Origin of the sequence: Streptomyces actinomycinicus (genome assembly GCF_016741775.1) — a bacterium.
GTDB lineage: Bacteria > Actinomycetota > Actinomycetes > Streptomycetales > Streptomycetaceae > Streptomyces > Streptomyces actinomycinicus.
Genome location: NZ_JAERRK010000021.1, coordinates 1 through 57671 on the forward strand (window position 1 = coordinate 1; position 57671 = coordinate 57671).

At 72.6% G+C, this 57671-nt stretch carries 51 protein-coding genes (1 of these 51 running past the window's edge); 38 read left to right on the top strand and 13 right to left on the bottom strand.

What is annotated here, in order from left to right:
- Positions 1-400: 400 nt before the first annotated feature.
- Entirely contained in the window at positions 401-1180 is a 780-nt protein-coding gene (locus JK359_RS30130; RefSeq protein WP_201842586.1) for a tetratricopeptide repeat protein, read from the top strand.
- A 117-nt stretch (positions 1181-1297) separates the two neighbouring features.
- Here the strand turns inward: JK359_RS30130 and JK359_RS30135 are convergent, their stop codons facing one another.
- Complete coding sequence (locus JK359_RS30135; protein WP_201842318.1) at positions 1298-2581, bottom strand: DUF1015 domain-containing protein; 1284 nt, start codon at positions 2579-2581, stop codon at positions 1298-1300.
- A gap of 75 nt (positions 2582-2656) precedes the next feature.
- Between JK359_RS30135 and JK359_RS30140 the strand changes: the two genes are divergently transcribed.
- The 4 genes from JK359_RS30140 to JK359_RS30155 all read left to right on the top strand — a co-directional run bounded on the left by JK359_RS30140 (position 2657) and on the right by JK359_RS30155 (position 6686).
- The gene (locus JK359_RS30140) at positions 2657-3685 is read left to right on the top strand and encodes an HAD-IIA family hydrolase (protein ID WP_201842326.1); all 1029 of its coding nucleotides are present in this window, start codon (positions 2657-2659) and stop codon (positions 3683-3685) included.
- Between the two features lie 69 nt (positions 3686-3754).
- Positions 3755-4798 (top strand): FecCD family ABC transporter permease, encoded by a 1044-nt coding sequence (locus JK359_RS30145; RefSeq protein WP_201842328.1) that lies wholly within the window; start codon positions 3755-3757, stop codon positions 4796-4798.
- Positions 4795-5841, top strand: coding sequence for a FecCD family ABC transporter permease (locus JK359_RS30150; RefSeq protein ID WP_201842331.1), 1047 nt, complete (start codon positions 4795-4797; stop codon positions 5839-5841). Before JK359_RS30145 ends, JK359_RS30150 begins: the two co-directional genes overlap by 4 nt.
- A complete protein-coding gene (locus tag JK359_RS30155) occupies positions 5838-6686 on the top strand; it encodes an ABC transporter ATP-binding protein (protein WP_201842332.1) in 849 nt (282 codons plus the stop codon). The genes JK359_RS30150 and JK359_RS30155 overlap by 4 nt, the downstream gene beginning before the upstream one ends.
- 131 nt (positions 6687-6817) lie before the next feature.
- On the opposite strand, the gene JK359_RS30160 is transcribed toward JK359_RS30155, so the two are convergent.
- Positions 6818-7165, bottom strand: coding sequence for an SCP2 sterol-binding domain-containing protein (locus JK359_RS30160; protein ID WP_201842334.1), 348 nt, complete (start codon positions 7163-7165; stop codon positions 6818-6820).
- Positions 7166-7207: 42 nt separating this feature from the next.
- On the opposite strand from JK359_RS30160, the gene JK359_RS30165 reads away from it, so the two are divergent.
- From JK359_RS30165 to JK359_RS30190, 6 genes are all read left to right on the top strand, one after another.
- Positions 7208-7492 (top strand): hypothetical protein, encoded by a 285-nt coding sequence (locus JK359_RS30165; RefSeq protein WP_201842335.1) that lies wholly within the window; start codon positions 7208-7210, stop codon positions 7490-7492.
- A 59-nt stretch (positions 7493-7551) separates the two neighbouring features.
- Entirely contained in the window at positions 7552-8367 is an 816-nt protein-coding gene (locus JK359_RS30170; protein ID WP_201842337.1) for a TlyA family RNA methyltransferase, read from the top strand.
- Complete coding sequence (locus tag JK359_RS30175) at positions 8364-9269, top strand: NAD kinase (RefSeq protein ID WP_201842339.1); 906 nt, start codon at positions 8364-8366, stop codon at positions 9267-9269. Before JK359_RS30170 ends, JK359_RS30175 begins: the two co-directional genes overlap by 4 nt.
- Before the next feature lie 143 nt (positions 9270-9412).
- Positions 9413-11155, top strand: a complete 1743-nt coding sequence (gene recN, locus JK359_RS30180; protein ID WP_201842341.1) for a DNA repair protein RecN — start codon at positions 9413-9415, stop codon at positions 11153-11155.
- Between the two features lie 70 nt (positions 11156-11225).
- Positions 11226-11972: a hypothetical protein gene (locus JK359_RS30185; protein ID WP_201842344.1), complete on the top strand. Its 747-nt coding sequence runs from the start codon at positions 11226-11228 to the stop codon at positions 11970-11972.
- A gap of 295 nt (positions 11973-12267) precedes the next feature.
- Complete coding sequence (locus JK359_RS30190) at positions 12268-13413, top strand: glycosyltransferase family 4 protein (RefSeq protein ID WP_201842346.1); 1146 nt, start codon at positions 12268-12270, stop codon at positions 13411-13413.
- On the opposite strand, the gene JK359_RS30195 is transcribed toward JK359_RS30190, so the two are convergent.
- The 3 genes from JK359_RS30195 to JK359_RS30205 form a co-directional block, all read right to left on the bottom strand.
- Positions 13410-15056, bottom strand: a complete 1647-nt coding sequence (locus JK359_RS30195; protein WP_201842347.1) for a PucR family transcriptional regulator — start codon at positions 15054-15056, stop codon at positions 13410-13412. The genes JK359_RS30190 and JK359_RS30195 overlap by 4 nt on opposite strands.
- A gap of 50 nt (positions 15057-15106) precedes the next feature.
- Entirely contained in the window at positions 15107-16489 is a 1383-nt protein-coding gene (locus JK359_RS30200) for an FAD-binding oxidoreductase (protein ID WP_201842349.1), read from the bottom strand.
- A gap of 137 nt (positions 16490-16626) precedes the next feature.
- Positions 16627-18429: a glycoside hydrolase family 15 protein gene (locus JK359_RS30205; protein ID WP_201842588.1), complete on the bottom strand. Its 1803-nt coding sequence runs from the start codon at positions 18427-18429 to the stop codon at positions 16627-16629.
- 517 nt (positions 18430-18946) lie between these two features.
- Here JK359_RS30205 and pyrG point away from each other — a divergent pair.
- The 11 genes from pyrG (at position 18947) to JK359_RS30260 (ending at position 31749) form a co-directional block, all read left to right on the top strand.
- On the top strand, positions 18947-20596 hold the full coding sequence (gene pyrG, locus JK359_RS30210; RefSeq protein WP_201842590.1) for a CTP synthase: 1650 nt from the start codon (positions 18947-18949) through the stop codon (positions 20594-20596).
- 100 nt (positions 20597-20696) lie between these two features.
- A complete protein-coding gene (locus tag JK359_RS30215; RefSeq protein ID WP_201842352.1) occupies positions 20697-21323 on the top strand; it encodes an NUDIX domain-containing protein in 627 nt (208 codons plus the stop codon).
- Between the two features lie 290 nt (positions 21324-21613).
- Positions 21614-23674, top strand: coding sequence for a tetratricopeptide repeat protein (locus JK359_RS30220; RefSeq protein WP_201842354.1), 2061 nt, complete (start codon positions 21614-21616; stop codon positions 23672-23674).
- Between the two features lie 139 nt (positions 23675-23813).
- Complete coding sequence (gene ald, locus JK359_RS30225) at positions 23814-24938, top strand: alanine dehydrogenase (RefSeq protein ID WP_201842356.1); 1125 nt, start codon at positions 23814-23816, stop codon at positions 24936-24938.
- 415 nt (positions 24939-25353) lie between these two features.
- The gene (locus JK359_RS30230) at positions 25354-26487 is read left to right on the top strand and encodes a ParA family protein (RefSeq protein ID WP_201842358.1); all 1134 of its coding nucleotides are present in this window, start codon (positions 25354-25356) and stop codon (positions 26485-26487) included.
- Positions 26472-27020 carry a hypothetical protein gene (locus JK359_RS30235; protein ID WP_201842360.1) on the top strand — a complete coding sequence of 183 codons (549 nt, stop codon included), beginning with the start codon at positions 26472-26474 and terminating at the stop codon, positions 27018-27020. The genes JK359_RS30230 and JK359_RS30235 overlap by 16 nt, the downstream gene beginning before the upstream one ends.
- Positions 27021-27058: 38 nt before the next feature.
- Positions 27059-28192, top strand: a complete 1134-nt coding sequence (locus JK359_RS30240) for a segregation/condensation protein A (RefSeq protein WP_201842361.1) — start codon at positions 27059-27061, stop codon at positions 28190-28192.
- Positions 28189-28839 (top strand): SMC-Scp complex subunit ScpB, encoded by a 651-nt coding sequence (gene scpB, locus JK359_RS30245; RefSeq protein ID WP_201842363.1) that lies wholly within the window; start codon positions 28189-28191, stop codon positions 28837-28839. Before JK359_RS30240 ends, scpB begins: the two co-directional genes overlap by 4 nt.
- Before the next feature lie 13 nt (positions 28840-28852).
- Positions 28853-29920, top strand: a complete 1068-nt coding sequence (locus JK359_RS30250) for a pseudouridine synthase (protein ID WP_201842365.1) — start codon at positions 28853-28855, stop codon at positions 29918-29920.
- A 55-nt stretch (positions 29921-29975) separates the two neighbouring features.
- On the top strand, positions 29976-30995 hold the full coding sequence (locus tag JK359_RS30255) for an ADP-ribosylglycohydrolase family protein (RefSeq protein ID WP_201842367.1): 1020 nt from the start codon (positions 29976-29978) through the stop codon (positions 30993-30995).
- Positions 30996-30999: 4 nt separating this feature from the next.
- Complete coding sequence (locus tag JK359_RS30260) at positions 31000-31749, top strand: nucleotidyltransferase domain-containing protein (RefSeq protein ID WP_201842369.1); 750 nt, start codon at positions 31000-31002, stop codon at positions 31747-31749.
- Here JK359_RS30260 and JK359_RS30265 read toward each other — a convergent pair.
- Entirely contained in the window at positions 31675-32418 is a 744-nt protein-coding gene (locus JK359_RS30265) for a nucleotidyltransferase domain-containing protein (RefSeq protein ID WP_201842371.1), read from the bottom strand. The two genes, JK359_RS30260 and JK359_RS30265, sit on opposite strands and share 75 nt — an antisense overlap.
- A 22-nt stretch (positions 32419-32440) precedes the next feature.
- Entirely contained in the window at positions 32441-32875 is a 435-nt protein-coding gene (locus JK359_RS30270) for a Rieske (2Fe-2S) protein (RefSeq protein WP_201842373.1), read from the bottom strand.
- 147 nt (positions 32876-33022) lie between these two features.
- Between JK359_RS30270 and aroH the strand changes: the two genes are divergently transcribed.
- From aroH to der, 5 genes are all read left to right on the top strand, one after another.
- Entirely contained in the window at positions 33023-33385 is a 363-nt protein-coding gene (gene aroH, locus JK359_RS30275; protein WP_201842375.1) for a chorismate mutase, read from the top strand.
- Positions 33382-34467, top strand: coding sequence for a prephenate dehydrogenase (locus JK359_RS30280; RefSeq protein ID WP_201842377.1), 1086 nt, complete (start codon positions 33382-33384; stop codon positions 34465-34467). The genes aroH and JK359_RS30280 overlap by 4 nt, the downstream gene beginning before the upstream one ends.
- Before the next feature lie 265 nt (positions 34468-34732).
- Positions 34733-35422, top strand: coding sequence for a (d)CMP kinase (gene cmk, locus JK359_RS30285; protein WP_201842379.1), 690 nt, complete (start codon positions 34733-34735; stop codon positions 35420-35422).
- A 62-nt stretch (positions 35423-35484) separates the two neighbouring features.
- Entirely contained in the window at positions 35485-36072 is a 588-nt protein-coding gene (locus JK359_RS30290; RefSeq protein ID WP_236678694.1) for a lysophospholipid acyltransferase family protein, read from the top strand.
- A gap of 76 nt (positions 36073-36148) precedes the next feature.
- Complete coding sequence (gene der, locus JK359_RS30295) at positions 36149-37639, top strand: ribosome biogenesis GTPase Der (protein ID WP_201842383.1); 1491 nt, start codon at positions 36149-36151, stop codon at positions 37637-37639.
- A 71-nt stretch (positions 37640-37710) separates the two neighbouring features.
- Here the strand turns inward: der and JK359_RS30300 are convergent, their stop codons facing one another.
- Both JK359_RS30300 and JK359_RS30305 read right to left on the bottom strand, forming a co-directional pair.
- Positions 37711-38109 carry a hypothetical protein gene (locus JK359_RS30300; RefSeq protein WP_201842384.1) on the bottom strand — a complete coding sequence of 133 codons (399 nt, stop codon included), beginning with the start codon at positions 38107-38109 and terminating at the stop codon, positions 37711-37713.
- 69 nt (positions 38110-38178) lie between these two features.
- Positions 38179-38982 carry a DUF8842 C-terminal domain-containing protein gene (locus tag JK359_RS30305; protein WP_201842386.1) on the bottom strand — a complete coding sequence of 268 codons (804 nt, stop codon included), beginning with the start codon at positions 38980-38982 and terminating at the stop codon, positions 38179-38181.
- A gap of 541 nt (positions 38983-39523) precedes the next feature.
- Here JK359_RS30305 and JK359_RS30310 point away from each other — a divergent pair.
- A complete protein-coding gene (locus JK359_RS30310) occupies positions 39524-40204 on the top strand; it encodes a LysM peptidoglycan-binding domain-containing protein (protein ID WP_201842388.1) in 681 nt (226 codons plus the stop codon).
- Between the two features lie 85 nt (positions 40205-40289).
- Here the strand turns inward: JK359_RS30310 and ctaD are convergent, their stop codons facing one another.
- Entirely contained in the window at positions 40290-41981 is a 1692-nt protein-coding gene (gene ctaD, locus JK359_RS30315) for an aa3-type cytochrome oxidase subunit I (RefSeq protein ID WP_201842390.1), read from the bottom strand.
- A 457-nt stretch (positions 41982-42438) separates the two neighbouring features.
- Here ctaD and JK359_RS30320 point away from each other — a divergent pair, with 457 nt between their 5' ends.
- Complete coding sequence (locus JK359_RS30320; protein ID WP_201842392.1) at positions 42439-42654, top strand: I78 family peptidase inhibitor; 216 nt, start codon at positions 42439-42441, stop codon at positions 42652-42654.
- A gap of 118 nt (positions 42655-42772) precedes the next feature.
- On the opposite strand, the gene JK359_RS30325 is transcribed toward JK359_RS30320, so the two are convergent.
- Both JK359_RS30325 and JK359_RS30330 read right to left on the bottom strand, forming a co-directional pair.
- A complete protein-coding gene (locus tag JK359_RS30325) occupies positions 42773-43792 on the bottom strand; it encodes a phosphatase PAP2 family protein (protein WP_201842394.1) in 1020 nt (339 codons plus the stop codon).
- Positions 43793-44029: 237 nt separating this feature from the next.
- Positions 44030-45280 (bottom strand): glycosyltransferase family 39 protein, encoded by a 1251-nt coding sequence (locus JK359_RS30330; RefSeq protein ID WP_201842396.1) that lies wholly within the window; start codon positions 45278-45280, stop codon positions 44030-44032.
- Between the two features lie 260 nt (positions 45281-45540).
- Between JK359_RS30330 and JK359_RS30335 the strand changes: the two genes are divergently transcribed.
- The gene (locus tag JK359_RS30335; protein ID WP_201842397.1) at positions 45541-47244 is read left to right on the top strand and encodes an MFS transporter; all 1704 of its coding nucleotides are present in this window, start codon (positions 45541-45543) and stop codon (positions 47242-47244) included.
- Between the two features lie 99 nt (positions 47245-47343).
- Positions 47344-48534: an acyl-CoA dehydrogenase family protein gene (locus tag JK359_RS30340; RefSeq protein ID WP_201842399.1), complete on the top strand. Its 1191-nt coding sequence runs from the start codon at positions 47344-47346 to the stop codon at positions 48532-48534.
- A gap of 39 nt (positions 48535-48573) precedes the next feature.
- Here the strand turns inward: JK359_RS30340 and JK359_RS30345 are convergent, their stop codons facing one another.
- Positions 48574-49011 (bottom strand): cell division protein SepF, encoded by a 438-nt coding sequence (locus JK359_RS30345; protein WP_201842401.1) that lies wholly within the window; start codon positions 49009-49011, stop codon positions 48574-48576.
- A gap of 266 nt (positions 49012-49277) precedes the next feature.
- Here JK359_RS30345 and JK359_RS30350 point away from each other — a divergent pair, with 266 nt between their 5' ends.
- The 7 genes from JK359_RS30350 to JK359_RS30380 all read left to right on the top strand — a co-directional run.
- On the top strand, positions 49278-50555 hold the full coding sequence (locus JK359_RS30350) for a DUF5685 family protein (protein WP_201842403.1): 1278 nt from the start codon (positions 49278-49280) through the stop codon (positions 50553-50555).
- A gap of 417 nt (positions 50556-50972) precedes the next feature.
- Complete coding sequence (locus JK359_RS30355; protein WP_201842405.1) at positions 50973-51230, top strand: hypothetical protein; 258 nt, start codon at positions 50973-50975, stop codon at positions 51228-51230.
- Entirely contained in the window at positions 51227-52981 is a 1755-nt protein-coding gene (locus JK359_RS30360; protein ID WP_201842407.1) for an FAD/NAD(P)-binding protein, read from the top strand. The genes JK359_RS30355 and JK359_RS30360 overlap by 4 nt, the downstream gene beginning before the upstream one ends.
- Positions 52978-54069, top strand: coding sequence for an LLM class oxidoreductase (locus tag JK359_RS30365; protein ID WP_201842409.1), 1092 nt, complete (start codon positions 52978-52980; stop codon positions 54067-54069). The genes JK359_RS30360 and JK359_RS30365 overlap by 4 nt, the downstream gene beginning before the upstream one ends.
- A 197-nt stretch (positions 54070-54266) precedes the next feature.
- Positions 54267-55166 carry a S1 family peptidase gene (locus tag JK359_RS30370; protein WP_201842411.1) on the top strand — a complete coding sequence of 300 codons (900 nt, stop codon included), beginning with the start codon at positions 54267-54269 and terminating at the stop codon, positions 55164-55166.
- Positions 55167-55458: 292 nt separating this feature from the next.
- Positions 55459-56541: a S1 family peptidase gene (locus JK359_RS30375; RefSeq protein WP_201842413.1), complete on the top strand. Its 1083-nt coding sequence runs from the start codon at positions 55459-55461 to the stop codon at positions 56539-56541.
- Positions 56542-56829: 288 nt separating this feature from the next.
- A protein-coding gene (locus JK359_RS30380; RefSeq protein WP_201842415.1) for a DNA polymerase III subunit alpha crosses the window boundary here: on the top strand, positions 56830-57671 show its 5' end (the start). The gene runs 2740 nt beyond the window's last position; only the first 842 of its 3582 coding nucleotides appear in the window; the start codon lies at positions 56830-56832; its stop codon lies beyond the right edge, outside the window.

Sequence of the window (57671 nt, forward strand, 5' to 3'; positions counted from 1 at the left end):
CGGTGACCGGCCCACGTTCCGCCGCGACGACCGCAGGGACGACCGCCGTGACGACCGTGGCGGTGACAGCCGTGGCGGCTTCCGCCGCGACTACGACCGTCGTGACGACCGGCGTGACGACCGCCGCGACGACGACCGTGGTGGCTTCCGCCGTGACGACCGCAGGGACGACCGGCGTGGCGAGGACCGCGGCGGTTTCCGTCGGGACGACCGTGACCGCGGCGAGCGCGGCGGGTTCCGGGGACGGGACGACCGTGGCGGCCGTGGACCCCGCAGGGACGACCGTGGTGGCCGGCCGGGCGGCTTCCGGGGACGCGACGGCCGGGACGACCGCCGCGGTGGCGGCGGCCGGTTCCGCGAGGAGCGTGACCGTGACCGGGACCGCGAGCCGATCAAGCGGCTGCCGATCCCGGAGGACGTCACCGGCGACGAGATCGACAAGGACGTTCGGCAGGAGCTGCAGAGCCTGCCCAAGACGCTCGCGGAGGACGTCGCCAAGAACCTGGTGATGGTCGCCCGGCTGATCGACGAGGACCCCGAGGGCGCGTACGGCTACTCCAAGGTCGCCCTGCGCCTGGCGTCCCGCGTGGCCGCCGTGCGCGAGGCCGCGGGATTCGCCGCGTACGCGAACCAGAAGTACAGCGAGGCCCTCGCCGAGTTCCGGGCCGCGCGGCGGATGACCGGCACCGTCGACCTGTGGCCGGTGATGGCGGACTGTGAGCGCGGGCTCGGCCGGCCGGAGAAGGCCCTGGACATGGCCGGCGCCCCCGAGGTGCACAAGCTGGACAAGGCCGGACAGGTCGAGATGCGGCTCGTCGCCGCCGGTGCCCGGCGTGACATGGGGCAGCTGGACGCGGCCATCGTGACCCTGCAGAGCCCCGAGCTGGCCTCCAACGCGGTCCAGCCCTGGACGGCCCGTCTGCGCTACGCGTACGGCGACGCCCTGCTCGCCGCCGGCCGGGAACGTGAGGCGCGCGAGTGGTTCGCGAAGGCCGTCGAAGCCGACCGGGACGGCAGCACGGACGCCTCGGACCGGCTCGCCGAGCTGGACGGAGTGGAGTTCGTCGATGCCCTGGACGAGGGTGAAGGCGAGGGCGCGGTTGCGGCCGAGTCCGACGAGCGCTCCGAGGACGAGCGCTCCGAGGACGACCGCGACGAGGACGACCGCGACGAGGACTGACGGCAGTCACCGAAAGGACTGACGGCAGTCACCGGACTGAGGACCGACGGCAGTCCCTGAGCAGTGAGAAGAGGGCGGGCTCCCTGGGAGCCCGCCCTCTTTCGCGTTCCGGCCGGTTCAGATCTCCAGCGCCCGCAGCACCAGCCCGGACGCCGGTTTCGGGCCGAACGACGTCGACTTCCGCGGCATCGTGACGCCCTGCCGGGCCAGTTCGCGCACGACCTCCTCGCGGACCGGGTGCATCAGGACGGCCGTGCCGCCGTCACGTTCCGCCTTCTCCACCGTCGCGGCCGTGTCGTGGATGTAGGCGATGTGGGCCGGGGAGTCCTCGGGAATGCGCCAGACGTGGTCCAGCAGCGTGGCGTGCAGGACCGTGGCGTCCAGGGAGCGCCAGGCCGCAGGACGCTCGGCCGGGATCGTCCGGTCCAGCAGCTCCGGGTCCGGGCGGTCGAGCAGGTGGAAGGCGCCGTCCCCGGCCAGCAGGAAGGCGTTGCCGTCGCAGGACGCGTCCGCGAGGGCCTCCAGGGCCTCCGGCAGCGGCACGTCGAGCCGTCGTACCCGGAACAGGCCCGCCACGGCCGTCAGCGCGTCCGCGACCGGCAGGTCGTGCAGCAGCCGGTGGATCGCGCGGACGCGCAGCGGGTAGCGGGCCGTGTCGACGAGGAGGACCAGACCGTAGTCCCAGGGGCTGGGGGAGGGGTGCTCCGCGCGCAGCTGCCGGTAGGTGGCCCAGCGGTGGTGGCCGTCGGCGATCAGGGCCTGACGGCCGGCGAGGTCGGACTGGATGCGGAGGACGTCGTCGGCGTCGGTGACGGACCACAGGCGGTGGTGGAAGCCGTCCTCGGTGGTGGTGGACAGCAGCGGCGGGCGGTCGGCCGTGCGCTCGACCACCTCGGCCGCGGTGCCGTCGCCCCGGTAGGTCAGCAGCAGCGGCTCCAGGTTCGCGCGCGTGGCCCGCATCAGGGCCGCACGGTCGGCGACGACGGGCGGCATGACGTCCTCGTGCGGCAGCACCACGCCCTCCGCGGGGTCCGAGACCCGCAGGGTGCCGATGACACCGCGCTGGAGCATGCCGTGGTCGTCCCGCTGCTCGTACACGTACAGGCCGGGTTCCGTGTCCGCGGTGAGGACGCCCTCGTCGAGCCAGCGGCGGAGGGTGTCGGCCGCCTGTTCCGTGCGTTCGCTGGAGGTGCCGGCCTGGGGCAGGATCAGCCGGACGATGTTGTACGGATCCGCCGATTGGAGGTGGTGCAGGCCGTCGGGGCGTACGACGACGTCATAGGGCGGGGACGTGACGGAGGCGAGGCTGCCGACCCGATCGGGGTCGTAGCGAAGGCCGCGGAACGTGGTGAGTTCCAGGCCTCGGCGCGCCGTTGCCTCCGAGTGACCTGCTGTCTTCATCCCGGCATCGTACGTGTGCCGGTGCGGTACGCGATGATTCGGGGGAAAGGCGAGTCAACGAGGAGCGATGCGGACATGACCCAGAGCGTCAGGACCAGGCCCGAGGGCAGTGAGCGGCCCCTGAGCGAGGCGTACGACACGGCGCTGCTCGATCTGGACGGGGTGGTGTACGCGGGCGGGAACGCGATCGCGCACGCGGTGGACTCGCTGGCGGTGGCCCGTACGGGCGGCATGCATCTGGCGTACGTCACCAACAACGCGCTGCGGACCCCGGACGCCGTGGCCGGGCACCTGACGGAGCTGGGGATACCTGCGGGGGCCGACGACGTCATCACCTCCGCGCAGGCCGTCGCGCGGCTGATCAGCGAGCAGGTGCCGGCGGGTGCGCGGGTGCTGGTGATCGGCGGGGAGGGGCTGCGGGTGGCCTTGCGCGAGCGCGGCCTGACGCCGGTGGAGTCCGCGGACGACGATCCGGCGGCGGTCGTGCAGGGGTACGGCGGGCCCGATCTGCCGTGGAGCCGGTTCGCCGAGGCGTCGTACGCCGTCCGGCGCGGCGTGCCCTGGTTCGCGTCCAACACCGATCTGACGATCCCGAGCGGGCGGGGCATCGCGCCGGGCAACGGGGCGGCCGTGGAGGTCGTGCGGATCGCGACCGGCGCCGAGCCGCAGGTGGCGGGCAAGCCGCTGCCCCCGATGCACCGGGAGACGATCATCCGGACGGGTGCGGAGCGGCCGCTGGTGGTCGGGGACCGGCTGGACACGGACATCGAGGGGGCGTTCAACGGCGGGGTGGACTCGCTGCTGGTCCTGACCGGGGTCACCGACGGGGCCCAGTTGCTCTCCGCGCCGCCGGAGCACCGGCCGACGTTCGTGGACGCCGATCTGCGCGGGCTGCTGACCGGGCAGCCGGAGGTCGCCCGGGCGGGCGAGGGCTTCCGCTGCGGCGGATGGACGGCGACGGCCGGGACGGACCGGCTGGAGCTGGAGGGCGACGGCGCGTCCCTGGACGGACTGCGGGCCCTGTGCGCGGCGGCCTGGACGGCGGCGGGGACGGGCGCCTGCGAGCTGGAGGGGGCCAAGGCGTTGGCCAGGCTGGGGCTCTGAGCCGGTCGCGGAGCCCGGCGCGCGGTACCGGGGATCGAGATCGAAGGCAGGGTAGGCTACCCTAACCTCGTGTTGGTCGACAGTCCTCCGGAACCGCGCGCGGAAACCGCCTCCGCGCCCCCGACTCGCCGTGCCGCAAAGGGGTTTGGGCTCGTTCTCTCGCTCGGGCTCCTCGTGGCCGTCGCGCTGGCGAGCATCGCGATCGGCGCGAAACCGCTCTCGTTGGACCAGGTCTGGCACGGCCTGTTCCACGACTCGGGGACGTACGGGGACGTCGTGGTGGACCAGCGGCTGTCGCGCACGGTCCTCGGACTCCTGGCCGGTGCCGCGCTCGGTCTCTCCGGCGCGGTGCTCCAGGCGCTCACCCGCAACCCGCTCGCGGATCCCGGGCTGCTCGGCATCAACGCGGGCGCCTCCGCCGCCGTGGTCACGGCCATCACCTACTGCGGCGTCACCAGCCTCACCGGCTATGTGTGGTTCGCGTTCTTCGGCGCGGCCGCGGTCGGTGCGCTGGTGTGGTTCCTCGGCGGCAGCCGCGGCGCCACCCCGGTGCGGCTCGCGCTCGCCGGCACGGCGATCAGCGCCGCCCTCTACGGCTATCTCCAGGCCGTGATGATCACGGACGGCGCGGCCCTGAACAAGATGCGCTTCTGGACGGTCGGTTCGCTGTCCTCGGCCACCGACTCGACCGTTCTGCAGGTGCTGCCCTTCCTCGCCGTCGGCGGGGTGCTCGCGCTCGCCCTGGCCCGGCCGCTGAACGCCGTGGAGATGGGCGACGACACCGCACGCGCCCTCGGCGCGAACCTCAACCGCACGCGCGCGCTGGCCATGCTGGCCGCCGTGGTGCTGTGCGGTGCGGCGACCGCCGCCTGCGGTCCGATCGTCTTCGTCGGCCTGATGGTGCCGCACGTCGTGCGCTCGTTCACCGGGCCCGACCTGCGCTGGATCCTGCCGTACGGCACGGTCCTGGCCCCCGTGCTGCTGCTCGGCGCCGATGTCATCGGCCGGGTCGTGGCCCGCCCCTCCGAGGTGCAGGTCGGCATCGTCACCGCGGTCGTCGGCGGCCCGGTCTTCATCTTTCTCGTACGACGGCGGAGGACGGCCCAGCTGTGAAGACTCGCTCCACGAGCCGTGCCGTCCGCACACCCGGCGGGCTCTCCGTGCGCCTTGACCTGCGGGCCCTGATCGTCGTCGGCCTGCTGCTGGCCGCCGCCTGTGCCGCGGGTGTCGCGCTGATCGGCACCGGCGACGCGAAGATCCCCGCGTCGGACGTGCTGCGCACGCTCGCCGGGAACGGCACCGCCTACCAGGACTTCATCGTCAACGAACTGCGCCTGCCGCGGGTCCTCGTCGGCCTGCTGGTCGGTGCGTCGCTCGGCCTGGGCGGCGCGCTGTTCCAGTCCGTCTCCCGCAACCCGCTCGGCAGCCCGGACGTGCTCGGCCTGTCGCAGGGTTCGACGGCCGGTGCGCTGGTCGTGATCGTGCTGATGTCCGGCAGCGCCACCCAGGTGACCCTCGGCGCGCTGATCGGCGGCCTGGCGACCGGTCTCGCCGTCTACCTGCTCGCCTGGAAGCAGGGGGTCCACGGATACCGGCTGGTGCTGGTCGGCATCGGCGTCAACGCGGTCATGACGGCGGTCAACGGCTACCTGCTCACCAAGGCCGACCTGGTCGACGCGGCCCGCGCGGTGGTCTGGATGACCGGTTCGCTCAACGGCCGGGACTGGGACCAGGTCTGGCCGCTGCTGGCCATGGGCGCGGCCCTGGTCCCGCTGGTCCTCGTCAACGCGCGCGGCCTGCGGATGACGGAGATGGGCGACGACGTCTCGAACGCGCTCGGGGTGCGGGTGCAGCGCGTCCGCCTCGTGCTGGTGGTCTCGGCGGTCCTGCTCACCGCCGCCGCCACGGCCGCCGCGGGCCCTGTCGGCTTCGTCGCGCTGACCGCGCCGCAGCTCGCCCGCCGCCTGACCCGCTCGCCGGGTCCGAACCTGGTGCCGTCCCTGTGCATGGGCGCGGTACTGCTGGTCGCCGCGGACTGGGCGTCCCAGCGGGTCTTCGGCGCCGACCAGCTGCCCGTCGGTGTGGTCACCGGCGTCCTGGGCGGCGGATACCTGCTGTGGCTGCTGGTCGCCGAGCGCCGGGCCGGCCGGATATGAGCGGCGCGAACCCGAACACCCCGAGGAGCACAGTGAACCGCCTGTCCGCCGAGAACGTCACCCTCGCCTACGACCAGCGGATCATCGCCGAACAGCTGTCGGTGGAGATCCCCGACAACTCGTTCACGGTGATCGTCGGCCCCAACGCGTGCGGCAAGTCGACGCTGTTGCGGTCCCTGTCACGGATGCTCAAGCCCAGCCGGGGCCGGGTGCTGCTCGACGGTCAGGTCATCCAGTCGATGCCCGCGAAGAAGGTCGCGCGCACCCTCGGCCTGCTGCCGCAGTCGGCCGTCGCGCCCGACGGCATCACGGTCGCCGACCTCGTCGGCCGCGGCCGGTACCCGCACCAGGGCCTGCTGCGCCAGTGGTCGGCGGAGGACGAACGGGTGGTGCAGGAGTCGATGCACCGGACCGGGGTCGCCGAGCTGGCCGAACGCTACGTGGACGAACTGTCGGGCGGGCAGCGGCAGCGCGTGTGGATCGCCATGGCGCTGGCCCAGCAGACCCCGCTGCTGTTGCTGGACGAGCCGACGACCTACCTGGACATCCAGCACCAGATCGACGTTCTCGACCTGTGCGCCGAGCTGCACGAGACGCAGGGCCGCACCCTGGTCGCGGTGCTGCACGACCTCAACCACGCGGCCCGTTACGCCACCCACCTGATCGCCCTGCGCGGCGGCAGGGTGGTCGCCGAGGGCGCACCGAACGACATCGTCACCGCCGAACTGGTCGAGGAGGTCTTCGGGCTGCGCTGCCAGGTCATCGACGACCCGGAGACCGGCACGCCGCTGATCGTGCCGGCCGCCCGCAAGGCCCGCACCCGCACGGAGGCAGCGGCTTCCTGACGGTCCGCGCGGAGCCGGCCGCCGCGGCGCCGGCTTCCCGGCCCCGGGACGCTCACGCCGGCCGTGGGAGCGCGGACACCCGCTCGCCGCACCGGCCGGGACGCCCGCGCTCGGCGCACCGGCCGGGACGCCTACAGCAGCTTCCTGAGCCGGAACAGGTCCAGCAGACTCGCCTCCAGCTTCACCCGGCCCGAGCCCCAGGCGGTCGCGAAGTTCAGCTCGCCGCCCACCAGGGCCACCAGATCGTCCCCGGCCATCGCGAGCCTTATCTGTGCCCTCTCGGCCGGCGGCCCGGGCCGGGTGTCCTCCACCTCGATCCGGCCGCCGGTCAGCCGGCCGGTGAAGGTGACGTCCAGGTCGGTGATGTGACAGCTCACCGAGCGGTCCAGGGCGGCCGCCGCACGGACCTCGCCCTCGGCGCCCTGCATGTTGTCCGAAAGCTTGCCCAGTGCGGTGCGGCACTCCTCGATCGTGGCCATCGCCCACGACGGTACCCCAGCGGTTCGGGGTAGCGTCTGGGCATGAGCGAGTCCGTGTCCGAGGCCGAGGTCGTCACCGAGGCCGAGCCCGAGCCCGAGTACGACCCCGCCGCCCCGGCCCCCTTGAACGTGCCGCGCACGCCGACCGGCACCGCCGAGGTCGACGCCCAGCTGGAGCGGCTGGCCGACGCCGACCACCTCGCCACCGACGGACACGTCGAGGTGTACGAGGATGTACACCGGGGGCTGCGCGACGCGCTCACCGCGCTCGACGCCCGGCCGGGACCTCCGGTTCCCGCCCGGCACCCGGCCGCCGCCCCCCGGTGAGACCCTTCGGGCCGCACCTTTCGCAACCCCGTACCACCAGAGCAGGAGCTGAACCGAACGTGGCAGGAGTCGCACGCCGCCGTCTCGACGCGGAGCTGGTCCGCCGGAAGCTCGCCCGCTCGCGCGAGCACGCCAGCCAGCTCATCGCCGCCGGACGGGTCACCGTCGGCAGGACCGTGGCCACCAAGCCGGCCACGCAGGTGGAGTCCGCGGCGGCGATCGTCGTCCAGGCCGACGACAGCGACCCCGACTACGTCTCCCGGGGCGGCCACAAGCTCGCCGGCGCCCTCGAGGCCTTCGTACCGCAGGGGCTCGTGGTCGCGGGACGGCGCGCGCTGGACGCCGGCGCGTCCACGGGAGGCTTCACCGATGTCCTGCTGCGGGCGGGCGCCGCACACGTCGTCGCGGTGGACGTCGGATACGGGCAGCTCGCCTGGTCTCTCCAGAGCGATGAACGCGTCACCGTCAAGGACCGTACGAACGTACGCGAGTTGACGCTTGAGGCGATCGATGGGGAACCTGTGGATCTTGTCGTGGGCGATCTGTCCTTCATTCCGCTCGGGCTGGTGCTGCCCGCCCTGAAGCGGTGCGTGAAGCCGGACGCCGACCTGGTGATGATGGTCAAGCCGCAGTTCGAAGTGGGCAAGGAACGACTCGGCAGCGGGGGTGTCGTACGGAATCCGCAGCTGCGGGCGGAGGCCGTGCGGGGAGTGGCCGAGAAGGCCTGGGGGCTGGGGCTCGGAGTGCGGGGAGTCACCGCAAGTCCGCTGCCCGGCCCCTCGGGCAACGTCGAGTACTTTCTCTGGCTGCGGGCGGGGGCACCTGAGGTGGACCCGGCCGACGTCGACCGTGCAGTGGCGGAGGGGCCGCGTTGACACAGAACCTGGCGCGTACTGTTTTCCTGCTCGCCCACACCGGGCGGCCCGCGGCGATCCGCAGTGCGGAACTCGTCGTCAAGGGCCTGCTGCGGCATGGCATCGGGGTGCGGGTGCTGGAGGAGGAGGCGCGCGACCTGCCGCTCCCGGACGAGGTGGGACTGGTCAAGGAGGCCACTCCGCAGTGCCTCGACGGGTGCGAGCTGCTGATCGTCCTGGGCGGCGACGGCACGCTGCTGCGCGGGGCCGAGTTCGCGCGTGCCTCCGGGGTGCCGATGCTCGGCGTCAACCTGGGACGCGTCGGATTCCTCGCGGAGGCGGAACGCGATGACCTCGATCGGGTGGTCGACCGGGTGGTCGCGCGCTCGTACGAGGTCGAGGAGCGGATGACGGTCGACGTCGTCGTGCACCGCAACGGGGACATCGTGCACACCGACTGGGCGCTGAACGAGGCGGCCGTGCAGAAGGCCGGTGCGGAGAAGCTGCTGGAAGTCGTGCTGGAGATCGACGGGCGGCCGGTGACCGGGTTCGGCTGCGACGGTGTCGTGCTGTCCACGCCCACCGGGTCCACGGCGTACGCCTTCTCCGCCGGCGGGCCCGTGGTGTGGCCCGAGGTGGAGGCGCTGCTGATGGTGCCGATCAGCGCGCACGCGCTGTTCGCGAAGCCGCTGGTCACCTCGCCGGACTCGGTGCTCGCGGTGGAGGTGCTGCCGCACATTCCGCCGGGTGTGCTGTGGTGCGACGGGCGGCGGACCGTCGAGCTGCCGCCCGGGGCGCGGGTGGAGGTGCGGCGGGGGGCGGTGCCGGTGCGGCTGGCCCGGCTGCACCACTCGTCGTTCACCGACCGCATCGTGGCGAAGTTCGCGCTGCCCACCACCGGCTGGCGTGGGGCGCCGCACTAGCGCCGTCCGCGGGGGCGGTTCCCTTTTGTCCGCGGGCGCGGGTGCTGTGCGGCTGGTCGCGCGGTTCCCCGCGCCCCCGCCGGTCGGACCACTCGCCGGAGTGATACGGGCGGCCTGTGTGCGCTCGCCGCCCCGGACCTCGTATGGTCTGTTCCGTGTTGGAGGAGATGCGGATACGGTCGCTCGGGGTCATCGACGACGCCGTGGTCGAGCTGTCGCCGGGATTCACCGCTGTCACCGGTGAGACGGGCGCGGGCAAGACCATGGTGGTCACCAGCCTGGGGCTGCTGCTCGGTGGCAGGGCGGACCCGGCGCTCGTGCGGATCGGGGCCGAGAAGGCGGTCGTGGAGGGGCGGGTCAGCGTGCCCGCCGGCGCCTCCGCGGTCGTACGGGCCGAGGAGGCCGGGGCCGAGCTGGACGACGGTGCCCTGCTGATCAGCCGTACCGTTTCCGCCGAGGGGCGTTCGCGGGCGCACCTGGGCGGGCGCAGCGTGCCCGTGGGGCTGCTCGCCGAGCTGGCCGACGACCTGGTGGCCGTGCACGGCCAGACCGACCAGCAGGGCCTGCTGAAGCTGTCCCGGCAACGGCAGGCGCTGGACCGGTACGCGGGCGACGGCGTCGCGGTGCCGCTCACCAAGTACACCGAGGCCTACAAGCGGCTGCGGGCCGTCTCCGCCGAGCTGGAGGAGATCACCACGCGCGCGCGTGAGCGGGCGCAGGAAGCCGACATGCTGCGCTACGGGCTCGACGAGATCGCCGCCGTCGAGCCGCGGGCCGGCGAGGACGTGGAGCTGGCCGAGGAGGCCGAGCGGCTGGGGCACGCCGAGGCCCTGTCGTCCGCCGCGACGGCGGCGCACGCCGCTCTCGCGGGCAACCCCGAGGACCCCGAGGGCATCGACGCCGCCACCCTCGTCGCGGGCGCCCACCGGGCCCTGGAGGCCGTGCGGTCGCACGACCCGGCGCTGGCCGCGCTCGCCGAACGGATCGGGGAGATCGGCATCCTGCTCGGCGACGTGGCGGGCGAGCTGGCGGGGTACGCCGACGATCTGGACGCCGACCCGCTGCGGCTGTCCGCCGTGGAGGAGCGCCGGGCCGCCCTCACCGCCCTCACCCGCAAGTACGGGGACGACGTGAACGCGGTCCTCGCCTGGGCCGAGCAGAGCGCAGCGCGCCTGACCGAGCTGGACGGCGACGACGAGCGGATCGGGGAACTGACCGCCGAGCGGGACGCGCTCCGCAGCGAACTGGGCGGTCTCGCCCAGGCCCTGACCGATGCGCGGACCGAGGCCGCTGAGCGGTTCGCCGCCGCCGTGACCGCCGAGCTGGCCTCACTGGCGATGCCCCACGCGCGCGTGTCCTTCGCCCTCCGGCAGACCGAGGACCCCGAGGGCGTGGAGGTCGGCGGGCGGACGGTCGCCTACGGGCCGTCCGGCGTGGACGAGGTCGAGCTGCTGCTCGCCCCGCACCCGGGCGCCCCGCCGCGGCCCATCGCCAAGGGCGCGTCCGGCGGTGAGCTGTCCCGCGTGATGCTGGCCGTGGAGGTCGTGTTCGCGGGCACCGACCCCGTGCCGACGTACCTCTTCGACGAGGTCGACGCCGGTGTCGGCGGCAAGGCGGCCGTCGAGATCGGCCGGCGCCTGGCCAAGCTGGCGCGGACCGCGCAGGTCGTCGTGGTCACCCACCTGCCCCAGGTCGCCGCGTTCGCCGACCGGCAGCTGCTGGTGGAGAAGACCAACGACGGGTCCGTCACCCGCTCCGGCGTGAAGGTCCTGGAGGGCGAGGAACGCATCCGCGAACTGTCCCGCATGCTGGCGGGCCAGGAGGACTCCGAGACGGCCCGGGCGCACGCCGAGGAACTGCTGGCCACGGCACGGGCCGACCTCTAGACAGGCCCCGGGGCGGCGGGACCGGAGAGGGCCTGGGGTGGCGGGACCGGAGAGGGCCTAGGGTGGCGGGATGGCCGCCACCCGCACGTCCCGCTCCTTCCTCCTGTCCGCCGCGCTCACCCGGGCCGGCCAGGCCCTGCTGCGCGCCGATCCGCCCGGAGGACGGGCGCGGTGGGAGCGGAAGAACTACGCCGGGCGGACCGTCGAGCTGTACGCCGGGCCCGCCGCGGTACTGGGGTCCGCGGTCGCCGCCGGGCGGGCGCACCCCGCTGCCGGGCTCGCGGTGCTCGCCGCCGGGGCCTGCGGGGCGTACGACGATGCCGCCGGGGATCACCGGCGGGGGTTCCGGGCCCACCTGGGGGCGCTGCGGGACGGCGAAGTCACCAGCGGTGCCGTGAAGTTGTTCGGGATCTCGGCCGCGGGGCTGGCCGCGGGCGCGCTGATGAAGGAGCGTCCGCTGGACAAGCTGCTCGCCGGGGTCGTCATCGCCGGCACCGCGCACCTCGTGAACCTCCTCGACGTACGGCCCGGGCGGGCCGCCGGGGCGGTGCTCGCGCTGGGGGCGCCGGGGCTGGTCCGGAAGGGGCCCGGGGCACAGCCGGCCGCGGCCGCGATGGGTGCGGCGGCGGCCGTGCTGCCCGACGACCTGGGGGAGCGCGCCATGCTCGGTGACACGGGGGCGCACGCCCTCGGTGCCGCGCTGGGGGCGGCCGTCGTGGCGGGGAACCGGCGTGCGGGGCTGGTCGCGCACGCCGTCGCCCTGGTGGCAGCCGCCCGCTACGGGGACCGGGTGAGCGCCTGGGCGCGGGCGCTGTGAGTGGCTGACCTCGTCGTATGCCGGGCGCACCGGGTTCGGCCGTGGCCGGGTCTTTTTCACCCGTGTGGGTGATGTGCTCCGGCGCATTGCCCCGGCCCGCCGGAGGGTGCGCCCTCCCGGATGTCCCTGAACGGCCGTACGGCCTGGCATGCTTGGCGGGGAATGCGGGGCCGGCGGCGGGTCGGAACGGTCCGCGCGGGAGGCACGCGGGGTGCGTCCTTCCGCCCCCCTGAGCCCGCTACCTTCTGTACGTTTCCTCGTGACCGCCCCTTGCGAACCAGGAGCCTTCGCCCACGTGAGCCCCGTGAGCAGCAACGCACCGCACGGCCAGTCGCCGCTGCGCACCGTGCAGGTGCTCGGCGGAGGCAACGCCGGAAGCAGCGCGCATGTGCGCTCCCTCACCGAGGGGCTCGTGGCGAGGGGCGTGCGGGTCACGGTGTGCGCCCCCGTCGAGGCCGATCACGCCTACGACTTCACCGGGGCCGGCGCCGAACACGTGCACGTGCCGCGCAGCAGCGACCCCGTCTCGGTGGCCGCGCTCCGCACCGCCTGCGCCAACGCCGACCTGGTGCACGCGCACGGTCTGCACGCCTCCTTCCGGGCCGTGCTCGCGCTCAGCGGGCGCAGCACGCCGCTGGTCGTCACCTGGCACAACCGCGCCCACGCCGAGGGCCCGCGGGCGCATCTGCTGCGGCTGCTGGAGCGGCGGGTGGTGAAGACCGCGTCCGTGGTCCTCGGCACCAGCTCCGACCTGGTCGACCGGGCCCGGGTGACCGGCGCCCGGGACGCCCGCCTCGCGGCCGTCGGCCTGCCGGGCCAGCACCGGCCCGGGGACCTCGTGGACCCGGACGACCCCGACGGGCTGCGGCCCAAGATCCGGGCCGAACTCGGCGCCACCGGCCGTCCCCTGCTCATCGCGGTCGGCTCCCTGGACCGGCAGCGCGGCTACGACCTCCTGCTCGACGCGGCCCGCAGCTGGCGGGACCTGGACCCGGTACCGCTGGTGGTGGTCGCGGGGGAGGGGCCGATGCGGCCCGTGCTGCAACGCCGGATCGAGGACGAGGAACTGCCGGTGCGGCTCATCGGGCACCGTCACGACGTGCCCGAGCTGCTCGCCGCCGCCGATCTGGCGCTGCTGACGAGCAGTTGGGAGTCCCGGTCCGTCCTCGCCCAGGAGGCGCTGCACGCGCGCGTGCCGCTCGTCGCGACCCGCGTCGGCGGCATCCCCGACCTCGTCGGCGACGCGGCCGAACTCGTCCCGTACGGGGACCCGCAGGCCCTGGCCGCCGCCGTCGTAGGGCTGCTCGAGGACGGCGAGCGGTGCGCGGTGCTCCGCGAGCGCGGGGCACGGCAGGCCGCGAGCTGGCCGACGGAGGACGAGACCGTCGCCCAAGTGCTCAGTGTCTACGACGAGTTGACCCAGCCGCGGCCACTGGTCTAGGGGACGTGCCGGCGGGCGCGGAGGGCCAGGCTCAACGCCAGGACCGTCTGCGGGTCGTCGAGGTCGGTGCCCAGCAACTCCCCGATGCGGGCCAGGCGGTTGTACAGGGTCTGCCGGTTGAGGTGCAGCTCCCGTGCCGTCTCCGCCTTGCGTCCCGCGTGCGCGAGATAGGTCTGCAGGGTCGGCAGCAGCGGCGGCTTGGAACGGTGGTCATGGTCCCGCAGCGGGCCGATCGCGCGGTCCACGAAGGCCGCCAGGTCCGGATGGTCGCGCAGCCGCCACAGCAGCAGGTCGATGTCGAGGCGGCGGGCGTCGTACCAGGGCCGGTCGGTCAGTCCCTGCGCGGCCGTCGCCGTCTCCGCCGCGTGCCGCAGCCCGGCCGAGGCGGCCGCCCAGCCGCCGGCCACCCCGACGACCACCACCGGCGGCGGGGAGCCCGGCCGGCGCATCCCGGCACGCTCCACGCCCGCCCGCAGCGCCGCCGCCACCCGGTCGGCCACCGCCGCCCGCTCCGACTCCGAGCGCAGCCCCAGCAGCACCAGCACCCTGCCCTCCACCGGCCGCACACCCAGCAGCACCGGCACCCCCACCGCGGCCAGCTCCTCGGACACCGCCCTGGCCAGCACCGCCCAGCCGCCGCCGGGCGAGAGGGTGTCCCCGATCCGCATGACCACGGGCAGCAGCGGGCTGTCACCGGGCTTGAAGCCGAGCACCCGGGCCTGCGCCGGGGCCTCCTCCGCCACGATCCGGCCCTCGGCCAGATCGGTCAGGAAGTCACCGCGCCCGCGCGCCGCCAGCTCCTCCTCCTGGCGGGCCTGCATCAGCACCACGGCGAGGATGCCCGCGGCCCGCTCGGCGGCGATCCGGTGCACCGGGGCCAGCGGCGAGCGGACCGGCAGCAGGACCAGGCGGGCGCGCACCGAGCCCGCCGTACCGGGGCCACCGCCGGGCACGTCCACCAGCACCGAGCCGGCCGGCGGCGGGGCCTCCTTCTGCGGGCCGCGCAGCCCCTCCCACACCTGCAACGGGTCCGCGCCCTCCGGCCCGGCCCCGGCGGCGTACAGCAGCTGGCCGTCGGCGGTCTCCAGGAACACCGGGTTGCCGCTGAAGTCGGCCAGGATGCCCAGCACCTGTGGCACCCCGCCACCGCCGAGCAGCGCCTGCGTGCACCGCCGGTGGACCTCCTCCGCCCGCTGGAGCAGCGCGTAGTGGCCGTTGACGATCTCGGTGTGGACCTCCTCGGTCACCGTCACGAACGGCACCTCGCGGTGCAGCTGGACCAGCGGCAGTCCGGCCGCCCGGGCCGTGTCCACCAGGGCCGCGGGCAGCCGGGCGAACCGCGGGCCCAGCTCCACCACCAGGGCGGCGATCCCCCGCTCGGCGAGGGTCCGCACGAAGGCCCGCTGCTCGGCCGGGCGGGTGCCCAGGCCGTAGCCGGTGGTCAGCAGCAGCTCGCCGCCCTTGAGCAGCGAGGCGATGTTCGGGACCTCGCCCGCGTGCACCCAGCGCACGGTACGGCCGAGCCGGTCGGCGCCCGCCATGATCTCCGGCAGCCCACTGCGCAGACCGGGCAGCTCCAGTGCCCGCTGCACGGTGATGCCGGCGCCCTGGGTGTCGAAACGGTGGTCCGTACGGCTGTCCATGCAGCGGACGCTACCTGCGTGAACGCCGGGACGACAGCTCCGGCCGCCGGTCACACAGGCCTGATGTTGTGGTTGAAGCGGAACACGTTGTCGGGGTCGAACCGCCGCTTCAGCTTTTCCAGGCGCAGGGTGTTGCCGGCGCCCAGGCCCGCCCGGACCCGCTCGGGCCCCTCGTCGCCGATGAAGTTGAGGTAGACGTCCCCGGTGCTCCACGGCTCCAGGCCGGCGCGCACGTCCCGCACCCAGGCGCGGGCCCGCTCGTCGTCGGCCGCGTCCGCCCAGACCGCGAAGGGGTGCGCGGCCCAGGGCGCGTCCCGGTACGGCACCGGGTACTCGTGGGGACCGGCGGCGACGGCCCCGCCCTGCGGGAACAGCACGTGCCGGGTGCGCGTCGGCACCGGCATGCCGCCGGCGCGGGCGCAGAAGACGTCCACCGACTCGTCGGGCAGGCCGCTCAGATACTCCGCCGACCAGTGGTTCCGCAGCCCCGGCGGATCGTCGAGCATGCACTGGACGTCGACGTACGGCATGTCACCGGCCAGCTCCACCTCGTGCGGCAGGGCGAGCAGCGGCTCGGCGAGCTTGCGCAGGTCGTCCTCGCCGCCCGCGTACGTCAGCAGCACGGCGCACATCAGCGTGCCCACGAGGTGCTCCGGCATGAACTCGTCGGGCGGGCCGGTCAGATACATGACCGTGCCGCCCAGCTCGTCCGGGCCGCTGCCGATGACGTCGCGGAAGGTGCGGACCGCCTCGGGGCCGAACTCCGGCAGGAGCATCAGCAGGACGACGGAGAACTCGGGCAGCTCGTGCAACTGCAGGGTGAGCGCGGTCGCCACGCCGAAGTTGCCGCCCCCGCCGTGCAGCGCCCAGAACAGCTCGGGGTTCTCGTCGGCGTTCGCGTGCACCCGCTCGGCGTCCGCGGTCACCAGTTCGACCCCGATGAGGTTGTCGACGGCGAGACCGAAGGCCCGGTCCAGCCAGCCCGTGCCGCCGCCGAGGACGAAGCCGCCGACACCGGTGGTGGAGGCCCGCCCGCCGGTGGTCGCGAGGCCGAACGGCTGGGTCGCCCGGTCGAGGTGGCTCATCGTGGCCCCGCCCCCGACCCGGACGGCCTCCGCCGCCGGATCGACCGTGACCTCGTGTATCCGCCGCAGGTCCACCACGAGCGCCCCGTCACCCAGCGCCGCACCGGCCACGCTGTGCCCGCCGCCCCGCACCGCGATGGGCAGGTCCAGCTCCCTGCCGAAGCGCACCGCGCGGACCACGTCGGTCGCGTCCGCGCACAGGGCGATCACGGCCGGCCGCCGGTCGATCATCGCGTTGAACACCCTGCGGGCCTCGTCATAGCCCATGTCCCCCGGTGCGAGCACCTCGCCGACGAGATCCTCACGCAGCGCGGTGAGCGCCGCGGCCGCCTTGGAGAGGGAAGCCATGGCCGCCCCCTTTCCGGAAGGGGGATCCGTTCGCTTTCAGCCTAGGCGGGGGCACCCCGGACGGGCGCGGGGAACCGCACGACCGGCCACGGCGGACCGCGGACGACTAACGGCCCCACGCGGCCCCCGCGGAGCGCCTAGCCGCCGTACGCCCCCGAGGCGGTCAGCCGCAGGGCCGTGTCGATCAGCGGCACGTGACTGAAGGCCTGCGGGAAGTTGCCGACCTGCCGCTTCAGGCGCGGGTCCCACTCCTCGGCGAGCAGACCGAGGTCGTTGCGCAGCGCGAGGAGCCTCTCGAACAGTTTGCGGGCCTCGTCCACCCGGCCGATCATCGCCAGGTCGTCCGCCATCCAGAACGAACAGGCCAGGAAGGCGCCCTCGTCGCCGGGCAGACCGTCGACGCCCTCGTGCTCGCCCTCCGTCGGGTAGCGCAGGATGAACCCGTCCGGCGTGGACAGCTCGCGCTGGATCGCCTCGATCGTGCCGATGACACGCTTGTCGTCCGGCGGCAGGAAGCCCATCTGCGGGATCAGCAGCAGCGAGGCGTCCAGCTCCTGCGACCCGTACGACTGGGTGAAGGTGTTGCGCTCCTTGTCGTAGCCCTTCTCGCACACGTCCCGGTGGATGTCGTCGCGCAGTTCCTTCCAGCGCTCCAGCGGGCCGTCCGCGTCACCGGACTCGATCAGCTTGATCGTGCGGTCCACGGCGACCCAGGCCATCACCTTGGAGTGCACGAAGTGCCGGCGCGGCCCGCGCACCTCCCAGATGCCCTCGTCCGGCTCCTGCCAGTGGTCCTCCAGGTAGCGGATCAGCTTCAGCTGGAGCAGCGAGGCGTAGTCGTTGCGCGCCAGGCCCGTCATGTGACCCAGGTGCAGGGCCTCGGTGACCTCGCCGTACACGTCGAGCTGGAGCTGGTGCGCGGCGCCGTTGCCGACCCGGACCGGGCTCGAGTTCTCGTAACCCGGCAGCCAGTCCAGCTCGGCCTCGCCCAGCTCGCGCTCGCCCGCGATGCCGTACATGATCTGCAGGTTCTCCGGGTCGCCGGCGACCGCCCGCAGCAGCCACTCGCGCCAGGCGCGGGCCTCCTCGCGGTAACCGGTGCGCAGCAGCGAGGACAGGGTGATCGCCGCGTCCCGCAGCCAGGTGTAGCGGTAGTCCCAGTTGCGCACGCCGCCGATGTCCTCCGGCAGGGACGTGGTGGGCGCGGCGACGATGCCGCCCGTCGGGGCGTACGTCAGCGCCTTGAGGGTGATCAGGGAGCGGACCACCGCCTCGCGGTACGGCCCGTGGTACGTGCAGTGGTCCACCCATTCGCGCCAGAAGTCCTCCGTCGCCTCCAGCGCGGCCTCCGGCTCCGGCAGCGGCGGCGGCTGCTTGTGCGAGGGCTGCCACGAGATCGTGAAGGCGATCCGGTCCCCCGGGGCGACCGTGAAGTCGGCGTAGGTCGTGAGCGACTTGCCGTAGGTCTCGGCCTCGGTGTCGAACCAGACCGAGTCCGGGCCGGCCACGGCCACCGTGCGGCCCTCGTGCTTGTGCACCCACGGCACCACCCGGCCGTAGGAGAACCGCATCCGCAGGGCGGAGCGCATCGGCACCCGGCCGGTGACCCCCTCCACGATCCGGATCAGCTGCGGGGCGCCGTCACGCGGGGGCATGAAATCGGTCACGCGCACGGTGCCGCGCGGGGTGTCCCACTCCGATTCCAGGATCAGCGAGTCGCCGCGGTAGCCGCGCCGGGCGGCGGTGGGGGGCGGCGAGTCGGCCGCGTGGGCCGGGCCGAGCCGCCAGAAGCCGTGTTCCTCGGTGCCCAGCAGGCCGGCGAAGATGGCATGCGAGTCGAAGCGGGGAAGGCACAGCCAGTCCACCGTGCCGTCCCGGCAGACCAGCGTCGCGGTCTGCATGTCTCCGATGAGTGCGTAGTCTTCGATGCGCCCGGCCACGTGCAACTCCAGTCGAACGGCCACGTCACCCCCGCGCAGGGGGGCTGTCGCTAGTGCGGTCAAGGGTCGTTGTTATGCGTCGTTGAGCGGTGAAGCAAAGCAGTCCGCCGAATCCTGAGGCAAAACGGCAGTCTTTGCTCAACGAACTGCCGCGCTCTTGTTGTTCCGGGTGATGCAGGCGGGGGTGTGCCGTCGTTCCGGGCGTGCTCGGCAGCGAGTGTCCGAGCAGGATACGACGCACGTAGATGATCTGCGCGCCGCTCCAGGCAACCCGTGTGGGCCGAACGAGTGACCATCGGGTGAGAAGTGTCTGAAGGGACGGCCGTGGTGAAGCGGCCCGTGCCCGGGCGAGCGCGGAGCGTGGCCGGAAGCCATCTCGGCCAGGCGCTGATACCCTGGTAGCCCGTGGACCGGTGGGCGAGAAACCCCCGAACCGCAGCGACGGCACCCCCGGAGGATTTCCTTCCGGCAGCCGCACCGCACGACAGACAGCGACCACGGGAGCCCCCTCTTGGCCATGCCGCCGAAATCTACGACGACCAAGCACATCTTCGTCACCGGGGGTGTCGCCTCCTCGCTCGGCAAGGGCCTGACCGCCTCCAGCCTGGGCATGCTGCTCAAGGCCCGCGGCCTGCGTGTCGTGATGCAGAAGCTCGACCCGTACCTCAACGTCGACCCGGGCACGATGAACCCCTTCCAGCACGGTGAGGTGTTCGTCACCAACGACGGCGCCGAGACCGACCTGGACATCGGCCACTACGAGCGCTTCCTCGACCGCGACCTCGACGGCTCCGCCAACGTCACCACCGGTCAGGTGTACTCCACGGTGATCGCCAAGGAGCGCCGCGGCGAGTACCTGGGCGACACGGTGCAGGTCATCCCGCACATCACCAACGAGATCAAGCACCGCATCCGGCGCATGGCGACCGACGAGGTCGACGTCGTCATCACCGAGGTCGGCGGCACGGTCGGCGACATCGAGTCCCTGCCCTTCCTGGAGACGGTCCGCCAGGTCCGCCACGAGGTCGGCCGGGACAACGTCTTCGTCGTGCACATCTCGCTGCTGCCGTACATCGGCCCGTCGGGCGAGCTGAAGACCAAGCCGACCCAGCACTCCGTCGCCGCCCTGCGCAACATCGGTATCCAGCCGGACGCCATCGTGCTGCGCTGCGACCGCGAGGTCCCCACCGCGATCAAGCGCAAGATCTCGCTGATGTGCGACGTCGACGAGGCCGCGGTGGTGGCCTGCCCGGACGCCCGCTCGATCTACGACATCCCGAAGACCGTGCACGGTGAGGGCCTGGACGCCTACGTGGTGCGCAAGCTCGACCTCCCCTTCCGGGACGTCGACTGGACGACCTGGGACGACCTGCTGGACCGCGTCCACAACCCCGACCACGAGATCACCCTCGCCCTGGTCGGCAAGTACATCGACCTGCCCGACGCCTACCTGTCGGTCACCGAGGCGCTGCGCGCCGGCGGCTTCGCCAACAGGGCTCGCGTGAAGATCAAGTGGGTCACCTCCGACGACTGCAAGACGCCGGCCGGCGCCAAGGCCCAGCTCGGGGACGTGGACGGCATCTGCATCCCCGGCGGCTTCGGCGAGCGCGGGGTGAACGGCAAGGTCGGCGCGATCAAGTACGCCCGGGAGAACAAGGTCCCGCTGCTGGGCCTGTGCCTGGGCCTGCAGTGCATCGTGGTCGAGGCCGCCCGCAGCCTGGCCGACATCCCCGACGCGAACTCCACCGAGTTCGACCCGGCCACCGCCCACCCGGTCATCTCCACCATGGCCGAGCAGATGGACATCGTCGCCGGCGAGGGCGACCTGGGCGGCACCATGCGCCTGGGCATGTACCCGGCCAAGCTCGCCGAGGGCTCCATCGTGCGCGAGGTCTACGACGGCAAGGAGTACGTGGAGGAGCGTCACCGGCACCGCTACGAGGTCAACAACGCCTACCGCGCGGAGCTGGAGAAGAAGGCCGGGCTCCTGTTCTCCGGCACCTCCCCGGACGGCAAGCTCGTGGAGTACGTGGAGTACCCGCGTGACGTGCACCCCTACCTGGTCGCCACGCAGGCGCACCCCGAGCTGCGCTCGCGGCCGACCCGCCCGCACCCCCTCTTCGCCGGCCTCGTGAAGGCCGCCGTCGAGCGGAAGAATTCGAAGTAACACACCCGGTTGTACGGTGGCCGGGGTGCGCACCCTCAACGGTGGGCACCCCGGCTTCCGTGTCGGGCCGGTTTTGCATGCACGTGTGGAAGGACAGGGCATGACGATCAAGGACACCCCCGAGGAGTGGGAGATCCGGGCCACGGACACCCCCTTCGTGGGCAACAAGACCTCCGTCCGCACCGACGACGTGGTCATGCCCGACGGCTCGGTGGCCCGCCGCGACTACCAGGTCCACCCGGGTTCGGTGGCGGTCCTCGCCCTGGACGACGAGGACCGCGTGCTGCTGATCAACCAGTACCGGCACCCCGTGCGGCACAAGCTCTGGGAGATCCCGGCCGGCCTGCTGGACGTGCCCGGCGAGAACCCGCTGCACGCGGCCCAGCGGGAGCTGTACGAGGAGGCGCACGTCAAGGCCGAGGACTGGCGGGTGCTGACCGACGTGTACACCACCCCCGGCGGCTGTGACGAGGCCGTACGGATCTTCCTGGCCCGGAACCTGTCCGAGGCCGAGGGGGAGCGGTTCGCGGCGGAGCACGAGGAGACCGACATGCAGCACGCGCGGGTGCCGGTCGAGGAGCTGGTGCGCCGGGTGCTGGCCGGAGACGTGCACAACAACTGCCTGGTGGTGGGCGTGCTGTCGCTGGTCGCCGCCCGCGGCGGGGACGGCGTGGACGCCCTGCGGCCCGCCGGTGCGCCCTGGCCGGCACGTCCCTTCGCGTCCTGATCTCACCCGGTCGCGCACTGGTGTGACCATCGCCTGATCCGATCGGGGGACCTGTCCGCCGCGCTCGTCACGGCACGTCGCAGAGCGTGAACTAGGCTCGTCGCGAGCGAGCCGAAGGGGCGCGCCGGTGTCGGAAGCGCGAACGCGCGGAGGCCCGAAGGGGTGAGCACGGTCGTGGTCCCGGCACCGGCCGAGGCGCCCCGGAGGCCAGGGAGCCAACAGACAGGTGCGAGGCCCGTACCGGACGGCACCGGCGGGGCCGCGCGTGCGGTGGGACGGGAGTGTGGCCCGTGACGGATCAGGCGGTGGACACAGGCGAGGCCCGGCTGTCCGGGCACGCGGCCACGGAGCACCGTTTCCTGGGCCGCGCACGGGAGTTGAAGGAGCTGCGCGCCGACATCGAGCGCGCGGGACTGGACACCCTCTCCGGGCGCAAGGCGCCACGCGCGCGCGTGCTCCTCATCGCGGGCCGTCCCGGCTCCGGCCGCACCAGCCTCGCCGAGGAACTCGTCCGGCAGGTAGCCGGACGCTACCCCGGCGGAGTGCTGCGGGCCCGGCTGAGCGAACCCGACGGAACGCCGGTGCCCGTCGAGAACACCGCCCGCGACCTGCTGACCGCGCTGGAGCTGCCTGCACCCGCCGGGGCCGCCGAGGAGGACCTCACCGCCGCCCTGCGCACGGCCCTCACCGGCCGGCGGACGCTGCTCCTGCTCGACGACGCGGCCGGTGCCGAACAGGTCGACGCGCTGCTCCCGGACGCTCCCGACAGCCTGGTCGTGGCCGTCTCCTCGGGCCCGCTCACCGGGATCGCCGACGTCCGCCCCTGCACCCTCGGCGGCCTCGACACCAAGTCCGCCGTGGAGCTGCTCACCCGCTACACGGGGTCGGTGCGCATCACCGTCGACCCGCGGTCCGCGGAGAGCCTGGTGGAGGCCTGCCAGGGGCATCCGGCCGCGCTCGTCCTGGCCGGCGGCTGGCTGGCCGCCCGGCCCAAGGCCGCCGTCTCCGACCTCGCCAAGCGGCTGCACACCGACGCCGATGACGGCAGCACCCCGACGGCCCGCGTCTTCCGGCTGGTCCACGACCAGCTGCCCGGGCAGTCCGCCCGGATACTGCGACTGCTCTGCCTCGCCCCGGCCGGCCTGGTCGACCCGCACACCGCCTCCTCGCTCGCCGGCTGCTCGATCGACGCCGCCCGCGGCTGCCTGGACGACCTCGTCGCCCTCGGCCTGCTGCACCCGGTGGAGTCGCCGCTGCCCCAGTACCAGGTCCCCGGATGGCTGCACCCGCTGCTGCGCGCCCTCGCCCAGAGCCAGGAGCGGCCCGCGGAGCTGCAGCTGGCCCGGGCGCGGATGCTGGAGCGGACGGTGCGGCTGCTGCACTCCTGCCGGCTGATCACCGAGACGGACAGCCCGCAGGCCCGCGAGAAGCTGAACGCGATGCCCCGCGAGGCGCGTTTCCCGACCCCCCGGGCCGCCGCCGACTGGCTGCGCGTCCGGCGGCCCGCCCTGCTGGCCTCCGTGCGGCTCGCGGTGGCCGACGGGGAGCTGGACACGCTCGCCCGCCGGCTGATGTCCCAGCTGGTCCGGGCCATGGCGGCGCATGTCGGCACCCAGGCCGCAGCTCCCGACCTGTACGGCGTCCACGGCCTGGTGCTGGACGTCGCCGAGCGGCGCGGCCTGCCCCGGGAGAAGGCCGCGGCCCTGCTGAACCTGGGCGACCTGGACGCGCAGACCGGCCGCACCCGCGCCGCCCTGGCCCGCTACCGGGCCGCCCTGGACGCCGGACGCCAGGCGAACGACCCGTACGCGACCGGCCGCGCGATGGAATCCGTAGGCGGCGCCCACCAGGAACTGGGCGACTACGACCGGGCCGCGGACTGGTTCGGCCGGGCCCTGGCCGAGCGGCTGGCCCGCGGGGAGCACCCGGAGGCCGCCCGGCTGTACGGGCGGACGGCCACCGCCCACACCTACGCGGGCCGCTACGGCGAGGCGCTGAGGAACTGGCGGGCCGCCCTCGCCGGCTACCGCAGGAGCGGCGATGTCGCCGCCAGCGCGCGGGCGTTGAGTGAGATCGCCCGGGTGCAGGAGTACGCCGGGCGGCCGGAGGAATCGCTGCGCACCTGCCAGGAGGCAGTGGAGTGGGCACGGCGTGCCGAGGACACCCGGTTGCAGGCCGCGCTGCAGCTGCGGCTGGCCGACACCCTGGACCGCATGGGCGACCCCGCGGCGGCCCGCCTGCACCGCTCGGCGGCGGAGCGCATGCTGGGTGAGGAGCCGTCGGAGGACGACACTCTGCAGGATCAGGGCGCTGAGGCCTGCGAAATCCGTACTGCATCCAGCGAAGATTGATGCAATGAAAGGCTAGACAGGCGGAACACCTTCATTAGACTGGCTCTGCCGCACGTTCTCCTGCGGTGTCTCCCGGTATGCCCCCGCATGCCTGGGTATGTCATGTAAAGCACCCCCCATACCCTCTGAGCCAAGGACCGTGATCGACGTGAAGGTCGGCATCCCCCGCGAGGTCAAGAACAACGAGTTCCGGGTGGCCATCACCCCCGCCGGTGTGCACGAGCTGGTGCGCAACGGGCACCAGGTCGTCGTCGAGCGGGGCGCCGGCCTCGGTTCGTCGATCACCGACGAGGAGTACGTCTCCGCCGGTGCCGCGATCCTGGACACCGCCGACGAGGTCTGGGCCACTGCCGACCTGCTGCTGAAGGTCAAGGAGCCCATCGCGGAGGAGTACCACCGTCTCCGCAAGGACCAGATCCTCTTCACCTACCTGCACCTGGCCGCCTCCAAGGAGTGCACGGACGCGCTCATCGAGTCCGGCACCACGGCCATCGCCTACGAGACGGTGGAGCTGCCGAACCGCGCCCTGCCGCTGCTCGCCCCGATGTCGGAGGTCGCGGGCCGGCTGGCCCCGCAGGTCGGCGCCTACCACCTGATGCGCGCGGCCGGCGGCCGTGGCGTGCTCCCCGGCGGCGTCCCGGGCGTCACCCCGGCCAAGGCCGTGGTCATCGGCGGCGGTGTCTCCGGCTGGAACGCCACCCAGGTCGCCGTCGGCATGGGCTTCGAGGTGACCCTGCTCGACCGCGACATCAACAAGCTGCGCGAGGCCGACAAGATCTTCGGTACGAAGGTCAAGGCGATCATGTCCAACTCCTTCGAGCTGGAGAAGGCCGTCCTCGACGCCGACCTCGTCATCGGTGCCGTCCTCATCCCGGGCGCCAAGGCTCCGAAGCTGGTCACCAACGAGCTGGTGTCCCGCATGAAGCCCGGAAGTGTTCTTGTCGACATCGCGATCGACCAGGGCGGCTGCTTCGAGGACTCCCGTCCCACCACGCACGCCGAGCCGACCTTCCGCGTCCACAACTCGGTCTTCTACTGCGTGGCCAACATGCCGGGCGCGGTGCCGAACACCTCCACCAACGCCCTCACCAACGCCACGATGCCGTACATCGTCTCGCTGGCCAACAACGGCTGGGTCGAGGCGCTGCGCCGCGACGCCGCGCTCGCCAAGGGTCTCAACACCCATGACGGCAAGGTCGTTTACAAGGAGGTCGCCGAGGCCCACGGCCTGGAGCACGTCGAGCTGGAGTCCCTGCTCGGCTGACCCCTTCCGACCAGGTGAGTCGCTAAGTCGCCAGCAGGAAAAAGGCGATTCGTCAACACGCCTCGTCAACCTCGCGCACCCGGCCGGACCTTGCCCGACAAGGTCCGGCCGGATGTGTGTATGGTCACTTTGCGGCTCTCGGTCAACTCGCCTCGAACGTAACCCTTCGACCGATTCGCACACCGGTGAAACCTGCTGTGCGACGGCCGTACGCCCTTGACAGCGGGATGTTTCATTGCCGACACATCCTGCCGGGTCCGGCGGATTGTGTTGCTGCGGACCGCCGACACGCCATAGAGTCGCCAACCGTCGGCATGGTGCCACGCTGACCTTGTCTAGAAGTTTCCTGGTCACCAAGGAGGTAAGACGACTTGTGAATGAGTCGACATTTTCTCCCGGGGGTGGTCAACCAGGAATGCCGGTCCGGGGCCAGGGTCCCGCGGGATTCGAGGCTGTCGGCTCCGTCGCTGTGCGCACCTTCGCAGCCCACCAGAGTTCCGGTCCGCAGGCGGCCGGGACAGCACACCAGAGCATGGATGGCCATCACGTGAACGCCATGGCCGGCGACGGAAGTGGCGCGCCCCACAACCACTTCGCCGACTACGACGAACTGCCCGAGGGGCACTTCTACGACCCCGATGCCGAGTACGAGCCCGATCCGGAGTACGCGGCCACGCTCGCGCCCGACGCGGCCCGCCAGCGCCGTGAGCGCGTCGGTCCGACCGGACGCCCGCTGCCGTACTTCCCGATCCCGGGCCCGCTGACCGACCACGGCCCCGCGAAGATCATCGCGATGTGCAACCAGAAGGGTGGCGTCGGCAAGACGACGTCGACCATCAACCTGGGTGCCGCGCTCGCGGAGTACGGCCGGCGCGTGCTGCTCGTGGACTTCGACCCGCAGGGCGCGCTGTCGGTCGGTCTCGGCGTCAACCCGATGGAGCTGGACCTCACCGTCTACAACCTGCTCATGGAGCGGGGCATGTCGGCGGACGAGGTCCTGCTGAAGACGGCGGTCCCCAACATGGACCTGCTGCCCTCCAACATCGACCTGTCGGCCGCCGAGGTCCAGCTGGTCTCCGAGGTCGCCCGCGAGTCGACCCTGCAGCGGGCGCTCAAGCCGCTGCTGCCCGACTACGACTACATCGTGATCGACTGTCAGCCCTCGCTCGGCCTGCTCACGGTCAACGCGCTGACGGCCGCTCACAAGGTGATCGTGCCGCTGGAGTGCGAGTTCTTCGCCCTGCGCGGTGTGGCCCTGCTGACCGAGACCATCGAGAAGGTCCAGGAGCGGCTCAACCCCGAGCTGGAGCTGGACGGCATCCTCGCCACGATGTACGACTCGCGCACGGTCCACAGCCGCGAGGTGCTGGCCCGTGTCGTCGAGGCGTTCGACGATCACGTCTACCACACGGTCATCGGCCGCACGGTCCGTTTCCCGGAGACCACGGTCGCCGGTGAGCCGATCACCACGTACGCCTCCAACTCCGTCGGTGCCGCCGCCTACCGCCAGCTCGCCAGGGAGGTGCTCGCCCGGTGTCACGCCGAGTGAGTCTGCCGGGGGCCGACGAACTCTTCCGTACGACAGGGGGAACGGCGCTCCAGCCGTCAAGTCCCCGGCGCCCGGCCAATGGTGAGGCCAGGGTGCCGGCTCCCGCGGGGGAGAGCGACGAGACGGCCGCCGCCGAGGACACACCGCAGTCGGTGCCCGTGCAGGGCGGCGACGGCGAGGGCGCGGAGCACGTGGCGGCGGAGGCCGAGCCGGCCGAGGCCGGCGAGTCCCGCACTCGCCCGGCGCGCCGCCAGGCGGCGGCGCAGGAAGGTTCTGCCGCGCAGCCGCGCAAGCGCGGGCGGGCGGCTGCCCGGCGGCCCAGCGGCCGGGAACGGCACGACGAGAAGATCACCGTGTACGTGTCGGCCGAGGAGCTGATGGACCTCGAGCACGCGCGGCTGGTGCTGCGCGGCGAGCACGGTCTCGCGGTCGACCGCGGACGGATCGTCCGCGAGGCGGTGGCCGTGGTGCTGGCCGACCTGGAGTCCCGTGGGGACGCGAGCATTCTGGTGAGACGGCTGCGGGGTCGGTAGTCGGCCATGAGGTCCGCAGGCGGTAGCCTGCGACGGCCATGACCTCGAACGACGCTCCCGCCACAGCCCCCGGCCCAGGTGCCGGCCGCAGGCGTGCGCTGGGACGCGGACCGGGCACCGCGGCGATCGAGCCGGGAGAGCCCGCGGTCGCCGGGTCCGGAGAGTCCGGAGCCGTAGGGCCGGGAGGGTCCGGAGCCGCCGAGCCCGGAGAGTCCGGAGCCGTAGGGCCGGGAGGGTCCGGAGCCGCCGAGCCCGGAGAGTCCGGAGCCGTAGGGCCGGGAGGGTCCGGAGCAACCGAGCCCGGAGAGTCCGGAGCCGTCGGGCCGGGAGAGTCCGCGGTGCCGGAGTCCGACGGGTCCCGGGACGGGGTTTTCAAGGTCCGGCTCTCGAACTTCGAGGGGCCCTTCGACCTGCTGCTCCAGCTGATCTCCAAGCACAAGCTGGATGTCACCGAGGTCGCGCTGTCCAAGGTGACGGACGAGTTCATGGCGCACATCCGGGCCATGGGGACGGACTGGGACCTGGACCAGGCGACCGAGTTCCTCGTCGTCGCGGCCACGCTGCTCGATCTGAAGGCCGCCCGCCTGCTGCCCGCCGCCGAGGTGGAGGACGAGGCCGACCTGGCCCTGCTGGAGGCCCGGGACCTGCTGTTCGCCCGGCTGCTGCAGTACCGCGCGTACAAGCGGATCGCCGACATCTTCAACGAGCGCCTCGACGAAGAGGCCCGGCGCCACCCGCGTACCGTCGGGCTCGAACCGCAGCACGCCGAGCTGCTGCCCGAGGTCGTCATCAGCATCGGGCCCGAGGGCTTCGCCAGGCTCGCGGTCAAGGCAATGCAGCCCAAGCCCAAACCGCAGGTCTACGTCGACCACATCCACGCCCCGCTGGTCAGCGTCCAGGAGCAGGCCGGGATCGTGGTGGCGCGGCTGAAGGAGCTGGGCGAGGTCAGTTTCCGGGTGCTCGTCGAGGACACCGGCGACACGCTCACGGTCGTGGCCCGGTTCCTGGCCCTGCTGGAGCTGTACCGGGAGAAGGCCGTCGCCCTGGAGCAGGAGGCCGCGCTCGGGGAGCTGGTCGTGCGCTGGACCGGTGGGGACACCGACGCGGCGCCGATGGTCACCGACGAGTTCGACCGGCCGCCGGAGCAGCCCGAGGAGGAGAGGAAGGCATGAGCGAGGAGACCGCGGAACTCCCGGCGGGCCTGTCCGGTGTCGCCGGCCTCGACCTGAAGCCCGCCCTGGAGGCGATGCTCATGGTCGTGGACGAGCCGGCGACCGAGGAGCACCTGGCGAAGCTCCTGGAGCGGCCGAAACGGCAGATCGCTGACGCGCTGCGCGAGCTGGCCGACGAGTACACCGTGCAGGGCCGCGGCTTCGAACTGCGGTTCGTGGCCGGCGGCTGGCGCTTCTACACCCGTGCCGCGTACGCGCCGGCCGTGGAGCGGCTGGTCCTGGACGGGCAGACCGCCCGGCTCACGCAGGCGGCGCTGGAGACCCTCGCCGTCGTCGCCTACCGCCAGCCGGTCAGCCGCAGCCGGGTCTCCGCCGTGCGCGGAGTCAACTGCGACGGCGTGATGCGCACCCTCCTCCAGCGGGGTCTGGTCGAGGAGGCGGGCGCGGAACCCGAAACAGGTGCGATCCTGTACAGGACGACGAACTACTTCCTGGAGCGGATGGGCCTGCGCGGCCTGGACGAGCTTCCGGAACTCGCGCCCTTCCTCCCCGAGGCGGAGGCGATCGAGGCCGAGACCCAGGAGGGGGTCCCGTCGTTCGACCCGGACGCGCCCGACGCGCCCGGTGGTCAGGACGCAGACGACTAAGACGGAATTCTTGATGCGAAGCAGCGGCAGCGGCAGGAACAGCGGACGCGGTAACCACCGCGGCGCCGGCAACGAACGGGACGAGCGGCAGGGGCAGGGCCGTCCCCGCAAGCCCCGCCCGGAGGAGCGCCGCTACGACGTGGGCCCCGGCGCCACCAAGGACGGCCCCAAGTCCGGTCGCGGCGGCGCGGCCCGCGGCGGCGCCAAGGGCGGTCCCAAGCAGTCCCAGCAGGGCGGCCGAGGCCGTACGGCCCCCGCACGCTCGCGCGAGTACGAGGCGCGGACCGAGGAGCGCAACCGGGAGCGGTACGCCGGCAAGAAGGACATCAAGCTGCCCAAGACCTTCCCGGGCGCCGAGCAGGAGGGCGAGCGGCTGCAGAAGGTGCTGGCCCGCGCGGGCTACGGCTCCCGGCGTGCCTGCGAGGAGCTGATCGAGCAGGCCCGCGTCGAGATCAACGGCGAGATCGTGCTCGAGCAGGGCCGCCGCGTGGACCCCGAGAAGGACGAGGTCAAGGTCGACGGCCTGACCGTCGCGACCCAGTCGTACCAGTTCTTCTCGCTCAACAAGCCCGCCGGCGTCGTCTCCACGATGGAGGACCCGGAGGGGCGGCAGTGCCTCGGTGACTACGTCACCAACCGCGAGACCCGGCTTTTCCACGTCGGGCGGCTCGACACCGAGACCGAGGGCGTCATCCTGCTCACCAACCACGGCGAGCTGGCGCACCGTCTCACCCACCCCAAGTACGGCGTGAAGAAGACCTACCTCGCCGCCATCGTGGGCCCGATCCCGCGCGACCTGGGCAAGCGTCTGAAGGACGGCATCCAGCTGGAGGACGGCTACGCCCGCGCGGACCACTTCCGGGTGGTCGAGCAGACCGGCAAGAACTACCTGGTCGAGGTGACCCTGCACGAGGGCCGCAAGCACATCGTGCGGCGCATGCTCGCCGAGGCCGGCTTCCCGGTCGAGAAGCTGGTGCGCACCTCCTTCGGCCCGATCACCCTCGGCGACCAGAAGTCGGGCTGGCTGCGCCGTCTGTCGAACACCGAGGTCGGCATGCTGATGAAGGAAGTCGACCTCTAAAGCGCCTTGCCGTGATCACCGTCCCCCTTTATTGTCAGTGTGACGATAAAAGGGGATGGTGACCCACGTGTCCAAGCAAGCCGCAACCGGAACACTCCTCGGCCTCGCCCTGGGCGACGCCCTCGGCTACCCGACCGAGTTCAAGACCGTGCCGTTGATCCAGACGATGTTCGGTCCCTGGCGGCAGCTGGAGCTGTCGCAGCGCGCCCTCGTCTCCGACGACACGCAGATGACGCTCGCCGTCGGGCGTGCACTCCGGACGGCCCTGGAGCACGGGCACCTCGCGCCGGAGCGGCTGGAGCGGCCGCTGCGCGAGGAGTTTGTGCACTGGTACCGGTCGCCCGAGAACAACCGCGCCCCGGGCAACACCTGCCTGACCGCCTGCGACCTGCTCGGGACGGAGGGCCGCCGCTGGCAGGACGCCAGCCAGGTCGGCTCCAAGGGCTGCGGCGCCAACATGCGGGTCGCCCCGCTCGGGATCGTCCCCGGGCTGAACGGCGAACAGCGCGCCGGCGCCGCCCAGTTGCAGTCCGCGCTCACCCACGGCCACCCCACCGCGCTCGCCGCCTCCGACCTCACCGCCCACGCCGTCCACCTGCTCGCCCAGGGTGACGACCCGGCCGGACTGGTCGGCCGGCTGCGCTCGTACGCCCTCCGGCACCGCACCCGCTACGACCACACCTGGCTCGGCGACCTGTGGACCCGCTCCCAGGACCCGACACCCGAGCACTTCATCGCGCGCGGCTGGGACGAGTGCCTGGCGGTCCTGGACCGCCTCCAGGAGGCCGTACGGACCGTCTCCCCGGAGACCGACCCCTGCCTGGCCACCGGCGAGGGCTGGATCGCCGAAGAGGCCCTCGCCACCGGGCTGCTGTGCTTCCTGCTCTTCCCCGACGAGCCCGTCACCGCCCTGCGCCGGGCCGCGTGCACCGCCGGCGACTCCGACTCCATCGCCTGCCTCGCCGGCGCCTTCGCGGGTGCCTGGCTGGGCGCGGACGCCTGGCCCGCCGACTGGGCCGAGCGGATCGAGTACCGGGAAGACCTGTTGGCCCTGGGCACGCTCTGGGACGCTTAGGCCCATGATCGACGACCTCGACATCGACCTGACCCCGGTGGTGGCGGAACAGCCCGACCCGCTGCTCCTCGCGACCGTCTCCGGAGCCCATCTGTACGGCTTCCCCTCCCAGGACTCAGACGTGGACCTGCGCGGCGTCCATCTGCTCCCCGCCGCCGACCTCGTCGGCCTGCGCGAGCCGGAGGAGACCCGCTCGCGGACCTGGGTCCGGTACGGCGTCGAGCTGGACCTCGTCACCCACGACCTGCGCAAGTTCGTACGGCTGATGCTCCGCCGCAACGGCTACGTGCTGGAGCAGCTGCTCTCGCCCCTGGTCGTGCACACCACCGACGCGCACCGGGAACTGGCCGCCCTGGTGCCCGGCGTGCTGACCAGCCACCACGCCCACCACTACCGCGGCTTCGCGGTGACCCAGTGGCGGCTGTTCGAGAAGACCGGCGAACTGAAACCGCTGCTCTACACCTTCCGGGTCCTGCTCACCGGCATCCACCTCATGCGCAGCGGCGAGGTCCAGGCCCATCTGCCCACGCTCCTGGACCAGGTGGACGCCCCCGGTTACCTGCCCGAGCTGATAGCCGCCAAGGCGCAGCAGGAGCACGGCACGGCCGACGTCGGCCACGCGCGCGTGGAGGCCGACGTGGAGCGGCTGCACGGCGTGCTCGACGAGGCGCAGGCCGCCTCAGCGCTGCCGGACGCGCCCGGCGCCCAGGACGCCCTGCACGACCTGGTGGTCCGGCTCCGCCTGCAGGGCTGAGGCCCGCCGCACCCCGAACAGGAAGGCGGCCACGCGCGCGTGGTCCGGCTCCGGCGGCAGCGAGGTGCCCCGCAGGGCGTCCTCGGCCTCGTCCGCCAGCCGGGCCATCCACGCCTCGACCCGTGGCCACGGCACCTCGCCCCGCTTCACCGCGAGCAGCGGCTCGCGCCGGTCACCGACGTCGATCCGCAGCTCGCCGGTGCGCAGCAGGTCCCCGGCGCTCATCAGCAGGCGCAGCAGATGCATGGCGTGCTTCCAGCGCGGGGCGCCCGTGGTACGGACGTCGGCGTCGAGCTTCTTGCGCTGGCCGAGTGCGTAGCGGGTGAAGGTCCCGTACACCTGCCGGGACAGGAACGCGGACCGCAGGGACAGCAGCTCGCGGCCGGTGTCGTCCGCGTGCTCGACCAGCGGGGAGTGCAGGCACTCCAGGATGTTCGGGTTGCCGCGCAGCGCCAGCTCGCAGAACCGCTCCAGCTCCCAGGAGAACTGCTCCTCGCCCGGCCCCTCCACGTGCGTCGGCGGTTTGTCGAACCGCCAGTACAGCGGGGTCGGGGCGAGGAACACCCCGCGCCGGTCGGTGTCGCTGGCGTCCGTGGCCAGGCCGAAGGCGCGCGAGCCCATGACACAGGCGTAGACCGTGTGGTCGCGTACGAGGTCCTGCGGATGCATTCCGGGAGCGTACGCGGCCCCCTCACGCCAGGTGGATCGAATTTCCGTGCACGGTGATCGACTCCTTCGCCAGCGGCCTGGTGGCGGGACCGTGGGCCACCGAGCCGTCGGCGATGCGGAACCTGCTGCCGTGGCAGGGGCAGTCGATGGTGCCGTCCGCGACCTTGTTCACCGTGCAGCCCTGGTGCGTGCAGACCGCAGAGAAGGCCTTGAAGTCACCCTTCTTCGGCTGGGTGACCACGATCTTCTGCTCCTTGAAGACCTTGCCCCCGCCCTCCGGGATATCGCTCGTGTCGGCCAGCTGCTTGCCGGCCGGGGACGCCGGCAGCCTGCCGGAGGTGGACTCCGACGAGGTGGAACCGCTCTCGTCCGTGGTGCCGCCGCACCCCACGCATCCCAGGGCGAGCGCACCGGCGCCCGTCGCGAGAACCGTCCGCCGCGTTGCGGGCTGGGTCATGTCACGCCTCCGTACAGACATCGAAAACCGGTGGATACCAGAACTTTCCGCATCGTCTCAGCGGGCGGGCGGCGCGCGCCCGCTCCGCGCGGGCTGACTACGCTGGACGGACCAAGAACAGACACGCAGGCAGCGAGGAGCAGCGCCGTGGCGGTACGAGCGGTCCGGGGGGCCGTCCAACTCGAACGGGACGAGGCCGGGCACATGGAGGAGCAGGTCGGAGCCCTGCTCACCGCCGTCCTGGAACGGAACGGGCTGACCGTCGACGACCTGATCAGCATCTGGTTCACGGCCACCCCCGACCTGCACAGCGACTTCCCGGCCGCCGCCGCCCGCAAGCTCGGCATCGTGGACGTCCCCCTCATCTGCGCCCAGGAACTCGACGTCGAGGGCGCCATGCCCCGGGTCGTGCGGATCCTCGCGCACATCGCGTCGGACAAGCCCCGTGCCGACATCAGCCACGTCTACCTCGGCTCCGCCGCCGCCCTGCGCAAGGACATCGCCCAGTGAGAACCGCACTCGTCATCGGCACCGGCCTCATCGGCACCTCCGCCGCGCTGGCACTCGTGCAGCGCGGGGTCACCGTCCACCTCGCCGACCACGACCCCGAGCAGGCCCGTACCGCCGCCGCGCTGGGCGCCGGCACCGACGAGGCGCCCGACGGCCCGGTCGACCTGGCCCTCGTCGCCGCCCCGCCCGCCCATGTGGCCGGGGTGGTCGCCGACGCCGTGCGCCGGGGCCTGGCCCGCGGCTACCTGGACGTGGCCAGCGTCAAGGGCGGCCCGCGCCGCGAGCTGGAGGCGCTCGGCCTCGACCTCACGACGTACATCGGCACCCACCCCATGTCCGGCCGGGAGAAGTCCGGCCCGCTGGCCGCCACCGCGGACCTCTTCGAGGGCCGCCCCTGGGTGCTGACCCCCACCCGCGACACCGACACCGAGGTGCTGAACCTCGCACTGGAACTGGTCTCGCACTGCCGGGCCGTACCGGTCGTCATGGACGCCGACGCCCACGACCGCGCCGTCGCCCTGGTCTCCCACATGCCCCACCTGGTGTCGAGCATGGTCGCCGCGCGCCTGGAGCACGCCGAGGAGGCCGCCGTACGGCTGTGCGGGCAGGGCATCCGGGACGTGACCCGGATCGCCGCCTCCGACCCGCGGATGTGGATCGACATCCTGTCCGCGAACCCGGGCCCGGTCGCCGACCTGCTCGCCGACGTGGCGTCCGACCTCGACGAGACCGTCCGGGCGCTGCGCGCCCTGCAGTCCTCCGACGAGGACAAGCGGCGCACCGGCGCCACCGGCATCGAGGACGTGCTGCGCCGCGGGAACGCCGGCCAGGTCCGGGTACCCGGCAAGCACGGCAGCGCGCCGCGCGTGTACGAGACCGTCGTCGTCCTCATCAACGACCAGCCCGGACAGCTCGCCCGGATCTTCGCCGACGCGGACCGGGCCGGGGTCAACATCGAGGACGTCCGGATCGAGCACGCGACGGGCCAGCAGGCCGGCCTGGTCCAGCTCAGCGTGGAGCCGAGCGCGGCGGCCGTCCTGACGGGCGCGCTGCGGGAGCGGGGCTGGGCACTGCGGCCGTAGGGCCCGGCCCGGCGCCGGCCCCCGTGTCCGGACGGGTGCTGCGGGTCCGGCGAGGGCCCTGGGTCCGGACGGGTGCTGCGGGTCCGGCGAGGGCCCTGGGTCCGGACGGGTGCCCCGGCCGGTCCGGTGCGGGCGCTGGGTCCGGAGGGGTGTCCCGGTCCGGCGCCGGTGCATGCGTCCGGACGAGTGACCCGTACCCAGTAACCTTGTGCAGGGCGCCCTCGCCCCCGCACCCCGCCAGCACCGCACCAGGAAGGTGTCCCCCGTGGAAAACGGCGCCGCCGCCAAGCCCGTGATCGTCGCCATCGACGGTCCCTCCGGCACGGGCAAGTCGAGCACGTCGAAGGCCGTGGCCGCGCAGCTCGGCCTGAGCTACCTGGACACCGGCGCCCAGTACCGGGCGATCACCTGGTGGATGGTGACCAACGGCATCGACCTGGAGGACCCGACCGCGATCGCGGCCGTGGCCGGCAAGCCGGAGATCGTCTCCGGGACCGACCCGGACAAGCCGACGATCACGGTCGACGGAGTCGACGTGGCTGGCCCGATCCGCACCCAGGAGGTCACCTCCCAGGTCAGCGCGGTCAGCGCGGTGCCCGAGGTGCGCGCCCGGATCACCGAGCTGCAGCGCTCCCTGGCCACCGGCGCCGAGCGGGGCATCGTGGTCGAGGGCCGTGACATCGGCACGACGGTCCTCCCGGACGCCGACCTGAAGATCTTCCTCACCGCCTCCCCGGAGGCCCGCGCGGCCCGCCGCAGCGGCGAGCTGAAGGGCGCCGACGTCAACGCCACCCGCGAGGCCCTGATCAAGCGGGACGCGGCCGACTCCAGCCGCAAGACCTCGCCGCTCGCCAAGGCCGGCGACGCGGTGGAGGTGGACACCACCGAGCTGAGCCTCGCCCAGGTCATCGAGTGCGTCGTCACCCTGGTCGAGGAGAAGCGGGCGGGGAAGTGAGCGTTCCACCGCTTCCCTCGGAGCGGGGCGCCGAGGTCGGCCGGCGCATCGGCGTCGGCCTGATGTACGGGCTGTGGAAGCCGCGCGTACTGGGCGCCTGGAAGCTGCCCGCCACCGGCCCGGTGATCCTCGCGGTGAACCACAGCCACAACATCGACGGCCCGATGGTCATGGGCGTGGCGCCCCGGCCCACGCACTTCCTGATCAAGAAGGAGGCGTTCGTCGGACCGCTGGACCCCTTCCTGACCGGCATCGGCCAGCTGAAGGTGGACCGCACGGCCGCCGACCGCACCGCGATCACCCAGGCCCTCGGCGTGCTGGAGGCCGGGGGAGTACTGGGCATCTTCCCGGAGGGCACCCGGGGCGAGGGTGACTTCGCCTCGCTGCGTGCCGGGCTCGCCTACTTCGCGGTGCGCAGCGGGGCGCCGATCGTCCCCGTGGCCGTGCTGGGAAGCACCGGGCGGCCCGGCCGGTTGACAAAGGCGCTGCCCCCGCTGCGCTCCCGCATCGACGTCGTCTTCGGGGACCCCTTCGAGGCGGGCGACGGCACCGGGCGGCGCACGCGCAAGGCGCTGGACGAGGCCACCGAGCGCATCCAGAAGCAGCTCACCGGCCACCTGGAAAACGCCAGGCGCCTGACCGGGCGCTAGGCGACACTTGAGTAGTGGATCAGCCCACGGCAACGGTCCACCGATCACCACCGATGAACGACGAGGTACGGACTTCATGAACGACCACATCCAGCCCGACGGCTCGGACGCGTACGAGGCGCACGAGTACGACCACGGGGCTCTCGGCGACGCCGAGTACGCGGAGTTCATGGAGCTCGCCGCGGAAGAGGGCTTCGACATCGAGGACGTCGAGGGCGCCATCGAGGCGGCGGGCCACGGCCCGCTGCCCGTGCTCGCCGTCGTCGGCCGCCCCAACGTCGGCAAGTCGACCCTGGTGAACCGGATCATCGGCCGCCGCGAGGCCGTCGTCGAGGACAAGCCGGGCGTCACCCGCGACCGCGTCACCTACGAGGCCGAGTGGGCCGGCCGCCGCTTCAAGGTCGTCGACACGGGCGGCTGGGAGCAGGACGTCCTCGGCATCGACGCCTCCGTGGCGGCGCAGGCCGAGTACGCGATCGAGGCGGCCGACGCGGTCGTCTTCGTCGTGGACGCCAAGGTCGGCGCGACCGACACCGACGAGGCGGTCGTCCGGCTGCTGCGCAAGGCCGGCAAGCCGGTCGTGCTGTGCGCCAACAAGGTCGACGGCCCGAGCGGTGAGGCCGACGCGGCCTACCTGTGGAACCTCGGCCTCGGCGAGCCGCACCCCGTCTCGGCCCTGCACGGCCGCGGCACCGGCGACATGCTGGACTCCGTCCTGGAGGCGCTGCCCGAGGCTCCCGAGCAGTCCTTCGGCACCGCGATCGGCGGCCCCCGCCGCATCGCCCTGATCGGCCGTCCGAACGTCGGCAAGTCCTCGCTGCTGAACAAGGTGGCCGGCGAGGAGCGCGTCGTCGTCAACGAGCTGGCGGGCACCACCCGTGACCCGGTCGACGAGATGATCGAACTCGGTGGTGTGACCTGGAAGTTCGTGGACACCGCCGGTATCCGCAAGCGGGTCCACCTGCAGCAGGGCGCCGACTACTACGCCTCGCTGCGCACGGCCGCCGCCGTGGAGAAGGCCGAGGTCGCGGTCGTCCTGATCGACGCCTCCGAGAACATCTCCGTGCAGGACCAGCGGATCATCAGCATGGCCGTCGAGGCGGGCCGCGCGATGGTCATCGCGTACAACAAGTGGGACACCCTCGACGAGGAGCGCCGCTACTACCTGGAGCGGGAGATCGAGACCGAGCTGGGCCAGGTCGCCTGGGCCCCGCGCGTGAACGTCTCGGCCCGTACCGGCCGGCACATGGAGAAGCTGGTCCCCGCGATCGAGACGGCCCTCGCCGGCTGGGAGACCCGCGTGCCCACCGGCCGGCTCAACGCCTTCCTCGGCGAGCTGGTCTCGGCCCACCCGCACCCCATCCGGGGCGGCAAGCAGCCGCGCATCCTGTTCGGCACCCAGGCCGGCACCAAGCCCCCGCGGTTCGTGCTCTTCGCCTCCGGCTTCATCGAGGCGGGCTACCGGCGCTTCATCGAGCGCCGGCTGCGCGAGGAGTTCGGCTTCGAGGGCACCCCGATCCACATCTCGGTGCGGGTGCGCGAGAAGCGCGGCGCGAAGAAGAAGTAACAGCGGTACGACGGGAAGGGCGGCCCCTGGCTCACCAGGGGCCGCCCTTCCCGTCCATGTGCCCGCCTTCGCTACACGCCTCGCCGCGGCCCCGGCGGCAGCGCGGCCGGGACGTACTGCGCACCGGTGTCGTGCTGCCGCCCGAGCGTGCCCACCCGCTGCCACTGCGACTGCTGCCGGGCGCTGTACGCCCCGGCGCTGTAGGCGCTGTACGAACTGCTGAACGACCCCGCCCGGTGCCCGCCGTACGTGCCCATGCCGTCCGGGAAGTCCCCGAAGGCGCTGAACCCCAGCTCCTCCTCGCCGCTGCGGTCCCCCGGCAGCGTGCGGAAGGTCTTGACCCACTCCGCGTAGAGACTGTCGTAGATCGGCGTGGCCGACGGCCCGCCGACCGGCTCGTGTGCCGCCCGGGCGGACGGCACGGAGGCGAAGGAGGACCGGCGGGGAGGCGGGGTGTCGTATGCGTGCACGTATGTCCAAACGACCGGAACCCCAAAGGGATGCGGTCAGCGCGGCGGGGACGCGGGGCGGCGGCGCACTCAGGTTCCGGCGAGCGGAAGCGCCGCGGCGACCAGCTTCCCGTTGGCGGCCGCCTTGTCCAGCGCGTCCCGCAGCAGGTCCTCCCGGGGCTGCCGCCCGATCGAGCCCACCGGCGCCGCGAACATGAGCACCTGCTGGTGCTTGTTCGCCGCGGCCCGCCAGCTGTCGGTCACCTGGAGCGGCTGATGCGCCTGCCACCAGGCCACCGGCTGCCCGCCGCCCACCGACGGCTGCAGCACCGCGTGCAGCTGCCCCACGGCCAGCAGCACGGACCAGCCGTGCAGCACCGGCGGAACCGACGCCAGCTCGGTCAACGGCATGAAGCCCTGCTCGATGAGGAGCGGGAGGAAGTCGTCGCCGGCGCCGGTGCTGCCCGGGCGGACGATCGGCGAGGTCGGCTCGACGACGAGCGCGGGGTGCAACTCGCCCTCGATCAGAACGAGTCCGCTGGTCACGCCGAGCACCGCCTGCTCGGGCACGGCCCGCTGCGCCGGGCCGCCGGCGGTCGCCCCGGCCATGTCCCCGCCGGTCGCGCCGATGGAGCGCACGGCGCCCTGCAACTGCTCCTCGGTGACCTGGACGACCTGCGAGGGCAGGCAGCCGGCGTGGGCGAAGGCGAGGACGGCGGTCTCGTCGCCGATGAACAGGACGGTGCTGGTGCGCTCCTGCTCGGAGTCGCCCGGGGTGCGACAGGACGTGCAGTCGTAACTGCCCGGGGCGTTCTCTCCGGCGAGCAGCCGGTCGGCTTCTTCGTCGCCGATCTCGGCGCGTACGGCGTCGCTGACGTCGAGCATGCGCGGCACGGTGGCTCCCTCGGGATGCGGTGCTGGGGTCGGCCGGGTGGCTCCCGGCCGATGAGCCCCGGGGTTCCGGGCTCATGAAGAAGACAACGGGCGTCCTATGGTGGGGGTCACGCCCCGCGGGGAACCGGTTCGAACCTTCCCCCGCACAGGGTCACCTTCCGTACGGAATCGGCCACTCCCCGTCAACTCCGCGCCGCGTCAAGGAACTTGGATGGGTGAAGTGGGTCACAGATCGCTTCAGTCGATGGTCGACAAATCGGGAAATCAGCGGATGTAGTGGGTGGCCGAAAATCGCCGATACCGTTGGTAACTGTCAAGTGGCCTGGAAGGACGGCCACTTGGTTGATTCCGACGGCTCGTCCTCCCTACATTCCTCCGCCGTGTGCAACGAGCACCGCTCGGGTACGTCCGCCGGCCGGCAGCAGGCAGAGCACGATCACCGCTACCGGTGGCGGACGGGGCGGAGCGCGAGGAACCGCGGCGATACGCGGGACACGCGCTCGGCCTTGGGGGAAGCCCGGGTTCGTGGAGAGGGAACTACATGTCCGAGTGTGCCGATACCAGCCGCACCACCGCCCGTACCGACAGTGCCCGCAAGGGCCGTACGACCGCAGCCCTCGCCGGAGCCGCACTGCTGGCCCCGCTGGGACTGCTCGCCGCGACCGGCAACGCCGCCGCGGCGGACAACGGAGTGTGGGACCGCATCGCCCAGTGCGAGAGCGGCGGCAACTGGCACATCAACACCGGCAACGGCTACTACGGCGGGCTCCAGTTCTCCGCCGGCACCTGGCGCGCGTACGGCGGCACCGCCTACGCCCCGACGGCCGACCAGGCCTCCAGGAGCGCGCAGATCGCCGTCGCCACCAAGGTCCAGGGCGCCCAGGGCTGGGGCGCCTGGCCGGTCTGCTCGGCCCGCGCCGGAGCCTCCGGCGCCGCCCCCGCAGCCGCCTCGGGTACGCCGTCCCGGCACGGCGCGACGACGGAGTCCGCCCCGGCGAAGCGGGCCCCGGCCACGTCCGCCCCGGCGCGGACGCCGGAGCGTCCGACGTCCCGCACGGCCCGCGGCACGTCCCGCGGTGACTACACCGTCCGCGAGGGCGACACGCTGAGCGTCATCGCCGCCCGGCACGGAACCACCTGGCAGCGCGTCTACGCCGCCAACAAGGCCGTCATCGGCGCCGATCCCGATCTGATCGTGCCCGGCCAGCGCCTCGCGATCTGAGCACAGGCCGGCACCCCCGCAGGCAGCCGCCGTCCCGACCAGGACGGCGGCTGTCCGCGGTGGGGGAACCGGCCGGCCGGGGAGGTCAGGACGATTCGGGACCGGCTTGGTGCCGCTCCGGTTCGGGCTGCGGGGTCTGGGCCGCGTACTCCGGGTGGTGCAGGTCGAACGCCGGGGACTCCGAGCGGATCCGGGGCAGGGTGAGGAAGTTGTGCCGGGGCGGTGGGCAGGAGGTCGCCCACTCCAGGGAGCGGCCGTAGCCCCAGGGGTCGTCGGTGTCCACCTTCTCGCCGTACACGGCGGTCTTCCAGACGTTGTGGAGGAACGGCAGCGTCGACAGGCCGAGCAGGAAGGAGCCGACCGTCGAGACCGTGTTGAGCGTGGTGAACCCGTCGGCCGCCAGATAGTCGGCGTACCGGCGGGGCATGCCCTCGGCGCCCAGCCAGTGCTGCACCAGGAAGGTGGTGTGGAAGCCGACGAACAGCGTCCAGAAGTGGATCTTCCCGAGCCGCTCGCCCAGCATCTTCCCGGTGAACTTCGGCCACCAGAAGTAGAAGCCGCCGAAGATCGCGAAGACGACCGTGCCGAAGACGACGTAGTGGAAGTGGGCCACCACGAAGTACGAGTCCGTGACGTGGAAGTCCATCGGCGGCGAGGCCAGGATCACCCCGGTCAGGCCGCCGAACAGGAACGTCACGAGGAAGCCCAGCGCCCACAGCATCGGTGTCTCGAAGGACAGCGAGCCCTTGATCATGGTCCCGGTCCAGTTGAAGAACTTCACCCCCGTCGGCACGGCGATCAGGAACGACATCAGGGAGAAGTACGGCAGCAGCACCGCGCCGGTCGCGAACATGTGGTGCGCCCACACCACGATGGACAGCCCGGTGATCGCCATCGTCGCGCCGACCAGAGTCAGATAGCCGAAGATCGGCTTGCGGCTGAAGACCGGGATGATCTCCGTGATGATCCCGAAGAACGGCAGCGCGATGATGTACACCTCGGGGTGGCCGAAGAACCAGAAGAGGTGCTGCCACAGCAGCGCCCCGCCGCTGGCCGCCTCGAACACCTGCGCGCCGAACCGCCGGTCCGCCTCCAGCACCAGCAGCGCCGCCGCCAGCACCGGGAACGCCATCAGGATCAGGATCGACGTGAACAGGGTGTTCCAGGTGAAGATCGGCATCCGGAACATCGTCATGCCCGGTGCCCGCATCCCGATGATGGTGGTGACGAAGTTGACCGCGCCGAGGATGGTCCCGAAGCCCGACAGCGCGAGTCCCATGATCCACAGGTCCGGGCCGACACCGGGGGAGTGGGTGAGGTCGTTGAGCGGGGCGTAGGCGAACCAGCCGAAGGCGGCCGGCCCGGCGGGCACCATCACCGAGCCCAGCACGATCAGCCCGCCGAAGGCGAACAGCCAGTACGACAGCATGTTCAGCCGGGGGAAGGCCACGTCCGGCGAACCGATCTGCAACGGCATCAGCTCGTTGGCGAACCCGGCGAAGCTGGGGGTCGCGAACAGCAGGAGCATGATCGTGCCGTGCAGCGTGAACAGCTGGTTGTACTGGTTGTTGTCGATGAGCTGCAGTCCGGGCCGGGCGAGTTCGGCCCGCATCACCAGGGCCATCACCCCGCCGGCCAGGAAGAACCCGAAAGACGTGATCAGGTACAGGTGGCCGATCTTCTTGTGGTCGGTGGTGGTGAGCCAGTCCACCACGAGCCGGCCGCCCCGGCTGCGGCGCGCCGGCCGTGCCGCAGCCTCCACGGTCTCGGTCCCCATCGTTCGCCCCTTCGCATCGTCGCGCCCGGGGCCCGGCACAGCCCGCGGCACGCGTACCCGCGAGCTGCCGCCGTGATGCTCGCGGGGCCCTCGCTCCGCCAGGGGCCCACGGCGGCCGTGTGCTGAATCCGTGAAATTCCTATGCGGCGTCAGCTGCCGTGGACCCGCCCGGGATTGCCGGGGGAATCGCGCCCCGGGCCCGCCCCGATCCCCACTGCGGCACTTTCCGCCTGGTAATTGGAAGCGGCCCCACGACACGCGTGAATTTCGTTCGATTACCCCGGTAAGCCGTGCGGAAACCCCCGTACGTGTGAAGCCCGCTGCGACAGCGGCTGATGCCACGGAGGCCGAAACGGAGGCCGGGAAGCTGTGACAGAAGTGTGACCGGAGTCGGATACGGCTCTTACCCGGCTGTGCCCGGCTTCCGTCACCGCGGGTTGCGGCCTAGCGTGGCGGCATGGCACCGATTCCCACTCCGCCTGCGGAGCCCCAGGACAGTCCGGACGGGTACGTCGGCCTCGACGCCGTGAACGCCGAGCGGCTCGCTCGGCAGCGGGGCTGGTCGACGGTGCGGTCGCTGCCACCGGGCGCGATCATCACCATGGAGTACCGGGTGGGCCGGCTCAACTTCGAGGTGCGGGACGGCCGGGTCGTCCGCTCCTGGAAGGGCTGACCGCCCGTCACGACGCGCCGGCGCGTACGGCGAAGGCCCCGCTCCTCGTCCGGGAGCGGGGCCTTCGCCGTGGCGCGGGGCTGGGTGTGCGTACCGGGCCCCGCTGCCTCTCCCGCCGTCAGCCGCCCGTCAGGGGGCGGGCCGGCTGGGAGGTGCCACGGGGGAGACGGTCGGCGTGCGGCGGCCGGCGGCTGCCCGCCGGGGTGACCGGGGTGCGTTCCGAACGGGCCGTGTGCCGTGCGGGGGACAGGTGCACCGGGCCCCGGGAGGCCCGGGTGGAGGAGACCGGCTCGCGGGCCGGCGCCGGCTGCTCCGCCGGTGCGCTGAGCGGCTTGAGCACCACCGGGGTGACCGGGACGGCCGGAGCGGGCAGACCGCGGCGGGCACGCCAGCGGTCGCGCAGGTCGAAGAGCCACAGCTCGGCCTTGGCGATCAGCGGCTCGAACCAGGGCAGCGCGAGCAGGATCAGCAGGCCGGCGGCCCAGCCCAGCAGCACGTCGCTCAGCCAGTGCGTACCGAGGTAGACGGTGGTGAGGCCGACGCCGAGCGAGACGACCGCGGAGAGGGCCGACAGCCAGCGGCGCGCTGTCGGCGTCGAGGCCAGATACGCCAGGATTCCCCAGGTCACCACCGCGTTGGCGGTGTGGCCGCTGGGGAATATATCGCCGCCCAGGCCCATCTCGTTCGAGCCGATCACGGTCGCGTAGTGCGGGCCGAGCCGCCCCATGCCGAGCTTCGCGGCACCGACCGTGATGTTCAGCAGGAGCAGCGAGGTGGCCAGGGTGAGCAGGGGGCGGAGCGTGTGCTGCCGCCAGGAGCGCCAGCCGAGCCAGGCCGCGACCATCACGGCGGTGGGGCCGCGCTGGCCCAGCACCACGTAGTAGTCGAGGAAGGCGTGGATCGAGGGCCACTGCTGGTACGGCCGGAAGAACATGACCTGCCAGTCGAGCCGGACCAGCCAGGAGGTGATCACCACGGCCCAGACGATCGCCAGGTAGAAGGCGAGGGTCGCCGCGAACAGCACGACCCGGTGCCGGCTCATCGTCGGCACATCGATGTGAGCCGGCCGTTCCGGCTCACGGTCCAGCCTGGCGAACACCCGGTCCAGACGCCGGGTGAGGTTTCGTTCGGTACGCACCCAATCGACGTTACAGCGAGTGAGCTGTGTTCCCGGTCGAAACAGCGGCTTTGTGATGACGATGTGATGTGGGAAACCTCTCAAGGACGTGCCGAATTCCGGGGTTTCCGCAATCCCTGGAGGCCACTCACGGCAATTCCTTTGAGTACGCCTGGTGTTGTTTATATGGCGCTTATGAATGCGTTAACCCGCACCTTGAGCGCAATTCTCCCGGGCGTCATCGGCCGACCGAGTCGATCATGGCGGACCGGAACCGTTCAGCCAGAACGCCCCGTAGACCGCCGCCGCGACCGCCAGCCCGGCCGTGACCAGGGCGGACCGTGACGTGCGCAGCCGGGCCAGGGCGCAGGCGAGCGGCAGCAGCACGGGGAAGGCGGGCATCAGCAGCCGGGGCTTGGAGCCGAAGTAGCTCGACGCGCACAGGGCGAGCGCGAGCACCACACCCGTGTACACCAGCAGTTCGACCGGCTGTCGCCCGCGGACCCCGCTGACGTACAGCCAGATCAGCAGGGCGACGCCGACGGTCAGGCCGAGACCGGCGAGCGCCGACGGAAATGACGTGAACTTGTCGGCCACGAAACAGGCGAAGGCGTAGCCCCCGTCGAACCCGTTGCGCCATCCGGCCTGCACGTCCAGATAGCCGAGCGGGCCCCGGCCCGTGCGCCGGCCGACCCACAGGACGTACCCGGCCGCGCCGAGCGGAGCGAGCAGCAGGCCCAGCGCACGGCGCCCCGCGGGGGCGTGCGGGGTGAAGGTTGCGCCCGCTGGGGGCAGAGGGGCTCGTGTGACGGTCGGTGCGCCGGGGGTGTGTTCGCCGTCACACGCGCCCGGCGTGCACTCCGCGCCGCGCTCTCGCACGAACGAGATCACCCCTGCCACCCACACGGCGGCCACCACCGCCGCTCCCACCGGCCGGGTCAGCCCCGCCAGCGCGGCCAGCGCGCCTGCACTCACCCACCGCCCGGTCAGCACCGCGTACAGCGACCAGGCCGCCAGCGCCGTGAACAGCGACTCGCTGTACGCCATCGACTGCACGACGCCGACCGGCAGCACCGCCCACAGCAGCACCGCGCAGATCCCGACCCGGGGTCCGTACACCCGGTCCGCGACCGCGAAGATCCCCGCCGCGGCGGCCAGAGACGCCAGCAGGCTCACCACGAACCCGGCGCCCGCGTACGACAGCGGGGTGACCGCGTGCAGCAGCCGCTCCAGCCACGGCAGCAGCGGGAAGAACGCCAGGTTGGAGTGGACGTCCCCGTTCGGCAGCCGCACCTCGTAGCCGTAACCCAGCTCGGCGATCCGCGTGTACCACAGCGAGTCCCAGCGGGCGGTGAGCAAGGTGTACGCGCTCTTGCCGCGCGCGGTGCTCCACACCGCCAGCACGGCGAGCGCGAAGACGCGCACCGCCGCATAGCCCAGAAGGGCCGGAGCCGCCCGGCGCAGAAGGGGGGCGTGCGGGGGTGCCACGCGCGTCGCAAGTTCGGTCACGGGCTCGATTATCGACGGCCCGGAGAACCGGACCGGCCGCCGGGGCGTGGTCAAGAGTGGGCGACGTGGCGTACGCCACATGGGTTCCCTCGTGCGTGTGAGAGGTCCGCCACGTGACCGTGCGGTGAACTCGCGTACGCTGACGAGTCACCCGCGTGGGTTCGCGCGGGCCGGAGACACCGCTCCTCTCCGGCCGTACGACAGGGAGTCCCCACCCCGTCGGTCCGCCCCACGCGAGGGATCATCTGGGAGGTACGTACATGTCCGGGACGACCACGGCTGCCGTACGGCCGCGCCGTCGGACGGCCGGGGCCGGTGCCAACCGCTGGGTCGTGCTCGTCGTCCTCTGCGTGAGCCTGCTGCTCGTCGCCCTCGACGCGACCGTGCTGCACGTGGCGGTCCCCGCCGTCACCGAGGACCTCAGGCCCGGCGCCGTAGAACTGCTCTGGATCGTCGACGTCTATCCGCTGGTCTGCGCCTCGCTGCTGATCCTCTTCGGCACCCTCGGCGACCGGGTCGGCCGCAGACGCGTCCTGCTGCTCGGCTACGGCCTCTTCGGCATCGCCTCAGCCGCGGCCGCGTTCGCCCAGACCGCCGAGATGCTCATCCTGGCCCGCGCGCTGCTCGGCGTCGGCGGCGCCATGATCATGCCCGCGACCCTGTCGATCCTCCGCCAGGTCTTCCCCGACCGGCGCGAGCGCGCCCTCGCCATCGGTATCTGGAGCGCGGTGGCGGCGGTCGGCGCGGCGGTCGGACCCCTGCTCGGCGGTTTCCTGCTGGAGCACTTCTGGTGGGGCGCGGTCTTCCTGGTCAACATCCCGCTGATGCTGGTCAGCCTGCCGGTCGGCCGGATCCTGCTGCCCGAGTCCCGGGGCGACCGCAACGGACCCTGGGACGTCGCCGGCGCGCTGATGGCGGCGGCCGGGCTCTTCGGCGTGGTGCTCGGCGTGAAGCGGCTCGGCGGCGGTGAGCCGGTGACGAGCCCGCTCACCCTGGTGCCGCTGCTGGCCGGCGCGGCGCTCCTGCTCTTCTTCGTACGACGCCAGCGACGCCTCCCGCACCCGCTGGTGGATCTGCGGATGTTCCGCCGTCCCGCGTTCATCACCTCGGTCGGCTGCATCGTGCTGGCCATGCTCGCGCTGGTCGGCCTGGAGCTGATCGCCGCCCAGTACCTGCAGCTGGTGCTCGGTCTGTCGCCGCTGGAGACCGGTCTGAGGCTGCTGCCGCTGACCGTCGCGGCCATGGCGGCGGGCCTGGCGGGCGCGCGTATGCTGCGCCGGTTCGGGCCGCGCCGGATGGTGTGCTTCGGGTTCTGCCTGACGGCGGCCGCGGTGCTGACCCTCACGGCGATGGGCGCTGCGGACAACACCCCGCTGCTGCTCGCCGGGTTCGTGCTGCTGGGCTTCGGCCTGGAGACCACGCTCTTCGGCGCGTACGAGTCCATGCTCAGCGAGGCTCCGGCGGACCAGGCCGGCGGCGCGGCGGCGATCGGCGAGACGTCGTACCAACTCGGCGCCGGAATCGGCATCGCGCTGCTGGGCAGCGTGATGAACGCGGCCTACACCCCTGGTCTGCGCTCCGTGCCGGGCGTTCCGCCGCACGCGTCGGACGCGGCGGGGCACTCGCTCGGCGAGGCCTACGAGGTCGCCGGACGCCTCGGCGGGACGGCCGGGGCCGCCCTGCGCCGGGCGGCGCAGGACTCCTTCGTGCACGGCCTGCACGTGACCCTGCTGGTGAGCGCGGGTCTGTTGCTGCTGGGCGCGGGGATGGCGCTGCGGCTGCCCCGGATCATGCAGTGCGGCGAGGAGCCCGCCGGGGCCGAACCGGTGCTGCCGGCGCCGCGGGAGTCGGAGGCGGGAGCCGGTCAGCCGCGGGAGACGGAAGCCGGTGGGCCGCGGGCGGCGGAAGCCGGTGGGCCGCGGGCGGCCGAGGTGGCCGCCGGGAAGTCGCGGGTCACCGCCTGACCCCTCTGGACGTGCGGGACACTGCACCGTAACGTCGGCCGGAGAGCCGTGACTAGCGCTGCTAGTTTTGTCGACGTCCAGTGTCCCGGAGGGTGTTCCATGTCCGCGTCCGCGAAGCTGCCCCCGTTCGATGCCGCCGACCCGCTGGGGATCGACGACCTGCTGGAGCCCGAGGACCTGGCCGTCCGGGACACCGTCCGCAGCTGGGCGGCCGACCGCGTGCTGCCCTTCGTCGCCGACTGGTACGAGAAGGGCGAGCTGCCCGGGATCCGGGACCTCGCCCGCGAACTCGGCTCCCTCGGCGCCCTCGGGATGTCGCTCACCGGATACGGCTGCGCGGGCGCGACGGCCGTGCAGTACGGCCTCGCCTGCCTCGAACTGGAGGCGGCCGACTCGGGCATCCGGTCGCTGGTCTCCGTGCAGGGCTCCCTCGCGATGTATGCGATCCACCGGTTCGGCAGCGAGGAGCAGAAGCAGGAGTGGCTGCCGCGGATGGCCGCCGGCGAGGTGATCGGCTGCTTCGGCCTGACCGAGCCCGACCACGGCTCCGACCCCGCCTCCATGCGCACCCACGCCAAGCGGGACGGCGACGACTGGGTCCTCAACGGCCGCAAGATGTGGATCACCAACGGCTCGGTCGCCGGGGTCGCCGTCGTCTGGGCGCAGACCGAGGAGGGCATCCGCGGCTTCGTCGTGCCCGCCGGCGCCCCCGGCTTCTCGGCACCTGAGATCAAGCACAAGTGGTCCCTGCGCGCCTCCGTCACCAGCGAACTGGTCCTGGACGACGTCCGGCTGCCCGCCACCGCGGTGCTGCCCGAGGGCGCCGGTCTGCGCGGACCGCTCAGCTGTCTCTCGCACGCCCGCTACGGCATCGTCTGGGGTGCGATGGGTGCCGCGCGCAGCAGCTTCGAGGCGGCCCTCGACTACGCGAAGTCGCGGGAACAGTTCGGCCGGCCCATCGGCGGCTTCCAGCTCACCCAGGCCAAGCTCGCGGACATGGCGGTCGAACTGCACAAGGGGATTCTGCTCGCCCACCATCTGGGGCGGCGGATGGACGCCGGCCGGCTGCGTCCCGAGCAGGTCAGCTTCGGCAAGCTGAACAACGTCCGCGAGGCCATCGAGATCTGCCGTACGGCGCGGACGATCCTCGGTGCCAACGGGATCTCCCTCGAGTACCCGGTGATGCGGCACGCGACCAACCTGGAATCGGTGCTCACCTATGAGGGCACCGTGGAGATGCACCAGCTCGTGCTGGGCAAGGCGCTCACCGGACTCGACGCCTTCCGGTGAGAACGGCCGAAGGGGACAGGGCCGGTGTGCGGCCCTGCCCTAGCTCTGGTTGAAGAAACCGTCCTCGCGGTGCCTGGCGGGCTCGCCGCTGACGATCTCCGTGTTCGCGGGCGTCAGCAGGAAGACGCGGTTCGCCACGCGCTCGATGGTGCCGCGCAGGCCGAAGGTCAGCCCCGCCGCGAAGTCCACGACCCGCTTGGCGTCGCCGGGCTCCATGCCGGTGAGGTTCATGACGACCGGGACGCCGTCCCGGAACAGCTCGCCGATGGCGCGGGCGTCCCGGAAGCTGTCCGGGGTGACCGTGCCGATCCGGCGGCCCTTCTCCTCGGCCGTGTCCGTGGCCACCTTCACCCGCGGGTCGGTGACCCAGGCGTCTCCGGACTCGGTGCCCTCGGAGTAGTCGTCGTCGTAGTAGCGCTCGTCATCGTTGTCGTCGACGAGGCCGAGCCACGCACTCGCCTTGCGTACCGATCCCATGGACGCCTCCTCTCACAGCGGTCCTTCTTGCTTTCCGCATCCCTATGGTCATCCATGATGCGGACGGCGCGCCAAGTGGATAGACGCCGCGCGGGGGGTTTGTGACGGTACTGGTGCACAGCGGATCCGTCGAGAGTCCTTGTGCCCCAAGGGCCGCGACTCATACGGCTGCTGACCGAGAGTGAAATATGATTGTTCGCGGCGGACGGGTGAAGCGCGGTGCGTCTGGGTGAATCCCAACGTCGTACCACAGTACGGGGGAAGTTGTGTTCGGAATCGTCAGGCCCTGTTCCCACCGGCTCGGCGAGAGTCTCAAAGCCGACTGGATGGCGCATTTGTGCGGGCTCTGTCTGGCCCTGCGTCGCGACCACGGTCAGCTCGCAAGAGTTGTCACAAATTATGACGGACTTCTCATATCGGTTCTGACGGAGGCTCAGTCCGGGCCGGTGAGCGGTGGCCGCCGCACGGCGGGCCCGTGCGCGCTGCGCGGCATGCGGACCGCGTCCGTAGCCCAGGGGGAGGGGGCGCGGCTCGCCGCCGCCGTCTCACTGGTGCTCGCCTCCGCGAAGGTGCGCGACCACGTCGCCGACCGGGACGGGCTGCTGGCCCGCAGGCCCGTCGCCGCCGCCGCGCGCCGGGTCGCCGCGAGCTGGGGACGGGCGGGTGAGTACAGCGGGGCGGCGGTCGGCTTCGACACCGGCCTCCTGGTCGACGCCGTCGACCGGCAGCTCGGCATCGAGACCCTGGCCGGCCCCGGCACCCCGATCCTGACCGTCACCGAGCCGACCGAGACCGCGACGGCCGCCGCCTTCGCCCACACCGCGCTGCTGGCCGCGCGGCCGGGCAACGCCGAGCCGCTGGCGGAGGCCGGACGGCTCTTCGGACGGCTCGCGCATCTGCTCGACGCCGTCGAGGACCGGCAGCGTGACGCGGTGTCGGGTGCCTGGAACCCGCTCACGGCCACCGGCACGTCCCTCGCCGAGGCACGCCGGCTCGCCGACGACGCCCTGCACGGCATCCGGCTCGCCCTCCGCGCGGCCGAGTTCAGCGACAGCAGACTCGTCCACCTCCTCCTCGTCCACGAACTGCCGCGCTCGGTGGACCGGGCGTTCGGCACGGCACCGGTGTGCTCCGCGCACCAGCCGGGGGCCGCGCCGCAGGGGCCGTACGGTGTGGGAGTGCCCCAGGGGCCGTACGCGGGCGGGAGTCCGCAGGGCGCCGGGGGGCCGTACGGAGGCGGGAACCCCTATGCGGGCGGAAACCCCTATGCCGGGGGCGGCGGTGGGTTCGGCGGGGGCACAGGCGGGGGCGGTGGTGGCTTCGGGGGCGGATCAGAACCCGGCCCCGCCAAGGGCCGGCGCGGGTTCTGGGCCGGCTGCGGGGCCTTCTTCGCGGTCTTCTGCACCTGCAAGATGTGCTGCGCCGAGGAGTACGAGGGGCCGTGGTCCCGCAAGAAGCGGAACGGCTGCTGCACCTGGTGCGACTGTTCCTGCCCCGGCGGGTGCGACGGCTGCGACTGCTGCTGCCCTTGTGACGGCTGCTAGGCGTACGCATCGGATGGCGGTCTCCTGGCGCGGAAGGGTGTGCGGAAACGCGAGGGGAGGGGGGTGCGTGTGAAGGCGTGAACTGCGGGAGAACGCACATACGCCTGCGACAGGCAGGCGTGCAGCAGGGGGTCGGCTCAACAGGAAGAGGACCACACGCGACCGAAGTCGATGTGGGAGCGGGTGACCAGCCACTGCTGTGGATGCATGGGGCAAGTGGAACAGGCATCCGGTTTCCCGTCAACCGAGTTGAGACGTACGGCTCACAGTCCGGACAGCCTTGACAGTGAACAGAAACGCCCCCGTACTCTCTGTGCACGGCCCTGCTGAGGGGCTCGGCCGTAGGCGCACCGTGCTGCGCACCCGTGTGAAGGCATCACCCCGTTCCGACGATTACCCGCGTCACGGAGCCTTCGCATGTCATCCGACACCCTCACGGGCACCTCGGTCCTCAGCGTCATCGCCGCCGCCGACCCTGTGTTCGCCCCGCAGTTCTCCACTCGGCCGGTCTCCCACCGCACCCCTCGGGCGATCCCGCGGCCGGTCTCCCACCGCACCTCACAGGCGATCCCGCGGCCGGTGTCCGCCACCCCCGCGGTGGCCGCCTCCTCGCCCGGCGGCGGCCGGCACAGCGCCGGCGAGCGCGGTGCGTGGGACACGGAGGACGCCCGATGAGGCAGCAGCTGGTCATCGTCGGAGCCGGGCCACGGGGGACGGGCATCCTCGAACGCCTCGCCGCGAACGCGCCCGAGCCGTACGACGGTCCGGGCCTGGACATCCACCTGGTCGACCCCCACCCGCCGGGCGGCGGACGCATCTGGCGGCAGGCGCAGTCGCCGCTGTTGTGGATGAACTCGCAGGCCGAGGACGTCACCATGTTCACCGACGAGACGGTGGCCATGGCGGGCCCGGTACGCGAAGGGCCCACCCTGCACGAGTGGGCCGGGCTGGACGGCCGCACCTTCCCCGACCGGCGGCTCGCGGGCCGGTATCTGCACTGGGTCTACGAAAGAGCCCTCGCCGCCCTGCCCCGGGGCGTCACCGTCCACCACCACCCCCGGCGCGCCCTCCGGGTCGGCGGACCGCGCGGGGGCCGCCAGCAGGTATGGCTGGAGGGCCGCGCCCGCCCGCTCCTGGCCGACCTGGTGATCCTCACCCTCGGCCACCTGGACGCCGAACCCGACGCGGAGCAGGCCGCGTTGACCGCGTACGCCCGGGAGCACGGGCTGGTGCACCTGCCGCCCGACTTCACCGCCGACAGCGACCTCGCGGCGCTGCGGCCCGGCGAGCCCGTCCTCGTCCGCGGCTTCGGGCTGGCCTTCGTGGACCTGATGGTGCTGCTCACCGAGGGACGCGGCGGCCGGTACGAGGGGGAGACCTACGTCCCCTCGGGGCGGGAGCCGGTGCTGTACGCCGGCTCGCGGCGCGGAGTGCCGTACCACTCGAAGATCGGCTACGACTGGACCGGCGACCGGCCCCCGCTGCCGCGCTTCCTGGGCTCCGCCGAGGTGGACGAACTGCTCGCCCGGCGCGGCGGATTCGACTTCCGGCGCGATGTGTGGCCCCTGGTCGAGAAGGAGCTGGGCTTCGCCCACTACCACCGGCTGTTCGCAGCCCACCCCGGGCGCACGGCGATGGCCTGGGCCGACTTCGAGGAGAAGTACGCGGCGGCCGGCGGCCCCGCCGAGAGCCGGGCGCTGGTCGCCGCCGCCGTGCCGGACCCGGCCGACCGGCTCGACCTCACCGCGCTCGACCGCCCCCTGGACGGCCTGCGGTACGCCTCGCACGAGGACTTCCAGGACGGGCTCAGGGGTTACATCGAGGCCGACCTGACCCGCCGTCACGACCCGGCGCACAGCCAGGACCTGGGCGTCTTCCTCGGGCTGCTCTCCGTCTACGGCCAGCTCGTGCGGCTCGGGGACACCGGACCCTGGTGGCACGGGTTCTTCAGCTACCTGGCGTCCGGACCGCCCGGCCCCCGGCTGCGGCAGATGCTCGCCCTGTCCCGGGCCGGGGTGCTCCGGTTCGTCGGGGCCGGCATGTCCGTCACCGCCGAGGACGGGGTGTTCCGGGCCACCAGCCCCACCGTGCCGGGGTTCTCCGTCGCGGCCCGGGCACTGGTCGAGGCGCGGCTGCCCGAGCCCACGATCGCCCGTGCCCGGAACAGCCTGCTGCGCGAGCTGCACGCCGACGGCGCCGCCGCGACCCCCGGCGGGCTGCTCAGGGTCGACCCCCGCGACGGCCGGATCCTCGACGGCGCCGGGCGCCCCCATCCCCGGCGCTTCGCCCTCGGCCCCTACACCGGCGCCCGCACCCCGGGCGCGTTCACCCGCCCCCGCACCGGCGGACCGGCGTTCCGGCAGAACGACGCGACCGCACGGGCGGTGCTGGCCTTCCTGAACGCCTCCCCGGTGAGGGTGCCGTGAGCGCGCGGTACGGCGGCGGGCTGGTGCACCTGGCCGCCGCGCTCGATCACCCCCTCGTGCCCGACACCGTGTCCTGTATCGAACTGGCCCGGCTCGCCGAGCGCGGCGGACTGGACTTCGTGACGCTGGACGACTCCTTCGCCCCTTGGCCCGCGCCCGGCGCGCTCGGCCCGCTGTCCCGGGTGGCATCCGCGACACGGCGGATCGGGCTGGTGCCGAGGGTCGCAGCCGACGGCACGGACAACGGCGACGGCAACGGGGACGACAACGGCGACGGCACTGACAATGGCGACGGCAACGGTTTCGGTGCGGGCACCGGCACCGGTTTCGGCGTGGGCACCGGCACAGAACCGTTACGGACGTGGGCCGGTGCGGCCGGCCGGGGCGGTGCCGGTGCGGCCGGCCGGGCCGGTGCCGGTGTCGCGGGTCTGGACCCTGCGGGTGTGGCCGGCCCGGATCCGGGCAGGGTCGGCTGGCGTTTCGAGGGTGGCCTGCCACGGCCGCCGCAGGGGGACCAGGTCCGCGTAGTCGACGCCACCGACGCCCGGGCCCGGACGGTCGCCGCCCGGTACGCCGACGTGGCCCTCGTACGGGCCGCCACCCCGGCCTCGGCTGCCGAGACGCGGCATCTGCTGCGGGAGGAGGCACGCTCGTCCGGGCGGGCGCCCGGTGAACTGCGGGTGCTGGTGAGCCTGCTGGTCGATCTGGGCGACGGCGAGTACGCGGCCGAGCCGGGACGGGAGTTCCCCGTCGCCGGGCGGGGCCGGGAACCCGGGGAGGGCGGAGGCGGTCCCGGCGGCCGGCCGGCCGTGGAGGGCCCGCTGTACCGGGGCGGGCCGGTCGCTCTCGCGGAGCTGATCGCCGCCTGGCACGCGGACGGCGTCACCGACGGTTTCCACCTCGTACCGGTCGAACCGCGCCGGGACCTGGAGCGGCTCGTCAACGGCACGGTGGCCCTGCTCCAGCACCGTGGCCTGTTCCGCACCTTCTATCCGGGCAGCACCCTGCGCGAGCACCTGGGCCTGGGGAGCCGTTCGGCGGCCGGGGACCGGGGAAGCCGCCGCCGGTCGGCACCGGTACGCCCATGAGTGCCCTCCCCCTGCGGCGTTCGGGTGCTTCCGGGCCGACGGCCGAAAGGCACCCTTGTGCCGACCGGCCGTTCGGCCGAATACTCCCCCCAGCGCTTGTCAGGGGCATGCATATTTCGAATCCGGTCGGCTCCTGGCTGCGCCTCACGGGCCCCGACCCCACGCGGGCCCCCGACTTCCCTTGGAGGGAACGAAACGTGAGGAACAAGCGCACCACTCCCCGCAGCGGCACCGCCAGACGGACCCGGCTGACCGCCGTGGCCGCCGGCTTCCTGGCCGCAGCCGCGTTCGCCGCCCCCACCGCGAACGCCAGCGACGCCCACACGTTCAGCGCCGCCCAGCTCGCCAAGGCGAGCGACTCCGTCCTCAAGGCCGACGTCGCCGGTACGGCGTGGGCGGTGGACGGCAAGTCCGGCCGCGTCGTGGTCACCGTCGACAGCACGGTGTCCAAGGCCGAGATCGCCACGATCAAGAAGCGGGCCGGCACGAACGCCGGCGCGCTCGTCATCAAGCACACGCCGGGCAAGTTCAACAAGCTGATCACCGGCGGCGACGCCATCTACGGCGGTCAGTACCGCTGCTCGCTCGGCTTCAACGTGCACAGCGGCAGCACGTACTACTTCCTGACCGCAGGCCACTGCGGCGAGGTCGCCTCGACCTGGTACAGCAACTCCAGCAAGACCACGGTGCTGGGCACCAACGTCGGCTACAGCTTCCCGGGCAACGACTTCGCGCTGGTCCGCTACACCAACTCCTCGATCGCGCACCCGAGCGCGGTCGGCAGCCAGACCATCAGCCGCGCGGCCACCCCGTCCGTGGGAACGACCGTCTACCGGCGCGGATCCACCACCGGCACGCACAGCGGCCGGGTCACCGCGCTCAACGCCACCGTCAACTACGGCGGCGGTGACATCGTCTACGGCCTGATCCAGACCACGGTCTGCGCCGAGGGCGGCGACAGCGGCGGCCCGCTCTACTCCGGGTCCACCGCCTACGGTCTGACCTCCGGTGGCAGCGGCAACTGCACCTCCGGCGGCACGACCTTCTTCCAGCCGGTGACCGAGGCGCTGAGCTACTACGGCGTCACCCTGCCCTGACACCTTCGCAGCCGGCACCGCCGAGCCCCCGCACGCGCCCCGCGTGCGGGGGCTCCGTCGTGATGCGCACACCCTCAAGGGGGCGATTTTCAGCCAGGTCTGACGGGTGGGTGTGGTTACTTGTGCGTAGTTTGCAGCGGGGAAGAGGCGCGCAAGTCCTCTTCGCGCGCGTCCTGAAGTCGGCCTTGTGTGCTCCCCGCACGGTTCGGAAGAGTGGGCGCCCGTCAGTCAGCCTTTCGGCCCGTCGGGTCCCCACAACCTGCCCGGCCGACCCCCCACAGGAGGACGTGAGTTGAAGCACCGACGCATATCCGGGCGGCGGGCCGCCGTGGCCGGCGCGGGTATCGCCGCACTGGTCGCAGCGGGTGTCACCTTGCAGAGTGCGAACGCCAGCGAGCCCGCGAAGGCCGCTCCGCAGCTGCGCGTTCTGTCCGCTCCGGCGGCCGGGAAGCTCGCCGCCGGTCTCACCGGTGACCTCGGCGCCGGCGCCGCGGGCAGCTACTACGACGCCCGGACGAAGAACCTCGTCGTCAACGTGCTCGACCAGGGCGCGGCACGGACCGTCGAGGCGGCCGGGGCGAAGGCCAGAATCGTCGCCCACTCGCTCGCCGAACTCGGTGCGGCGCGCGCGACCCTGCAGCGGGACGCGGCCGTACCGGGTACCTCGTGGGCCACCGACCCGGTCGGCAACAAGGTCGTCGTCACCGCCGACCGGACGGTGTCCGGCACCGAGTGGGCCACGCTGAGCAAGGTGGTGGACGGGCTCGGCGGCAAGGCCGAGCTGAAGCGGTCGCGCGGGGAGTTCAAGCCCTTCATCGCCGGCGGCGACGCCATCACCGGTTCCGGTGGGCGCTGCTCGCTCGGCTTCAACGTGGTCAAGGACGGGCAGCCGTACTTCCTGACCGCCGGGCACTGCACCGAGTCCATCTCCAGCTGGTCGGACTCCTCCGGCCGGACCATCGGCACGAACGAGCGGTCCAGCTTCCCGGGCAACGACTTCGGCCTGGTCAAGTACACGGCTCAGGTGGACCACCCCAGCGAGGTCGACCTCTACGACGGCTCCGCCCAGAAGATCACCGGGGCCGCCGAGGCGACCGTCGGCATGAAGGTCACCCGCAGCGGCTCGACCACGCGGGTGCACTCCGGCACGGTCACCGGCCTGAACGCCACCGTGAACTACTCCGAGGGCACGGTCACCGGTCTGATCCAGACCGATGTGTGCGCCGAGCCCGGGGACAGTGGTGGCTCGCTGTTCTCCGGGAGCAGCGCCATCGGGCTGACGTCCGGGGGGAGCGGTGACTGCGCCTCCGGCGGGGAGACGTTCTTCCAGCCCGTGACCGAGGCCCTGTCCGCCACGGGGTCCCGGATCGGCTGATCCGTCTGTTCGCGCAAAGCTCCGTCCCGGACCGTCCGGGGCGGGGCTTCCGCGTTTCCCGGGCGCGGGGGCTCGCCGCGACGCGGGTGGCGGGTGCCGGTCGCGGAAGCGGGATGCGCGGCTCGCGCCGTGTCGCCGTGTCACGTGTCGCCGTGGGGAAGTTTGCGCAGGTGGGAGGCCCTATCGCAGATGTCGTACACACGTTCGAGAATGGGGGTATGGTGGGGGTGGGGGAGTTGGAACTGATGTTCGAGAGTCGTTCGGGGCTCACAAGTGCGGGAGGTGTGTGTGCCGGGCTTCGCGCATCTGCACACCGTCTCCGGGTTCTCCCTGAGGTACGGGGCGTCTCATCCGGAGCGGCTGGCCGAGCGTGCCTCCGAGCGGGGCATGGACGCCCTCGCCCTGACCGATCGCGACACCCTCGCCGGCGCGGTGCGCTTCGCCAAGGCCTGTGCCGGGGTGGGCGTCCGTCCGCTCTTCGGGGTGGACCTGGCGGTGGCGGCGCGGGAGGCCGTACGGCCCGAGCGGCGGCGGACGCCGGTGCGCGGTGGTGCCTTCGTGGACGAGTCGGCTCCCCGGGTGACCTTCCTCGCCGGGGACGGCGCCCGCGGGTGGGCCGAGCTGTGCCGGCTGGTCTCCGCGGCACATGCGGACGGGGGGACTCCGCTGCTCCCCTGGGCCGAGCACCGGGGGGACGGCCTGGTGGTGCTGCTCGGGCCGGGATCGGACGTGGGGCGTGCCCTGGCCGCCGGGCGGCCCGACCGGGCGGCGGCACTGCTGGGCCCGTGGCGCGAGGTCTACGGTGACGCGCTGCGGCTGGAGGCCGTCTGGCACGGTCGTACCGGCACCGGGGCCGGTTCCCTGCGGCTCGCCGCCCGTACCGTGGGCTTCGCCGCCGAGCAGGGGGTCCGGCCGGTGCTCGGCAACGCCGTCCGGTACGCCGACCCCGGGCAGGGGCCGGTCGCCGACGTGCTGGATGCCGCGCGGCGCCTGGTGCCGATCGACCCCCGCGGGGAGCTGGACTCCGGCGAGGCCTGGCTGAAGGACGCGCCGGCCATGCTGCGGGTCGCCGAGCGGGTCGTGGAGGCCGCCGGGTACCGGAGGGACACCGCTCACCAGCTGCTGGAGCA

What these genes read in the sequence shown, in the direction of transcription:
- JK359_RS30345 (WP_201842401.1), bottom strand. Translation starts at nt 49,011, where the DNA reads ATGGGATCGGTACGCAAGGCGAGTGCGTGGCTCGGCCTCGTCGACGAC.
- JK359_RS30185 (WP_201842344.1), top strand. Translation starts at nt 11,226, where the DNA reads ATGGCCGCCACCCGCACGTCCCGCTCCTTCCTCCTGTCCGCCGCGCTC.
- JK359_RS30320 (WP_201842392.1), top strand. Translation starts at nt 42,439, where the DNA reads ATGGCACCGATTCCCACTCCGCCTGCGGAGCCCCAGGACAGTCCGGAC.
- JK359_RS30195 (WP_201842347.1), bottom strand. Translation starts at nt 15,056, where the DNA reads ATGGACAGCCGTACGGACCACCGTTTCGACACCCAGGGCGCCGGCATC.
- JK359_RS30265 (WP_201842371.1), bottom strand. Translation starts at nt 32,418, where the DNA reads ATGCATCCGCAGGACCTCGTACGCGACCACACGGTCTACGCCTGTGTC.
- recN (WP_201842341.1), top strand. Translation starts at nt 9,413, where the DNA reads ATGGTCTGTTCCGTGTTGGAGGAGATGCGGATACGGTCGCTCGGGGTC.
- JK359_RS30160 (WP_201842334.1), bottom strand. Translation starts at nt 7,165, where the DNA reads ATGGCCACGATCGAGGAGTGCCGCACCGCACTGGGCAAGCTTTCGGAC.
- JK359_RS30215 (WP_201842352.1), top strand. Translation starts at nt 20,697, where the DNA reads ATGACGATCAAGGACACCCCCGAGGAGTGGGAGATCCGGGCCACGGAC.
- JK359_RS30155 (WP_201842332.1), top strand. Translation starts at nt 5,838, where the DNA reads ATGAGCGGCGCGAACCCGAACACCCCGAGGAGCACAGTGAACCGCCTG.
- scpB (WP_201842363.1), top strand. Translation starts at nt 28,189, where the DNA reads ATGAGCGAGGAGACCGCGGAACTCCCGGCGGGCCTGTCCGGTGTCGCC.
- JK359_RS30355 (WP_201842405.1), top strand. Translation starts at nt 50,973, where the DNA reads ATGTCATCCGACACCCTCACGGGCACCTCGGTCCTCAGCGTCATCGCC.
- JK359_RS30335 (WP_201842397.1), top strand. Translation starts at nt 45,541, where the DNA reads ATGTCCGGGACGACCACGGCTGCCGTACGGCCGCGCCGTCGGACGGCC.
- JK359_RS30310 (WP_201842388.1), top strand. Translation starts at nt 39,524, where the DNA reads ATGTCCGAGTGTGCCGATACCAGCCGCACCACCGCCCGTACCGACAGT.
- JK359_RS30340 (WP_201842399.1), top strand. Translation starts at nt 47,344, where the DNA reads ATGTCCGCGTCCGCGAAGCTGCCCCCGTTCGATGCCGCCGACCCGCTG.
- JK359_RS30290 (WP_236678694.1), top strand. Translation starts at nt 35,485, where the DNA reads ATGTACGGGCTGTGGAAGCCGCGCGTACTGGGCGCCTGGAAGCTGCCC.
- der (WP_201842383.1), top strand. Translation starts at nt 36,149, where the DNA reads ATGAACGACCACATCCAGCCCGACGGCTCGGACGCGTACGAGGCGCAC.
- JK359_RS30360 (WP_201842407.1), top strand. Translation starts at nt 51,227, where the DNA reads ATGAGGCAGCAGCTGGTCATCGTCGGAGCCGGGCCACGGGGGACGGGC.
- JK359_RS30200 (WP_201842349.1), bottom strand. Translation starts at nt 16,489, where the DNA reads ATGGCTTCCCTCTCCAAGGCGGCCGCGGCGCTCACCGCGCTGCGTGAG.
- pyrG (WP_201842590.1), top strand. Translation starts at nt 18,947, where the DNA reads ATGCCGCCGAAATCTACGACGACCAAGCACATCTTCGTCACCGGGGGT.
- JK359_RS30165 (WP_201842335.1), top strand. Translation starts at nt 7,208, where the DNA reads ATGAGCGAGTCCGTGTCCGAGGCCGAGGTCGTCACCGAGGCCGAGCCC.
- JK359_RS30255 (WP_201842367.1), top strand. Translation starts at nt 29,976, where the DNA reads ATGGTGACCCACGTGTCCAAGCAAGCCGCAACCGGAACACTCCTCGGC.
- JK359_RS30140 (WP_201842326.1), top strand. Translation starts at nt 2,657, where the DNA reads ATGACCCAGAGCGTCAGGACCAGGCCCGAGGGCAGTGAGCGGCCCCTG.
- ctaD (WP_201842390.1), bottom strand. Translation starts at nt 41,981, where the DNA reads ATGGGGACCGAGACCGTGGAGGCTGCGGCACGGCCGGCGCGCCGCAGC.
- JK359_RS30230 (WP_201842358.1), top strand. Translation starts at nt 25,354, where the DNA reads ATGCCGGTCCGGGGCCAGGGTCCCGCGGGATTCGAGGCTGTCGGCTCC.
- JK359_RS30260 (WP_201842369.1), top strand. Translation starts at nt 31,000, where the DNA reads ATGATCGACGACCTCGACATCGACCTGACCCCGGTGGTGGCGGAACAG.
- JK359_RS30240 (WP_201842361.1), top strand. Translation starts at nt 27,059, where the DNA reads ATGACCTCGAACGACGCTCCCGCCACAGCCCCCGGCCCAGGTGCCGGC.
- JK359_RS30270 (WP_201842373.1), bottom strand. Translation starts at nt 32,875, where the DNA reads ATGACCCAGCCCGCAACGCGGCGGACGGTTCTCGCGACGGGCGCCGGT.
- JK359_RS30250 (WP_201842365.1), top strand. Translation starts at nt 28,853, where the DNA reads ATGCGAAGCAGCGGCAGCGGCAGGAACAGCGGACGCGGTAACCACCGC.
- JK359_RS30135 (WP_201842318.1), bottom strand. Translation starts at nt 2,581, where the DNA reads ATGAAGACAGCAGGTCACTCGGAGGCAACGGCGCGCCGAGGCCTGGAA.